This window comes from Blautia difficilis (assembly GCF_014297245.1).
Classification (GTDB): Bacteria; Bacillota; Clostridia; order Lachnospirales; family Lachnospiraceae; genus Blautia_A; species Blautia_A difficilis.
In genome coordinates, this window is the sequence record NZ_JACOQG010000002.1 from 230687 (window position 1) to 288357 (window position 57671).

The 57671-nt window shown below is 42.2% G+C and carries 44 protein-coding genes, 1 tRNA gene, 1 pseudogene and 1 riboswitch (1 of these 47 cut by a window edge); of the genes and pseudogenes, 39 read left to right on the top strand and 7 right to left on the bottom strand.

Going from position 1 to position 57671, the window contains the following annotated elements; translation table 11 throughout:
* Nucleotides 1-251 precede the first annotated feature (251 nt).
* The 11 genes and pseudogenes from H8Z82_RS02690 (at nucleotide 252) to H8Z82_RS02740 (ending at nucleotide 18293) form a co-directional block, all read left to right on the top strand.
* Nucleotides 252-1190, top strand: a complete 939-nt coding sequence (locus H8Z82_RS02690; RefSeq protein WP_186994143.1) for a glycosyltransferase family 2 protein — start codon at nucleotides 252-254, stop codon at nucleotides 1188-1190.
* Nucleotides 1187-2152, top strand: coding sequence for a hypothetical protein (locus H8Z82_RS02695; protein ID WP_186994144.1), 966 nt, complete (start codon nucleotides 1187-1189; stop codon nucleotides 2150-2152). The genes H8Z82_RS02690 and H8Z82_RS02695 overlap by 4 nt, the downstream gene beginning before the upstream one ends.
* Nucleotides 2149-3453: an ATP-grasp domain-containing protein gene (locus tag H8Z82_RS02700; protein WP_186994145.1), complete on the top strand. Its 1305-nt coding sequence runs from the start codon at nucleotides 2149-2151 to the stop codon at nucleotides 3451-3453. The genes H8Z82_RS02695 and H8Z82_RS02700 overlap by 4 nt, the downstream gene beginning before the upstream one ends.
* Nucleotides 3454-3518: 65 nt before the next feature.
* Nucleotides 3519-4649: a dTDP-4-amino-4,6-dideoxygalactose transaminase gene (gene rffA / locus H8Z82_RS02705; RefSeq protein WP_186994146.1), complete on the top strand. Its 1131-nt coding sequence runs from the start codon at nucleotides 3519-3521 to the stop codon at nucleotides 4647-4649.
* Nucleotides 4650-4714: 65 nt separating this feature from the next.
* A pseudogene (locus H8Z82_RS17870) lies at nucleotides 4715-5503 on the top strand (D-alanyl-D-alanine carboxypeptidase family protein); the annotation flags it as partial.
* A 513-nt stretch (nucleotides 5504-6016) separates the two neighbouring features.
* Nucleotides 6017-6574 (top strand): dTDP-4-dehydrorhamnose 3,5-epimerase, encoded by a 558-nt coding sequence (gene rfbC / locus H8Z82_RS17875; protein WP_019160740.1) that lies wholly within the window; start codon nucleotides 6017-6019, stop codon nucleotides 6572-6574.
* 11 nt (nucleotides 6575-6585) lie between these two features.
* Nucleotides 6586-7392, top strand: a complete 807-nt coding sequence (locus H8Z82_RS02720) for an ABC transporter permease (RefSeq protein WP_173742783.1) — start codon at nucleotides 6586-6588, stop codon at nucleotides 7390-7392.
* A gap of 55 nt (nucleotides 7393-7447) precedes the next feature.
* Nucleotides 7448-8761 (top strand): ABC transporter ATP-binding protein, encoded by a 1314-nt coding sequence (locus tag H8Z82_RS02725; protein WP_186994147.1) that lies wholly within the window; start codon nucleotides 7448-7450, stop codon nucleotides 8759-8761.
* Between the two features lie 13 nt (nucleotides 8762-8774).
* Nucleotides 8775-14393 carry a glycosyltransferase gene (locus tag H8Z82_RS02730; protein WP_186994148.1) on the top strand — a complete coding sequence of 1873 codons (5619 nt, stop codon included), beginning with the start codon at nucleotides 8775-8777 and terminating at the stop codon, nucleotides 14391-14393.
* Nucleotides 14369-16819 (top strand): glycosyltransferase family 2 protein, encoded by a 2451-nt coding sequence (locus H8Z82_RS02735; protein WP_186994149.1) that lies wholly within the window; start codon nucleotides 14369-14371, stop codon nucleotides 16817-16819. Before H8Z82_RS02730 ends, H8Z82_RS02735 begins: the two co-directional genes overlap by 25 nt.
* Nucleotides 16820-16835: 16 nt before the next feature.
* The gene (locus H8Z82_RS02740; protein ID WP_186994150.1) at nucleotides 16836-18293 is read left to right on the top strand and encodes an ArnT family glycosyltransferase; all 1458 of its coding nucleotides are present in this window, start codon (nucleotides 16836-16838) and stop codon (nucleotides 18291-18293) included.
* A gap of 150 nt (nucleotides 18294-18443) precedes the next feature.
* On the opposite strand, the gene H8Z82_RS02745 is transcribed toward H8Z82_RS02740, so the two are convergent.
* Nucleotides 18444-19721, bottom strand: a complete 1278-nt coding sequence (locus tag H8Z82_RS02745; RefSeq protein ID WP_019160746.1) for a D-alanyl-D-alanine carboxypeptidase family protein — start codon at nucleotides 19719-19721, stop codon at nucleotides 18444-18446.
* Between the two features lie 162 nt (nucleotides 19722-19883).
* Here H8Z82_RS02745 and H8Z82_RS02750 point away from each other — a divergent pair, with 162 nt between their 5' ends.
* The 10 genes from H8Z82_RS02750 (at nucleotide 19884) to H8Z82_RS02795 (ending at nucleotide 33596) form a co-directional block, all read left to right on the top strand.
* Nucleotides 19884-21806 (top strand): glycosyltransferase family 2 protein, encoded by a 1923-nt coding sequence (locus tag H8Z82_RS02750; RefSeq protein WP_186994151.1) that lies wholly within the window; start codon nucleotides 19884-19886, stop codon nucleotides 21804-21806.
* Entirely contained in the window at nucleotides 21772-22728 is a 957-nt protein-coding gene (locus H8Z82_RS02755) for a glycosyltransferase family 2 protein (RefSeq protein ID WP_019160748.1), read from the top strand. The genes H8Z82_RS02750 and H8Z82_RS02755 overlap by 35 nt, the downstream gene beginning before the upstream one ends.
* A 156-nt stretch (nucleotides 22729-22884) precedes the next feature.
* The gene (locus tag H8Z82_RS02760) at nucleotides 22885-24288 is read left to right on the top strand and encodes an undecaprenyl-phosphate glucose phosphotransferase (RefSeq protein ID WP_019160749.1); all 1404 of its coding nucleotides are present in this window, start codon (nucleotides 22885-22887) and stop codon (nucleotides 24286-24288) included.
* A 19-nt stretch (nucleotides 24289-24307) separates the two neighbouring features.
* The gene (locus H8Z82_RS02765) at nucleotides 24308-25717 is read left to right on the top strand and encodes an LCP family glycopolymer transferase (RefSeq protein WP_019160750.1); all 1410 of its coding nucleotides are present in this window, start codon (nucleotides 24308-24310) and stop codon (nucleotides 25715-25717) included.
* Between the two features lie 75 nt (nucleotides 25718-25792).
* Nucleotides 25793-26716, top strand: a complete 924-nt coding sequence (locus H8Z82_RS02770) for a glycosyltransferase family 2 protein (protein ID WP_186994152.1) — start codon at nucleotides 25793-25795, stop codon at nucleotides 26714-26716.
* A 146-nt stretch (nucleotides 26717-26862) separates the two neighbouring features.
* Nucleotides 26863-28281 (top strand): S1C family serine protease, encoded by a 1419-nt coding sequence (locus H8Z82_RS02775; RefSeq protein WP_019160752.1) that lies wholly within the window; start codon nucleotides 26863-26865, stop codon nucleotides 28279-28281.
* 411 nt (nucleotides 28282-28692) lie between these two features.
* Nucleotides 28693-30093, top strand: coding sequence for an ATP-dependent Clp protease ATP-binding subunit ClpX (gene clpX / locus H8Z82_RS02780; RefSeq protein WP_019160753.1), 1401 nt, complete (start codon nucleotides 28693-28695; stop codon nucleotides 30091-30093).
* A 63-nt stretch (nucleotides 30094-30156) separates the two neighbouring features.
* On the top strand, nucleotides 30157-30780 hold the full coding sequence (locus tag H8Z82_RS02785; protein ID WP_186994153.1) for a DUF7575 domain-containing protein: 624 nt from the start codon (nucleotides 30157-30159) through the stop codon (nucleotides 30778-30780).
* Between the two features lie 137 nt (nucleotides 30781-30917).
* Nucleotides 30918-32402, top strand: a complete 1485-nt coding sequence (locus H8Z82_RS02790) for a leucine-rich repeat domain-containing protein (RefSeq protein WP_186994154.1) — start codon at nucleotides 30918-30920, stop codon at nucleotides 32400-32402.
* Nucleotides 32403-32456: 54 nt separating this feature from the next.
* Complete coding sequence (locus tag H8Z82_RS02795) at nucleotides 32457-33596, top strand: hypothetical protein (RefSeq protein WP_186994155.1); 1140 nt, start codon at nucleotides 32457-32459, stop codon at nucleotides 33594-33596.
* Nucleotides 33597-33785: 189 nt separating this feature from the next.
* Here H8Z82_RS02795 and H8Z82_RS02800 read toward each other — a convergent pair.
* Nucleotides 33786-33869, bottom strand: a tRNA-Leu gene (locus H8Z82_RS02800).
* A gap of 402 nt (nucleotides 33870-34271) precedes the next feature.
* Between H8Z82_RS02800 and H8Z82_RS02805 the strand changes: the two genes are divergently transcribed.
* The 3 genes from H8Z82_RS02805 to H8Z82_RS02815 all read left to right on the top strand — a co-directional run bounded on the left by H8Z82_RS02805 (nucleotide 34272) and on the right by H8Z82_RS02815 (nucleotide 39543).
* On the top strand, nucleotides 34272-35348 hold the full coding sequence (locus H8Z82_RS02805) for a carbamoyl phosphate synthase small subunit (RefSeq protein ID WP_186994156.1): 1077 nt from the start codon (nucleotides 34272-34274) through the stop codon (nucleotides 35346-35348).
* On the top strand, nucleotides 35348-38563 hold the full coding sequence (carB, locus tag H8Z82_RS02810; RefSeq protein WP_186994157.1) for a carbamoyl-phosphate synthase large subunit: 3216 nt from the start codon (nucleotides 35348-35350) through the stop codon (nucleotides 38561-38563). The genes H8Z82_RS02805 and carB overlap by 1 nt, the downstream gene beginning before the upstream one ends.
* Before the next feature lie 83 nt (nucleotides 38564-38646).
* The gene (locus tag H8Z82_RS02815) at nucleotides 38647-39543 is read left to right on the top strand and encodes an undecaprenyl-diphosphate phosphatase (RefSeq protein WP_186994158.1); all 897 of its coding nucleotides are present in this window, start codon (nucleotides 38647-38649) and stop codon (nucleotides 39541-39543) included.
* 58 nt (nucleotides 39544-39601) lie between these two features.
* Here the strand turns inward: H8Z82_RS02815 and H8Z82_RS02820 are convergent, their stop codons facing one another.
* The 3 genes from H8Z82_RS02820 to H8Z82_RS02830 form a co-directional block, all read right to left on the bottom strand.
* Entirely contained in the window at nucleotides 39602-40690 is a 1089-nt protein-coding gene (locus H8Z82_RS02820; RefSeq protein ID WP_186994159.1) for a PucR family transcriptional regulator, read from the bottom strand.
* A gap of 87 nt (nucleotides 40691-40777) precedes the next feature.
* Nucleotides 40778-41890, bottom strand: coding sequence for an ABC transporter ATP-binding protein (locus tag H8Z82_RS02825; RefSeq protein ID WP_186994160.1), 1113 nt, complete (start codon nucleotides 41888-41890; stop codon nucleotides 40778-40780).
* A gap of 325 nt (nucleotides 41891-42215) precedes the next feature.
* Nucleotides 42216-43235 (bottom strand): ABC transporter substrate-binding protein, encoded by a 1020-nt coding sequence (locus H8Z82_RS02830; protein WP_186994161.1) that lies wholly within the window; start codon nucleotides 43233-43235, stop codon nucleotides 42216-42218.
* A gap of 470 nt (nucleotides 43236-43705) precedes the next feature.
* Between H8Z82_RS02830 and H8Z82_RS02835 the strand changes: the two genes are divergently transcribed.
* From H8Z82_RS02835 to H8Z82_RS02870, 8 genes are all read left to right on the top strand, one after another.
* Complete coding sequence (locus H8Z82_RS02835; RefSeq protein WP_186994162.1) at nucleotides 43706-44707, top strand: calcium/sodium antiporter; 1002 nt, start codon at nucleotides 43706-43708, stop codon at nucleotides 44705-44707.
* Nucleotides 44708-44722: 15 nt separating this feature from the next.
* A complete protein-coding gene (locus tag H8Z82_RS02840; protein WP_186994163.1) occupies nucleotides 44723-45409 on the top strand; it encodes a TMEM165/GDT1 family protein in 687 nt (228 codons plus the stop codon).
* A gap of 36 nt (nucleotides 45410-45445) precedes the next feature.
* A riboswitch (PreQ1 riboswitch) is annotated at nucleotides 45446-45490 on the top strand.
* A gap of 118 nt (nucleotides 45491-45608) precedes the next feature.
* On the top strand, nucleotides 45609-46598 hold the full coding sequence (locus H8Z82_RS02845; protein ID WP_186994164.1) for a nucleoside hydrolase: 990 nt from the start codon (nucleotides 45609-45611) through the stop codon (nucleotides 46596-46598).
* Nucleotides 46595-47152 (top strand): ECF transporter S component, encoded by a 558-nt coding sequence (locus H8Z82_RS02850; protein WP_008706068.1) that lies wholly within the window; start codon nucleotides 46595-46597, stop codon nucleotides 47150-47152. Before H8Z82_RS02845 ends, H8Z82_RS02850 begins: the two co-directional genes overlap by 4 nt.
* A complete protein-coding gene (locus tag H8Z82_RS02855) occupies nucleotides 47152-47802 on the top strand; it encodes an SDR family NAD(P)-dependent oxidoreductase (RefSeq protein ID WP_186994165.1) in 651 nt (216 codons plus the stop codon). The genes H8Z82_RS02850 and H8Z82_RS02855 overlap by 1 nt, the downstream gene beginning before the upstream one ends.
* 139 nt (nucleotides 47803-47941) lie before the next feature.
* Complete coding sequence (locus tag H8Z82_RS02860) at nucleotides 47942-49300, top strand: M20 family metallopeptidase (RefSeq protein WP_019160767.1); 1359 nt, start codon at nucleotides 47942-47944, stop codon at nucleotides 49298-49300.
* 156 nt (nucleotides 49301-49456) lie between these two features.
* A complete protein-coding gene (locus H8Z82_RS02865) occupies nucleotides 49457-50080 on the top strand; it encodes a helix-turn-helix domain-containing protein (protein ID WP_019160769.1) in 624 nt (207 codons plus the stop codon).
* 6 nt (nucleotides 50081-50086) lie between these two features.
* Entirely contained in the window at nucleotides 50087-50908 is an 822-nt protein-coding gene (locus tag H8Z82_RS02870; RefSeq protein ID WP_186994166.1) for a HipA domain-containing protein, read from the top strand.
* A gap of 106 nt (nucleotides 50909-51014) precedes the next feature.
* Here the strand turns inward: H8Z82_RS02870 and H8Z82_RS02875 are convergent, their stop codons facing one another.
* The gene (locus H8Z82_RS02875; protein WP_019160770.1) at nucleotides 51015-51188 is read right to left on the bottom strand and encodes a hypothetical protein; all 174 of its coding nucleotides are present in this window, start codon (nucleotides 51186-51188) and stop codon (nucleotides 51015-51017) included.
* Between the two features lie 180 nt (nucleotides 51189-51368).
* Between H8Z82_RS02875 and H8Z82_RS02880 the strand changes: the two genes are divergently transcribed.
* The 4 genes from H8Z82_RS02880 to H8Z82_RS02895 all read left to right on the top strand — a co-directional run bounded on the left by H8Z82_RS02880 (nucleotide 51369) and on the right by H8Z82_RS02895 (nucleotide 54549).
* A complete protein-coding gene (locus H8Z82_RS02880; protein WP_019160771.1) occupies nucleotides 51369-51584 on the top strand; it encodes a hypothetical protein in 216 nt (71 codons plus the stop codon).
* Nucleotides 51584-52483 (top strand): hypothetical protein, encoded by a 900-nt coding sequence (locus H8Z82_RS02885; RefSeq protein WP_019160772.1) that lies wholly within the window; start codon nucleotides 51584-51586, stop codon nucleotides 52481-52483. Before H8Z82_RS02880 ends, H8Z82_RS02885 begins: the two co-directional genes overlap by 1 nt.
* Before the next feature lie 200 nt (nucleotides 52484-52683).
* Nucleotides 52684-53013 (top strand): PadR family transcriptional regulator, encoded by a 330-nt coding sequence (locus tag H8Z82_RS02890; protein WP_186994167.1) that lies wholly within the window; start codon nucleotides 52684-52686, stop codon nucleotides 53011-53013.
* A gap of 3 nt (nucleotides 53014-53016) precedes the next feature.
* The gene (locus tag H8Z82_RS02895; protein ID WP_186994168.1) at nucleotides 53017-54549 is read left to right on the top strand and encodes an FtsW/RodA/SpoVE family cell cycle protein; all 1533 of its coding nucleotides are present in this window, start codon (nucleotides 53017-53019) and stop codon (nucleotides 54547-54549) included.
* 76 nt (nucleotides 54550-54625) lie between these two features.
* Here H8Z82_RS02895 and H8Z82_RS02900 read toward each other — a convergent pair whose 3' ends face one another.
* Entirely contained in the window at nucleotides 54626-54961 is a 336-nt protein-coding gene (locus tag H8Z82_RS02900) for a hypothetical protein (protein WP_019160775.1), read from the bottom strand.
* Between the two features lie 353 nt (nucleotides 54962-55314).
* On the opposite strand from H8Z82_RS02900, the gene H8Z82_RS02905 reads away from it, so the two are divergent.
* The 3 genes from H8Z82_RS02905 to H8Z82_RS02915 form a co-directional block, all read left to right on the top strand.
* The gene (locus H8Z82_RS02905; protein ID WP_330607813.1) at nucleotides 55315-55890 is read left to right on the top strand and encodes an RNA polymerase sigma factor; all 576 of its coding nucleotides are present in this window, start codon (nucleotides 55315-55317) and stop codon (nucleotides 55888-55890) included.
* Nucleotides 55874-57004, top strand: coding sequence for a DUF4179 domain-containing protein (locus tag H8Z82_RS02910; RefSeq protein WP_186994171.1), 1131 nt, complete (start codon nucleotides 55874-55876; stop codon nucleotides 57002-57004). The genes H8Z82_RS02905 and H8Z82_RS02910 overlap by 17 nt, the downstream gene beginning before the upstream one ends.
* Before the next feature lie 195 nt (nucleotides 57005-57199).
* Nucleotides 57200-57671, top strand: partial view of an ATP-binding protein gene (locus H8Z82_RS02915; RefSeq protein WP_186994172.1) — the 5' end (the start) only. It continues 863 nt past the right edge of the window; the window shows 472 of its 1335 coding nt (coding positions 1-472); it begins with the start codon at nucleotides 57200-57202; its stop codon lies off the right edge, out of view.

Sequence of the window (57671 nt, forward strand, 5' to 3'; positions counted from 1 at the left end):
GTTACTGTTCACTCCGTTCACAGTAACGTAGCCAAAATTCATTCCAGATTGCCTGCGGCAATGAAATTTTGGCTTGTATGTCTCGGGATTTTGGCATATTCATGCCAAAACACCTCGCGGGATAGTGGTGTGTGAACAGTAACACTTGAACGCAGATCGCGAAGCAGATTGTGAATGTCCGCTTTACAAGAAATGTCGAAAATGGTATGATAAAAAAGATTGTAATATTTTAAGAAAGAAAGGGAAGACATATGAGCTTATATTCAGTGGTTGTTCCTGTATATAATTCTGAACATACGCTGGAGGAACTTTATCATCGTCTGGAAAGGGTATTTCGGGAGACTTTGAAGGAGGATTTTGAGCTGATTCTGGTAGATGATGGATCAAAGGATCGCTCCTATGAGATAATGGAGAAACTGCGAAGCAGGGATCACAGAGTGAAAATCATACAGATGGCGAGAAATTTTGGTCAGCATCCGGCGCTTTTATGCGGTTTTGCCCATGTAAAGGGAGATTTTGTAGTGACTATGGATGATGATCTCCAGCATCAGCCGGAAGAGTTGCCGAAGATGGTGCGGGTTATGGAAGAACGCCCGGATGTGGATGTAATTATAGCCAGCTATGAGGGAAGAAAACACGGACCGATCCGAAAGCTAGGTACAAAGGTGTCTGTGTGGGCTACCTCCAAAATGCTGGGGAAGGATCCCAATCTGCAGATTACCAGCTATCGACTGATCCGTCGTTTCCTGGTGGATGCCATGCTTCGGACAAATACTTATCTGCCTCAGATTGGTAATCTTCTGGTACTCAGCTCTAACCGGATCATTAATGTTCCGGTGCAGCATGCAGACAGAGCTTATGGAAAGAGCGGATACTCCTTCAAACGGCTGGTAAAGGATCTGATCTATGATATTACAGCTCATTCAGCTTTTCCGCTTTTAATGGTAAGAAATATAGGAATTATCAGCTTTCTGGTGAGCATGGTCATGGCTGTGTATTATCTTGTGAGATATTTTACCATGGGTATTTCTGTAGAGGGCTGGACTTCTCAGATGCTTGTGATGCTGGCGTTTTTCGGACTGGTGCTTTTGTCCATCGGAATTATGGGGATTTATTTGATGAATATTTTAAATGAAGCAAAAAAAATGCCTCATTATGTGATACGCCGGGAGGATACAGAGGAAAAATGAAAAAGGAGATCGGTGGATATTTTCAGCTGGAAGAGCTGCAGGGGACAGAATATTATCCTGATCTGTACAGAGTAAATTTAGGCAGGACGGCTCTTTTGTGGCTTTTACAGACAAAGGGATACAAAAAGATTATTTTACCTGTTTTTCTGTGTGCATCTGTCACAGAAACCTGTGAGGAAAATCATATTCAGATAGAATTTTATCACCTGGATGAGAATCTGAATGTGAAATATCCCAGGAAAAAACTGGACGAAGATGAGGTTCTTTATCTGGTGAATTATTATGGACAGCTTACAGATGAGCAGATCCTGGAGTATAGCAGGATATACGGGAATATCATTGTAGACCATACCCATGCCTTTTTTCAGAAACCTCTTCCGGGAATTGATACTCTGTATTCCTGCAGAAAATTCTGGGGTGTCAGTGATGGTGCATATTTGTCTACAGATGCCGGATTCACAGGGGAAATCCCGCAGGATTATTCAGCGGACAGGATGAAACATATTTTGGGACGCTATGAGCGGGATGCAGGTACTTATTACAAGGACATGCTGAAAAATGCTGCAGGTTATGAGCATATGGAAATCCGCAGAATGTCGGCTCTTACCAGAAACCTGCTAAAAGGTATCGATTATGAGAAGGCTGCCAAAAAGCGGGAAGAGAATTATGAGATACTGGCGGGGCTTCTGGGATCAGACAGTGTGTTTAACCGGGTTATCCCAAAGGCTCCCTTTGTTTATCCGTATTTTCACGTGAATGGATCTGAACTCAGAAAACGTCTTGCAGAACATAAGATATTTGTGCCTGTTTATTGGAAAAATGTGATGGAGACCTGCGACAGGGACAGTCTGGAATATCACTGGGCAGCAGATATCCTGCCCTTACCCTGCGATCAGCGTTATGGGCCTGAAGAGATGGAATATATGGCAGCAGTTGTAAAGGAATGTGAGGAAATAAAATGAGACACAAAGTATTGATTCTGGGGTCTCTGGGAGAATTCACAGAGCTGGTACAGATGGCAGGAAAAAAGGGATATGAGACGGTGGTGTGTGATGGTTATCCGGATGGACCTGCAAGAAAATATGCGGACAGATCTTATGTGATCCCAGTGACGGAGATCGACAGGATTGCCGTTCTCTGCAGGGAAGAACAGGTAGATGGAATTATCACTTCTTTTTCAGATCTGCTTTTGGAGTGTATGGTGAAAATTGCGGACAAGGCAGGACTGCCCTGTTATCTGAAACCAGAGCAGCTGCCCTGGTACAGGGATAAATCTGCATGTCGGCTGCTCCTGGAAAAACTGGGACTTCCTTCTCCGGGATATAAAAAAATATCTGTAGATTTTTTAAGAGAGAAAACAGAGACAGAACTGGCTGCGACAGTGGGAGAACTTACTTATCCACTGATCTGTAAACCGCTGGATAAATACGGATCCAGAGGTATCTTTATTATCCATAATCCGAAAGAAATCCGCCAAAAAGCTTTGCAGACTGCAGAATACACCAGTTGCGAGGAAATTCTTATAGAAGAATATAATGATGGCTATGAATTTAATATGATGACCTGGGTGACTGGGCAGAAAGTACAGGTGATCAGCATTGCAGACAGAGAAAAAACAGAAATGGAAGAGGGGATGCTGCCTCTCAGCACCCGAAATGTATATCCCTCCTGCCTGCTGCCCCAGGTGGAAGAGGAGGCACTTGGCATTCTGCAGGAATATATCCGTCATACTGGTCAGAAGGATGGTGCATTATCCATGCAGTTTTTCTGGAAACCGGGAAAAGGTATCCAGGTATGCGAGATTGCCGGACGTTTCTTTGGATATGAGCATGAGCTGACAGAAATTGTCTATGGCTTTTCCATAGAAGAACTCCTTCTTAACTGGCTGTATGAAAAGGAAAAAATCTTGCAGATGTTTCAGACACATGATATCCACAAACCTCTGAGACAAGGTGCTGTCATTTATTTCCAGGGAAGGAATCTGGAGATTGCTGACCAGAGTGCTGCCAGAGAACTGGCAAAAAGGGAGGGAGTAATCAAGGACTGGATTTTTTATCAGGATGGTGAGCATGTAGTAGAATATGGCCCTAATCCTTATCTGGCTTTGTACTATACTGCCAGGAACAGCAGGAAGGAACTGGATGCTTTGACAGAAAGCTTTTACCGTGAAATGAGTATCCGGGATCCCCAGGGCAGAGAAATTGTGTATCAGAATAAAATTCCGGAATACAGGAGCGCACAGGAATCTGAAAGTAAAGATTGAATTTCTTATGTGAGTATGAGAAAATGTGTGAAGACTGAAAAACTGAAATAGAAAAAGGAATACAGATGATAGATTTTAACAGACCTGCTTTGACAGGAAAGGAATTTGATTACATACGGGACGCAGCGCAGCGTGGAAAGCTATGCGGTGATGGAGAATATACAAAGAGATGCAGCAGATGGATGGAAGAGAATTTTCATGTAAAACATGTGATGCTTACCACATCCTGTACACATGCCCTGGAAATGGCAGCATATCTTTCAGATATCCAGCCTGGAGATGAGGTGATCATGCCCTCTTATACCTTCGTTTCCACTGCAGATGCTTTTGTTTTACGGGGAGCCAGGATTGTATTTGTGGATATCCGTCCGGATACCATGAATATAGATGAAAATCTGATCGAAGCTGCGATTACGGAGAAAACCAGGGCAATCGTGCCGGTCCATTATGCAGGAGTTGCCTGTGAGATGGATAAAATTATGGAGATCGCAAAAAAATATAATCTGAAGGTGATTGAAGATGCTGCCCAGGGAGTAGATGCATGCTATAAAGGAAAGGCTCTGGGTACCATTGGAGATTTTGGATGTTACAGCTTTCATGAGACCAAGAATTATACTATGGGAGAGGGCGGTGCGCTCCTGTTTCAGGATGACAGATATCAGGAGCGGGCTGAAATTCTCAGAGAAAAGGGAACAGACAGAAGTAAGTTTTTCCGAGGACAGGTAGATAAATACAGATGGATGGATTTTGGATCCTCATATCTGCCCAGTGAATTGAATGCTGCATATCTTTACGCGCAGTTGGAGGCGAGAGACAGGATTTTTCATAAAAGAATGGAAATATATAATTATTATAATGAAAATCTGGCACCATTGGCTGCGGAAGGCAAGGTTGAACAGCCATATGTTCCGGCTGAGTGCAGCCACAATGCGCACATGTATTATCTTAAGGTGCGCAATATGGACGTAAGGACACAGCTGTTGGAGTATCTCAGGGAAAAGGGAATCTACAGTGTATTTCATTATATTCCCCTTCATTCTTCCCCGGCAGGCATGAAATTCGGCCGATTTTCAGGGGAAGATGTGTACACGACCAGAGAGAGCGAGAGACTTCTGAGACTTCCCATGTTTTATAATCTGGATATGGAGTCTGTGAAATATGTCACAGATACAGTTCTGGCTTTTAAAGGATTTTGAGAGGCTGTATGATGAAAAAATGGAAACATTTATTTAAGGCAGCAGTAATTTCTGCTGTTATTGCAATGACTGCCGTGCAGGTATGCTCTGCTGCAGAAGCTGGTGTGCAGAATGGGGCAGCTGCAGAAGTGTCGGTTCTGACAAATGAGATCCCGGGATGGCCCCCAGGACCTGGTATTACATCGGAAACAGGTGTGCTGATGGATGCAGACAGTGGAGTTCTTCTGTATAACAAGGGTGGGGATGAGATCAGATATCCTGCCAGTATTACAAAGATCATGACTTTGCTGCTTGCAGTGGAAAACTCTTCTCTGACAGAAGATGTAGTCTTTACAGAGACCGGAACAAGGGATATCAGCCAGGATTCCGGAAATATCGGAATGCAGGTTGGAGAAGTGCTTAGTATGGAATCCTGCCTTTATGCACTGGTGATCCGCTCCGCCAATGAGGTAGCAGCACAGATAGCAGAGCATGTAGGGGGCACAGAACAGAACTTCATAGACATGATGAACCAACGTGCTGCAGAAATCGGATGTACAAATACTCATTTTGTGAATGCCAGTGGCCTTCCGGATGAAAATCATTATTCTACTGCACATGATATGGCACTGATCATGAGGGAAGGACTTAAAAATAAGAAATTCCGTAAAATAATCGGTGCTACCGATTATGTGATCGAACCTACAAATAAAAACAGTGAATCAAGAGTACTGCATACTCATCATCCTATGCTTGCTCCTGAGAGTGGATATTATTATAAGGGATGTATTGGCGGAAAGACCGGATATACCAGTGCTGCCGGAAATACTCTTGTGACAGCAGCCCGGAGAAATGGAACAACTTATATTACAGTTACCATGAAAGCAGCAGATCTTGCCATTGCAAGCAGTGATTCTACTGCAATGTTCAACTACGGATATCAAAATTTTCAAAAGATGCAGGCAGATGGTGGAGAGATACTGATTCCCAACGGTGTGACTGTGGATAATCTGACAGTCAGGGAAGGAACATTGGACGGAAATCCAGTGAACCAGTATTTTTTCGGTGATTATATGGTTGGAAGTGTTCCGGTTCCGGAAACAACTCCTACACCGGAACCTTCGGTGGAGGAAGTAGCTGAGAAGGATCTGGAAAATAGGGAAGATGGGAAACAGACAGATATTTCAGAATCAGCAGATAAAGAAATACAGGAATCCGGAGAGAAGACAGAGACCTCTGGGGAAATTCTTCAATTGCGAAAAGTATTATTGATCACAGGGGCGGCAATGCTTCTGCTTTTGATCATTCTTTTGGCTGCCCTGATAAGAAAAAAGAAGAGCAGCACCGCAGAAACAAAAAGACAGATAAACAGAAAAGAGGAAAAGAAAATGGGAAAAATTAAAGTGACAGAATGTGGCGGAATTAAAGGCTTGAAGGTAGTAGAGCCTACAGTTTTCGGAGATGCCAGAGGCTATTTCATGGAAACCTACAATTACAATGATTTCAAGGAAGCCGGCATTGATGTTGAATTTGTACAGGATAATCAGTCCAGCTCACATAAAGGGGTACTTCGTGGACTGCATTTCCAGATTAATTATCCTCAGGATAAGCTTGTCCGTGTTGTGAGCGGAGAAGTTTTTGATGTGGCGGTAGACCTTCGTGAAGATTCTGAAACCTATGGAAAATGGTTTGGTGTTGTACTGTCTGCAGAAAACAAAAAACAGTTTTTTATTCCCAAGGGATTTGCACATGGATTCCTGGTGCTTTCCGAACATGCGGAGTTTGTTTATAAATGTTCTGATTTTTATCATCCAAATGATGAGGGCGGACTGATCTGGAATGACCCGGATATTGGAGTGCAGTGGCCGATCCCGGAAGGAATGGAGTTAAGCTTTTCTGATAAGGATACCAAATGGGGAAGTTTTCAGGAATACAATAATCGATAAGGAAAAATAGAATGAATAAAATTTTAGCTTTGCCGATGGAGCTGTATCACAATAGAAAACTGATCTTCAGTCTGGCAAAAAATGATTTTAAAACAAAATATGCAGGCTCTTATCTGGGTATTGTATGGGCATTTATCCAGCCCGTTGTTACGATCCTTGTGTACTGGTTTGTTTTTTCAGTAGGCTTAAAGGCCGGAACTGTGTCGAATTATCCCTTTGTACTTTATCTGGTTTCCGGTATTGTACCCTGGTTTTTCTTTCAGGATGCGCTGAATGGTGGAACCAATGCCTTGCTGGAATATAATTATCTGGTCAAGAAGGTTGTATTTAAGATCAGTATTCTTCCTATTGTGAAGATTATTTCTGCATTGTTTGTCCATGCATTTTTTGTGATCTTTGCATTGATTCTGTGCACCTGCTATGGTTACAGGCCAAGCTTATATACTTTGCAGATCATTTATTATTCCATCTGCACATTCCTTCTTGTACTGGGGATGGTGTATGCTACAAGTGCAATTGTGATTTTTTTCCGTGATCTGACTCAGATCATTAATATTTTTCTTCAGGTAGGAGTGTGGATGACCCCTATTATGTGGGATGTGAATATTCTGAACTCTCATCCCTGGGTGATCAGACTGTTTAAGCTGAATCCAATGTATTATGTTGTAACTGGTTATCGTGATTCTATGTTAGGTCATGTGGGGATCTGGAACCATCTTTCCTGGACTGTTTATTTCTGGGTGGTTACCATAATGCTTTTTGGACTGGGGTCTGTCATATTCAAACGCCTGAAGCCCCATTTTGCAGATGTTCTCTGATATACAGGGATACTGTGCAGGTACGAGTTTGGAGTGAAATAAAGAGAGGTTTAAAATGGCAGAGGATATTGCAATTTCAGTAAATGATGTGAGTAAGATGTATAAGCTTTATGATAATCCCATGGATCGGCTCAAGGAATCCCTGGGATTGTCAAAAAAGAAAAAATATAAAGAACATTTTGCCCTGGATCATGTTTCTTTTCAGGTAAATAAAGGGGAAACAGTTGGGATCATCGGAACCAATGGTTCCGGTAAGTCCACGATCCTTAAGATTATTACAGGGGTGCTTTCTCCTACTGGTGGAAATGTGACGGTAAATGGCAGGATATCGGCTCTTCTGGAGCTGGGAGCCGGCTTTAATATGGAGTATTCCGGGATTGAGAATGTGTATCTGAATGGAAGTATGATTGGCTTTTCCAGGGAGGAAATTGATGCCAAGCTGCAGTCTATTCTGGATTTTGCCGATATCGGTGATTTTGTATATCAGCCGGTGAAAACATATTCCAGCGGTATGTTTGTACGACTGGCTTTTGCTGTTGCCATTAATATTGATCCGGAGATTCTGATCGTGGATGAAGCTCTTTCTGTGGGTGATGTTTTCTTCCAGGCAAAATGTTACCGTAAATTTGAAGAGTTCAAGAAAATGGGAAAAACAATTCTTTTCGTTAGCCATGATCTGAGCAGTATTGGAAAATACTGTGACCGTGTTGTGCTTTTAAATAAAGGCAGAAAGCTGGCGGAGGGTGACGCCAAGGAGATGGTAAATCTGTATAGGCGGGTACTGGTGAATCAGTACGATGAGCTGGAAGATACCCGGGAAAATCAGAAGGCAGGGGAAAGGGCAGACGCTGCAGTGGAAGCGGAAAGTATTTCTGATTCCGGAAGTACGGCAGAAACTTGTATGAAGGACAGCCTGAACCTGAATCCTCAGCTTCTGGAATATGGAAGTAAGCTTGGTGAAATCCAGGATTTCGCAATCCGTGATGATTCCGGGATGATCACCAATGTGATTGAGAAGGGAAAGACTTTTTCTGTTGAAATGAAGGTGAGCTTCCAGGCAGATGTCAATGATCCGATTTTTGCTTTTACTCTAAAAGATCTGAAAGGTACGGAGATCACGGGAACAAATACCATGTATGAGCACACACCTGTGAAGCCACAAAAAGCAGGAGATGTGAGACACATTACATTTACCCAGGTAATGCCTCTGGAAGCAGGCGAATATATGCTGTGTCTGGGATGTACCGGTTATAAAGATGGTGATTTTACGGTATTTCACAGATTATATGATGTGTGTAACCTGACTGTGATCACAGATAAGAAAGCAGTGGGATATTTTGATATGTTTTCCAAGGTAAGTGTGGAATAAGTGGAGGATTACTATGGCAAAGCTGAATTTAGATTACTATACAGCGAAAGATCATTATTCAGATGGTGATATTGAGAATACGCTTCTGGAAATGGCCAGGGAAGGAAAATCTTTTCAGGATCTTCCGGAGGAGGAAGTAAGTTTTCCCATGGTCTATCATTTTTCAGACCTGAGAGAGAATATCCTGAACTGGTATCCGTTGAAAAAAACAGACTCGGTTTTGGAGATTGGTGCCGGTTGTGGGGCAATTACAGGAATGCTCTGTCAGAAGGCCGGAAAGGTAACCTCTGTGGAGCTGTCCAGACGAAGAGCAGAGATTAATTTTGCCAGAAACAGCGAAAAAGAGAATCTGACGATTATGGTGGGAAATCTCAATGATATGACTTTTCCTGAAAACTTTGATTATGTTGTGGTAAACGGAGTGCTGGAGTATGCCATGAGCTTTACGGAAGGGGAGACTCCTTACGAGACTTTTCTGAAGGAAATGGGCGGGTATCTGAAACCGGAAGGGAAGCTCCTGATTGCCATTGAGAACAGGCTGGGACTAAAATATTTTGCAGGCGCGCCGGAAGATCATACAGATATTCATTTTTTTGGAATTGATGGTTATCCGGAAAATCATTCTGTGCGTACTTTTTCTAAAGAAGAATTGGGAGAACTGCTGAAAAACAGTGGTTTTCCTTTTCTGCATTTTTATTATCCATATCCGGATTATAAATTTCCTACAGAAATTTTTACAGACGAGAGTCTTTATACCAATTCCTATGGAAGAAATTATCCGGTTTATACGGACAAAACAGCGGCTCTCTTTTCGGAAAGTGAGGGTGTAAAAGCCTTTGAAAAAGAAAAAATCCTGGATCGTTTTGTGAATTCTTTTCTGGTTGAGGCCGGAAAATCAGAAGTTAAGGAAGAGGAAGAGATTCTTTATGTGAAGCTGAACCAGGGACGGAAAAAGAGATTTCGTCTGCTGACAAGGATTATCCGCCGGAATGGTGAGACCTGGGCAGAAAAAGAGGCTATGGTCCCGGAGGCAGAAGGGTTTGTGGAAAAACTGGAGGAGCTTGGAACAAAAAGCATGGGCTCTGACAGATATCAGAATCTTCCCTGTAAAGCAGAACAGGGAAAAATTGTTTATCCACTTCTTAACGGGAAAACTCTTCATCAGGAGATCAGAGAGCTTGCGGATAAAGGGGATGTGGATGAGATCAAAGAGCTTCTGAAGGGGCTCTATCAGGAGCTTTTTGCAGCCCGGAAAGTTACGGATTACCGGACAGAGGAATTCCGTCAGGTGTTTGGAAGCTATGAAGGAAGAGAGGATTATGAGTGTATTTGCCCGGCAAATGTGGATCTGATCTGCAGCAATATTTTCATGGGGGAGAAGGAAAATCAGATCATTGATTATGAGTGGATGTTTTCTTTCCCGGTTCCTGTGAACTTTATTATGTGGCGTCTGATCCATGAGCTGTATACACATATTTCAAAGCTTCCGCAGCTGATCCATGAGGATGATATGATGACAGAGTTCGGGATTGGATATACAGATTATGAGATTTTCATGAACTGGACACTGCATTTTGTCTATGAATATGTGGGTTGTGATTCCCTGATGCCCTTTGAACAGAAGCGCATGCCGGTTTCCCTTACTGAGATCGTAAACAGTGAGAGGGAAAAGCATCAGATGCACAGTAAGGTCTACTATGACCTTGGGGGAGGCTTCTGCGAAGAGCATACACTTCATGTAGAGGGCAGACTTACAGGCAACCGTTTCCGTGTGGAATTTGATCTTTCTCAAATAAAAGGGATACAGAATATCCGGTGGAACCCGGCAAATGGCCATTTCCTGAAAGTAAAGGTGGAACGCTTGGACTGCGGCTGCAGTGCAAGGCTTGTGCCACAGGGCGTTCATATGGTTATGGACAACAATACCACCGCATTTTTTACAACAGATGGATTTTATCTGATACAGGTAATGCATCCGGAAAATGTGGATAAGATTGTGATCCAGGGAAAACTGGAATATCTGGAGCTTATGGATGTGGAAAATCTTCTGGCCAGACAGAAAGCAGAAGAGGAGCGCAAGGCTCTGGAGAAGGCCAAAAAGGAAGAACGGAAGGCGGCTGAAGAGGCAGAGAAGGAGGCCCTTCGTCATCCTGGAAAAAAAGCCCAGATAAAACGTCTGTTGAAGAAAGTTCTTCATTATAACAATGCACCGGCAGCTGCGCAGAATGTGGAAGCAACACCAACCTGCATGGGAAGTGTGGATTTCTTCCATTACGAAGACTGTGTACTGAACACAGTGGGCTGGGCTTTTGACCCTACATTTCAGGAGATGGGACAGCCAAGGATCGCATTTTATGCAGGGACAGAGAAACTGCAGGAGAGTCCGTTGACTACGATCTACCGGATGGATGTGGCACAGGCAATTGGCAATCCGGATGCGGAGAGTGCCGGTTTTTCCTTCCAGGCAACGGTTCTGGCTCCGGGAGAGGTTACGGTATTTCTGGAGTATGGAAATCCTGGAGACACCGGGAGATTTCTTCTTGGCAAAGTGCCGGCATCATCTGGACAGGAGGAGTTTCTGGTTTCAGCTATTGAGGATCCCAAGAGTATGGGGAATCTCAGACACTTCAAACAGCGTCATGTGCGCAGTGTGAGAAAGGATTATCCCCAGGCTGTGTATCAGCAGATGGTAGATGTGATCGTACCGGTATATAATGGGCTGGAATATTTTGATGCCCTTTTCTCCGGGATTGAGAAGACCAGGGTGCCATATAGGCTGATCATTGTAAATGACAAGAGCCCGGATCCGGAAACCGGAAAATATCTTGAAAAATATGCGGCTGAGCATGACAATGTAGTGCTCCTGAATAATGAAACCAATATGGGATTTTTACCATCTGTGAATCGTGCGCTTAAGATGGCAGAAAATCATATTGCGCTTGTAAATACAGATGTGGAGGTTCCGGAAGAATGGCTGGAACGTCTGATGCTTCCTATTTTTGCCAGAGACAATATTGCTACTACCACACCTTTTACTACCTGTGGAACGATCTGCAGCTTTCCGGATTTTTGCAGAGATAATAAGCTGTTCGAGAAAATGCCTTTGTGGGAGATCGATGATGAATTCCGTATGATCCGTCCACAGTATCCGGTTATGCCTACTGGTGTGGGCTTCTGCATGGGTATGAATATCAAAGCAGTCAGAGAGGTTGGACTTCTGGATGAAGAGAATTTCGGAAAAGGGTACGGAGAAGAGAATGACTGGTGTCAGCGGGCAATCGCAGCAGGCTATGAAAATGTACAGGTAGATAATCTCTTTGTGTATCATAAACATGGGGGAAGCTTCCCTTCAGAGGAAAAGCAGCGCCTTCTGAAGGATCACAGTGAGGCATTGCTTCGCAAGCATCCGGATTATAACAGGGATACTGCTGATTATTGCAGAAGAGATCCACTTCGTCCGGTAAGGCTGTATGTGGAGATGAAGCTTCTCAACAGGAAACTGGAGGTTCCGACAATCCTGGCATTTGACCATGATCTTGGTGGTGGTGCCACAGCATATCTTGTGGAAAAAAGAAGGCTGGCCCTGCAGCAGGGATACCGGTTTATTACGATTCGCTATAATATTGTGAGCAATCGTTTTTATTTCACATATCAGTATAAACAGTATGAGATGGAGTTTTTTGCCAATGATCTGGAGACAGTGCTTGATGAAGTGATGCGTGTGGATGAGATCTGGATCAATGAGCTTGTGACATACCAGAATCTTTATGGAACTTTGGAGAGAATCCTCCGTCTCAAGAAGGAGCAGGGGGCAAGAATTTTGATGCTTCTTCATGATTTCTTTGCACTTTGTCCTGCAGTGAATTTGATTGATGCACAGGGTAAATACTGTAGTGTTGGATCCTGTCAGGTATGTGATAAATGCATTCCGGACAATGGCAGCAATGCGTGTACGGAATATGGAAGTGGGACTCTCTGGCGCAGGAAATTCCGGGAATTTCTGCTGAATTGTGATGAAATCCGTGCCTTTTCCGATGATACGGCGAAGCTGTTCAAGAAAGTTTATCCGGATGTATATAATTTACATGTAATTCCTCATACCCCACATTATCTTCCGGCAGTGAAAAAAGTCAGAAAAACCACAGAAACTTTTAACATTGGCCTGATCGGTGTTCTCTGTTATAAAAAAGGTCTGGAGGTTGTGAAAGCACTTGCAGGATATATTGAGGAAAAAAATCTGAATGTCCGTCTGAGACTGATCGGTACATCGGATGAAGAAATTGACAGTCCGGTATTTTCACAGACAGGAAGATATACCAGAGAGGAGATCCCAAGGCTTTCTCTGGAACAGGATATTGATATGTTCCTGATTCCGTCAGTGTGGCCGGAGACCTTTTCCTATACAACTTCTGAGGTCATTTCCATGGGATATCCACTGGCAGTTCTTCCGGTGGGAGCACCGGTGGAACGTGTAAAACGGTATTCCAGAGGACTTGTGCTGAAAAATGAGCAGCCGGAGAATATTGTGGAAGAGATGCTTTCTCTGTGGAAAAAGCTGGATGGCCATAAGCTTCCTGTGGAAAAACGCAAAATCCTTTTTGTAGGTGAGGAAATTTCTTTTGCATCCAGATACCGGGTGGAACATTTCCGTGAGCAATTGATCCTCAGAGGATATGCTTCCCGATTTATACAGATGGATCAGGCAGAGAAGGAAAGCTTAGAAAAGTATGAGGCAATTGTCCTTTATCGATGCAGCAAACTGATAGAAGTAGAAATGCTGGCAGACCGGGCGAAAGCTGCGGGGATCCGTGTATATTATGACATTGATGACCTTGTTTTTGATTATGAAAAGATTGCAGGCCTTCATTTCCTGAAGGGAAAGGAATATAGCGATTTTCGTACAACTGCGGAGCGGATTCATGGATGTATGGAATTTTGTGATGGTTATATAACATCCACAGAAACACTGGCAGGGGTGCTCCGGGAGGAGTTTTCCGGAAAACCGGTAGTGATCAACCGGAACTGCATGAGTATGGAAATGGAAATCCTTTCCCACGAGGCATTTGAGCAGACAGATAAAAATGAGGAGAAAATTTATATCGGATATCTAAGCGGTTCCCGAACTCATGATCAGGATTTTGCCCAGGTAGAAGCTGCGCTTCTGGAGGTGATGGAACGTCATCCGGAGGTTTATCTGAAATTAGTCGGTATTCTGGATGAATCCGGAATGGAGAGAGTACAGAACCGTATCGAAAAACTTCCATTTATGGATTGGAGACAGCTTCCGGCAGTGATCGCTGGTCTGGATATTAATCTGATGCCTCTGGAAGATAGTCTGTTCCACTGTTGTAAATCAGAAAATAAGTGGACAGAGGCTGCACTTGTAAAAGTACCAAGTATTATGAGCCGTAACCGGGAAATGGAATATGTGATCGAGAATGGAAAAAACGGCTGGATGTGCAGAACGAAAGAAGAATGGGTCAGTGCCCTGGAGTCTCTGATCACAGATAAGAAAGCCAGAAAAGCTATGGGTGAGGCTGCGCATCAGAAGGTGATGGAGCAGTATCTGACCAGGAATACCGGAAAGGATGCAATGGAGGAATTGTTATGCAGCGAGAGCTATACGAAGTAGAGAAAGACAGGTTTGATCTGAAGGACAGCTCTGTTTACCATCTTCAGGGAACCTGGCCCAAAGACTATAAGGCGGAAGCCGTTCTCGATGGTGAGCCGCTTCCGGTAGTTATCAGTGCCCAGGAGCGTGTCAGTGCTCTGGAGCGCTTTAAGGATCTGGACCTGGTAAATGGTGAGCGGGTGCAGATGGAAGTTCGTCTGCCGGCAGAACTGGAAGGAAAAAAGAAACTTGGTATCTATGCAGTAAAGGGTGGAAAGCGCATTCAGTGGTTTTCTGCCTCTGCTGCACAGCTTCAGAAAAAACAGGGAAAACCCCAGTATTTTATTGAGAGCATCGAAGTAGAATCCGGAGAAAAGATTTGCCGTGTCCGCGGGTGGGCTGCTTTTGACAGGACGCTGACGATCCGGCTGGAGGACAGAAGCAGGAAGAAGATTCCCTGTGAGATCACCAGATTGAAGCGTGTGGATGTACAGAATCAGTACCAGGAAACAGAAATCGATGAAAAGAGTGGATTTTTCTTTGAGTTTCATTATGACAGTGTAAAGGAATTTTATATTGTATTTGAGGCCGGTAATGTGCGGACGCTTCGTCTGGTGCATTTGCAGCCACAGAAACGTCTTGCTGAAAAAGCAGCGGTGTATTTCCGAAAGGGAAGCCGTTATATGAAGCTTCACGGAGCTGCAGCCCTCACCGGAAAGGTCTTTGGAAAAGTAATGAACCGTAAGAACCGTCCGGTGGATTATTCCAAATGGATCGTGAAGCATTTACCGGATAAGGCTGAGCTTGCAGAACAACGGAAAACAAAATTTTCCTGGAATCCGAAGATCAGTCTGGTGATTCCACTTTACAAAACTCCGGAAAAATATCTTCAGCAGTTAATCGATTCTATTCAGGCACAGACCTATGAAAACTGGGAGCTTTGTCTTTCTGACGGAAGCGGGGCAGATTCTCCTCTTTCAGAGTTTCTGACTACTATGGAAAAAAGTGATGCCAGGATCCGTGTGATTCGTAATGCAAAGGCTCTTCAAATCGCAGAGAATACCAATGGGGCGATCAGGGCAGCAACAGGAGATTTTATTGCCTTTGCAGATCATGATGATGAGCTGACACCGGATGCTCTGTTTCAGTGTGTAAAGGCACTGAACCAGGAGAAAGAGATCAAAGTACTGTATTCCGATGAGGACAAGATGTCTATGGATGGCCATAAATTTTTCCAGCCTCATTTTAAGCCGGATTTCAATATTGATCTTCTGTGTACGGTAAACTATATCTGCCATCTTTTTGTGGTAAAAAAAGAGCTGATCGATCAGGTTGGTATGTTGAGAAAGGAATTTGATGGTGCACAGGACTATGATTTTGTGCTCCGTTGTGTGGAAGCAGCAGGAAGAGAGTATATCCGTCATATTCCAAGGATTCTTTATCACTGGAGATGTCATGAGGATTCTACAGCCGAAAATCCGGAAAGTAAGATGTATGCATTTGATGCAGGACAGCGTGCCATCCAGGCTCATTATGACAGAATGGGAATTCCGGTTGAGATCCAGAAGGGAGAATATCTGGGACTGTATCGTACGAAATTTCTCTGGGAAGAGAAACCGCTGATCTCCATTATCATTCCAAATAAAGATCATATCGATGATCTGAAGAGATGTATTAATTCTATAGAAACAAAAGCAACCTACCGGAATTTTGAGTATGTGATCGTGGAGAACAACAGTGAGGAAGAGACTACTTTTGACTATTACAGGGAACTGGAGGCTTCCAATCCGAAGGCACATGTAGTGTACTGGGATGGTATTTTTAATTATTCTGCTATCAATAATTTTGGGGCATCACATGCGAAAGGGGAATATCTGCTTCTCCTGAACAATGATACGGAGATCATTAGTCCGGACTGCCTAGAACAGCTTCTGGGATATTGTATGAGACCGGATGTAGGAGCAGTTGGAGCCCGTCTGTATTATGAAGATGATACGGTACAGCATGCAGGGGTTGTGATTGGATTTGGCGGGATTGCCGGACATTGCTTTGTACAGCAGAAGAGAGATGCTACCGGATACTGCCACAGAATTATCTGCGCACAGGATTACAGTGCAGTAACTGCAGCCTGTATGATGGTAAAGAGACAGGCATTTGAAAAGGTGGGAGGACTCAGTGAAGAGTTTCAGGTTGCCTTTAATGATATTGATTTCTGTCTGCGTTTAGGGGAAGCCGGATATCTGGTTGTTTATAACCCGTATGCAGAGCTTTATCATTATGAATCCAAATCCAGAGGTCTGGAGGATACACCGGAAAAGGTTGCCAGATTTAATCGTGAGATTGCCAGCTTTGAGAAGCACTGGGGAAAGGTTCTGGATAAGGGAGATCCTTATTATAATCCTAACCTTACACTGGACAGCCAGGATTTTTCACTGAAAAGAATCTGAGAATGAGAAAGAAGATATGTTAAAGAAAAAAGAATCAGAAATAAATGAAAAAAAGATAACTATGATCTGGGTTTTACTTGCCTTTATACTGCTCACGGTATGGGCAATGTCTCAGCCCTTTCACGCAGGACCGGATGAAGAGATGAGATACCTTGTGGCAGATTATATTTATTCCAATCATGGAGCACTTCCCAGAGGAGATGATCCGGCAATCCGAAATGCAACCTGGGGGATTTCTTATGCCTATTATCCTATCCTGTCCTATATGATTTCAGCTGCTTTCATGGGTGTTGCATCCATTTTTGGAGCTTCGGGAATTGCCTTGCTCCGTGCAGCGCGTATGGCAGATGTTCTGTTTGTGACTTGTGCTGTATATTTTCTGGTAAAAGCATCCGGAAAATTATTTCCCAGGGAAAAATTTTCCAGAGAAGTAAGAGGGATGTTTACGGCACTGGCAGGCTTTATGCCCCAGGCAATCTTTCTTGGGACCTATGTAAATACAGATTCACTGGCTTTAATGTCCGCTGCATTGATTTTGTATGCATGGGCTTCCTATCTGAGAGAGGACTGGACATGGAAAAACTGTATGATTCTTGCAGTTGGAATGGCATTATGTGCATTGTCTTATTACAATGCATACGGTTGGATATTATGCAGCTTTTTCCTTTTTTGCTTAACGGTTTTGCTGTGCAGGGAAGAACCACTTACGCAGAGAGTTCGCTTTCTCTTTGGCAGAGGTGCGGCAATTGCAGGTGTGACAGTTGCATTTTGCGGCTGGTGGTTTGTGCGAAATGCGATTTTATATGACGGGGATTTTCTGGGAAGAAAGGCCTGTGCGGCCTGTGCTGAGAAATATGCCCATAAGGATTACAGACCATCCTGTTACCCTACACCTGAGAAATTAAACTGGAACTGGCTGGACATTATTTTTTATCAGGATCCCGGCTGGTATCACAACTGGGCTCTCACCGTATGTGTAAGCTTTATTGGTACATTCGGACTTATGGGGATTTATATGCCTTATATGGTCAGCAAAATGTATATAGCACTGTTTGTGGTTGGTGTTGCAGGCATTTTTCTGGTGAGAGGCACATTCTGTCTGAAAGAGAGCAGATTTATTGTTCAGAAAAAAAATGTGGCAAACGATATCTGGAAGATTAAGACAAAAGTAATATCCAAAAAGTGGAGTGCAGAAGGCATATTCCATATTCTGATGGTACTTTTGATCATCATTCCTGTGATTTTGTTTATGGATTACGTTTATTATAATGATAATCAGGCGCAGGGAAGGTATCTTATGCCTGCATTATATCCGCTGATGTATTTTGTTACCCTGGGCTGGAATCGTATTCTGACAAAGGTTGTGAAAAATGAAAAAGTAAGAAGCTGGATATACAGAGTAGTTACAGTTTTACTTGTAATTTCTCCATATGCATGCTGGGCTTTTCTTATAGTACCATATTATGCCGGATAATGGACGGAACAGTTGATTTACAGATTCAGAAGAGAATATTTGTTTGTATGAAATGAAAAACGGAAATGACTGCCTGATGCAGTGATTTCCGTTTTTTAACCGAATTAAGTAAGTTCTTTGCCTTAAGTGTGAATGTACGTCTGATGGAAATCAGGATTTGATCACATGAATCATAAGGAAAAGGAAGAAGAGCAGGAATGCGGCTCCGATAGCTCCGATAATATAATAAGGAGCATAGGTTCTGGAAGAAGAAAATTCCTGGGCTGCTTTCATGTTTTTTGTGCCGGTTTCTGCGGCAGTATCCTTTTCCTGCTGGACATCCTCCAGAATGGCAGTTCCCACAGGGGTACCTCCGAAATAATACTGGCGCTGGATCTGTCCGTCTGAGGCAGTATCCTCTGTAGTGAGAGAATCTGCTGCTGCTCCGTTTGGAACGATTACAGTACCTCCGGAGAGACGGTTGAAATCATCATCCGGGAGAGTGAGGGGAGCAAAATTGTCGAAACCGTAATTTAAAAGTGCAATGGCCTCATCATCGGTAGCGCCGGAAGCTCCGTTTAATACCACACATACAAGTTTCATATTATTTTTGGCAGCTTCACATACGAGAGTACTTCCGGAAGCTTGAGTATATCCTTCTTTTCCTCCGATGCAGGCTTCATAATAGCCGTCACTGGTATTGTTGATCATTGTAAAATTGTTGGTCAGGACTCTGTCACCGCCGGAAACGTTTGTGGCCGGGATGGTGTAGGAGGTGGTGGCGGCAATAGTGCGGAAAGTATCATTAGCCATGGCAGCCTCCATGATCAATGCCATATCATGGGCGGTTATATGCTGATTCTCATCGGGAAGGCCGGTAGGATTGGTAAATACGGTATTGGTACAGCCAAGCTCCTGAGCCCGGGCATTCATTGCTGCTACAAAGGCATCTACAGATCCGCTTATATGTTCAGCCACCTGAAGGGCAATATCGTTGGCAGATGCTACCATAATGGCATAGAGACATTGCTCCATGGTAAAAACCTCATCCAACTGCGCAGAGATATTTGCACCGCCGTCTGTAACTCCGGATACACCGGTGGCTGTCATGGTAACCTGGTCATCCAGACTGCTGTTTTCCAGGACAAGCAGGCAGGTCATAATCTTGACTGCACTGGCCGGATAAAGTGCCTGGTCTGCATTTTTTGAATAAAGAACAGTATTAGTGGAGGTTTCCATTACAACAGCAGCTGTAGAAGAAATATCAGTGGCCTGAGGCCATCCTGCAATACCGTTGGTAGTGACAATGGAAGGATCAGCTGTCTGCACCTGGGCTGATGTATCTGCAGCGGTTTCCTCAGTGGCAGATACAGGAATCTGGGAGACTGCAGTGGAAACGCAAAGTCCCAGCGCCAGAAGTGCAGCAGTAAAGCGTATATGTTTTTTCATGATAAGAATACTCCTGTTTATATATTTGTTTTTATTACTGTTCATTCCGTTTTCAATAACTAATTGTGAATAATAGTATAGCATACTTTACAGGTTTCTTGCAAAAAATATCATACAATGTTAAAATAAAATATCTTATTGACAAAAAATCGAGGTTGAAACATGAATAAACAACAATCTACAGGGGGAAAAATCCAGTGGCTGAGGGTTTTGAAAAAACTTTCTCCCTACACAGTGCAAAAGGGTTTTCGGTATCTGAAGCATTATGGGCCAAAGGAGTTCTGGGTTCGTCTTCATGAAAGATTTGAACCGGAGGAAGTGCCATATGCCCCATGGTATCAGGCCTATGCTCCGGATGAGGCAACACTGGACAGACAGAGAACTCACAGATTTAAATATGAGCCGCTGATCAGTATTATAGTACCTGCCTATCAGACTCCCACAGAATTCCTGAAACAGATGATCGACTCTGTAACAGGACAGACCTATGGAGTATGGGAACTTTGCATTGCCAATGCAAGTCCTGATAATGAAGAGATGCAGAGAGTTCTGGCGGAGTATGCAGCCCGGGATGAGAGGGTGCGTTTTTGTAATCTGAAAGAAAATCTGGGTATTGCAGAGAATACAAACAAAGCATTTGCCATGGCAAAGGGAGAATTTCTAGGGCTTCTGGATCATGATGATCTGCTGGCACCCAATGCACTTTATGAAATCGTGCAGACGTTGCAGACACATCCGGAGGCAGATGCTGTTTATACAGATGAGGATAAGGTTACCACAGAGCTGGATGAGCATTTTCAGCCTCACCTGAAACCTGATTTTAACCTGGATCTTTTAAGGTCTAATAATTATATCTGCCATTTTTTTATGGTTCGCAGAAGTGTGGTAGAGCTGGCGGGAGGTTTTCGCAGGGAATTTGACGGAGCGCAGGATTATGATTTTATTTTCCGTTGCACAGAGGCTGCCAGGGAGGTAGTTCATGTACCGGAGATCCTGTATCACTGGAGGACCCATAAGGCATCTACTGCGGACAATCCGGCAAGTAAGATGTATGCCTTTGAAGCCGGAAAGCGTGCCATTGAAGAACACCTGAAAAGAACCGGTGTCAGGGGAGTGGTAAGCCATACCCCGGATCTGGGATTTTACCGTGTCCAATATCCGGTTCAGGGGCAGCCGTTGGTATCGGTGATCATCCCCAATAAAGATGAAAAAGAAACTTTGCAGACTTGTATAGAATCTCTGAAAAGTAATACAGATTATCAGAATTTTGAAATCATTATTGTGGAAAATAACAGCACTACAGAGGAGATTTTTCAATATTACAAAGAACTTTCCAGGGATCCCCGTATCCGGCTTCTGCGTTGGACAAAGGCGTTTAATTATTCTGCGATCAATAATTTCGGGGCATCTCATGCAAGGGGCGAGTATCTGCTGTTTTTGAATAATGATATAAAAACAATCCGGCCTTCATGGATGAAGGAGATGTTGGGAGTATGCCAGCGACCGGAAGTAGGAGCAGTGGGAGCAAAACTGATCTATCCGGATCATACCATTCAGCATGCAGGTTGTGTGGTAGGGATGGGAGGAATTGCCGGACATATGTTTGTGGATATGCCTGCAGACCGTACCGGTTATCTGCACAAGGCATCTCTTTTGCAGGATATGAGCGCAGTGACTGCCGCCTGCATGATGATGAAGAAGAAAGTATTTGAGAAGGCAGGCGGTTTTACAGAGGAGCTGGCTGTGGCATTTAATGATGTGGATCTGTGCCTGAAGGTGCGAAAGGAAGATTTTCTCATTGTATATGATCCCTATGCGGAGCTTTATCATATGGAATCAAAAACAAGGGGAGCAGAGGACAGTGAAGAAAAAGTGCGCCGTTTTCAGACTGAAATTGAATATATGCGCTGTCACTGGCTGGATATCCTGAAAAAGGGAGATCCTTATTATAATAAAAACCTTTCCCTTACAAAATGGAATTATTCTTTGAAACCACTTCCGGGAATGAGTTGGAAGGATGATGAGAAAAAGAAAGAAGCAGGAGGAAATCATGCAGGAAATATCAGTGATCATTCCCAATTATAACGGGATGGCTTATCTGGATGGAGTACTTTCCGGTCTGGAGTGTCAGACTGTAAAAAATTTTGAGGTGATCCTGGTAGACAATGGTTCCGGTGATGGAAGCTGTGCTTTTGTGGCGGCTTCGTATCCCTGGGTGCGTCTTATAGAGCTTCCTGAGAATTTTGGATTCTGCAAGGCTGTGAATGAGGGGATTAAAGCCTCCAGGGCACCCTATGTACTGCTTCTGAATAATGATATAGAGGTTACAAGGGATTTTATTGAGCAGATGCTTCAGGGGATCAGGAGGCATCCAAAAGCCTTCTCCGGGGCAGCCAGAATGATACAGTTTCATGACAGGGACAGACTGGATGACGCAGGCAATTATTATTGTGCACTGGGCTGGGCTTTTGCCAGAGGAAAGGGTAAAAATATCCATACCTATGAAAAAGAAGAGAAGATTTTTGCTTCCTGCGCGGGAGCGGCTATTTACCGAAAGGATATTTTTGAAAAAATAGGATACTTTGACGAGGAACATTTTGCCTATCTTGAGGATATGGATGTGGGATACAGGGCCAGGATCAATGGCTATGAGAACTGGTATTTTCCCTTGGCTAAGGTATATCATGTGGGCAGCGGTACCAGTGGATCCAGATACAACCAGTTTAAAATCCGCTATTCCTCCAGAAATAATGTGTATTTAATCTACAAAAATATGCCTTTGCTGCAGATCGTGTTAAATCTGCCGTTTCTGGTTATTGGCTTTGGAATCAAAATCCTGTTTTTTGGTCTGAAGGGATTTGGAAGGGAATACCTGGCAGGTATTAAGAATGGATTTCAGATCAGCAGGCGTGACAGAAAAGTAGCTTTTCGAGTGGAAAATTTGCCTCATTATCTGAAAATACAGATGGAATTGTGGATCAATATGTTCCGACGCCTGAGAGGATGATTTTAAAGTTCATAAAAATTTTATAAAATTGGGAAGAAGAATTTGTTGCTTTTACAAATCAACTATTATAATATAAATGCGACAGTAGCTGCCTGTCAGAGCGAATTCTGTGAGTGATGGGGCAGTTACAGGCAATAAAAATGAGGTGACAAAGAATTGTTAAAGGACAATGAAAAGAATTTTAGTCGTCTCCATATGCTTATAGATGCCGTTGTGCTTGCGCTTTCATATTTTCTGGCATGGCTGATACGTTTTGTGGGTCCTATGTCGGCAACTGCGGTAAGGACAAGGAGTTTTCAGCAGTATATGCTGATGCTTATCTTTATCATACCGGTTTATCTGCTTTTGTATCAGGCCTTTACCCTGTATACGCCTATGCGGATGCAGGGACGCAGGTTGGTTTTGGCAAATATTGTGAAGGCCAATTCCCTGGGACTTTTGATTCTTATGTTTACATTTTATATGATTGATGAGGGAGATTTTTCCCGATCCACATATATTATGTTTTATCTGATCAATATTGTCCTTCAGTGGGGAACCCGTATGCTAATCTTTGCTCTTCTCAGAGATATGCGTGAAAAGGGAATGAACCAGACACAGATGATCTGTGTAGGATACAGCAGGGCTGCCGAAGAATATATTGACCGTGTACTGGCCAATCCGCAGTGGGGTTATGTGATCCGGGGAATTCTGGATGATAATGTTCCGGCAGGGACTGCCTACCGGGGGATTAAGGTGCTGGGGAGAATCGCAAATCTGAATGTGATCCTGCCGGAGAACCGTCTGGATGAAATCGCCATTACATTGGGGCTGAGTGAATACTATCGACTTGAGGAAATTGTAGCATTGTGTGAAAAGTCAGGAGTACACACAAAATTTATCCCGGATTATAATAAGATTATTCCTACAAAGCCCTATACTGAGGACATACTGGGACTTCCGGTGATTAATATTCGTTATGTGCCGTTGAACAATACATTTAATGCGATGGTGAAACGTGCTATGGATATTGTGGGTTCTATTGCAGGGATTATTGTCACATCCCCGATCATGCTTCTGATGTGTCTGTTGATCAAGCTGACCTCTCCGGGTCCTCTGATCTACAAGCAGGAGAGGGTGGGACTTCACAATCAGAATTTCCGGATGTATAAATTCCGTTCTATGGAAGTACAGCCTGAGTCTGAGGAGAAAAAGGCGTGGACGGTAAAGAATGATCCGCGTGTGACTGGGATCGGTAAGTTTATGCGGCATACCAGTATTGATGAGCTTCCGCAGCTTTTCAATATTTTAAAGGGCGATATGAGTCTGGTAGGTCCCAGACCTGAGAGACCGTTTTTTGTAGAGAAATTCAGAGAAGAAATCCCTAGGTATATGGTAAAACATCAGGTTCGTCCGGGGCTTACCGGATGGGCACAGGTAAAGGGCTATCGTGGAGATACATCCATCAGAAAGAGGATAGAATGCGATCTTTATTATATTGAGAACTGGAGTATAGGCTTTGATATAAAGATTATTTTTCTTACCTTTTTTAAGGGATTTGTAAATAAGAATGCATATTAAGATAAGGGGAAAGAAGAGTATGGCTAAACCAGGAAAAAAGAAAAAGATACTGTTTGTGCTTGAAATTGTTGTGCTTCTGCTGTTTATTGGCGGACTGTATGTCTACGGACAGATTTCTTCCAGACTGGATAAGATCCAGCAGCCGGAGCTGAAGCGTGAGACGATTCCGGTGAATCCGGAAGCACCGAAGATGACCGGGTACAAAACCTATGTATTGTTTGGAATTGATACCCGTGGTGAGGGATCTAATCTGTCTGCACAGAATAGTGATACCATGATCATTGTAAGTGTAAACAATGATACCGGTGAGGTACGTATGGTCTCTGTTTACAGAGATACATTTCTGGATATCGGAAACGGAACCTATACAAAAGCAAATGCCGCCTATGCCTATGGAGGGCCGGAACAGGCGATTGCCATGCTGAATACTAATCTGGATCTGGATATTTCTGATTATGCCACAGCGGATTTTTCCGCACTGGCAGAGGTTGTGGATGATCTGGGAGGACTGGACATTCCTCTTTCCTATGCTGAAATCGTGCATATGAATAACTATTGTCAGGAGACATCCAAGCTGACAGGTAAGAGCTATACTCCGGTGGAAAAGCCAGAGACAGAGCCAGAGGATCTGGAAGCAATCGTAGACACCTATCACCTGAATGGTGTGCAGGTTACCTCTTACTGCCGTATCCGCTATACTGCAAGCATGGATATGGGACGAACAGAAAGGCAGCGAAAAGTTTTGGGAATGCTCTTTGATAAGGCGAAGATAGCAGGATTATCCTCTATTTTTAAGATTATGGATGATGTGTTCCCCATGGTACAGACCTCTCTTTCCAAGCAGGATATTCTTGGTCTGATCCCAACAGTAATTGGATATGATTTTTCTGACAGCACCGGATTTCCGGCGAAGTACAAATTCTCAAATATTAAGGGAAGCATCATTGTTCCTACTGATTTGGCAAGCAATGTAACAGAACTTCACAAATTCCTGTATAATGACCAGAATTATACACCGTCCTCGGAGGTTCTTGAAAAAAGCAATAAGATTCTGGAGATTGTAGGTGGAGAAGGAAAACTGGATGAAGCGGCAGCATCCACAACACAGGATGATGCAGCTAATACTGACGATAATACATTTGTATGGTCTGGAAATAGTTCTTCCACAGATAATGGTTATTATGATAGTAATAGCGGAAGCACAGATTATGACAATGGCGGTGGCACAGATTATGATAATGGTGGCGGCACAGACTATGACAATGGCGGCGGTTCGGATTACGATAATGGCGGCGGTTCGGATTACGATAACGGCGACGGTTCGGATTACGATAATGGCGGCGGCACAGATTATGATAATGGTGGCGGAGATGACGGTGGATTTTCTGACGGAGCTGCTGAATCCGGGAACTATGACAACGAAGAATAATGGAATTATGCTGAACACAAAGGACCATCCGAACGACAGGATGGTCCTTTGCAAATAAAAAAAGCGGAGATAAATATGAAAAACAGAAATGTGGATGTGATTATTCCCACATACCGTCCGGGAAAAGAATTTACGGAATTGCTGACAAGACTGGAGAGGCAGGAATGTCCTCCGGACAGAATTGTAGTCATGAATACAGGAGAGCAGTACTGGAACCGGGAATGGGAGAATTGTAAGCTGGTGGAAGTACACCACCTGGAGCAGAAGGATTTTGATCATGGCGGTACAAGAAGACGGGCAGCAGAGCTGTCAGATGCCCGGGTTATGGTGTTTATGACACAGGATGCTCTTCCGGCGGATCATAAGCTGATTGGGAATCTGCTGAAAGCTCTGGACCAGAATGAGAAAATAGGAGCGGCCTATGCCAGACAGCTTCCCAAATCGGACTGTGGTTTTCTGGAACGTTACACCCGCTCTTTTAATTATCCGGAACATTCATCGGTAAAAACCTTATCTGATGTGAAACAATATGGGATAAAGACGTATTTCTGCTCGAATGTATGCGCGGCATATAAAAGAGAGAGTTATCAGGATGTGGGAGGCTTTGTAAACAGAGCTATTTTTAATGAGGATATGATCTGTGCAGGGAATATGGTAAAGAAGGGGTACTCTATTGCTTATGCAGCAGATGCCCGGGTTTATCATTCCCACAATTATTCCTGTGTCCAGCAGTTTCACCGTAATTTTGACCTGGGTGTTTCACAGGCAGAACATTCGGAAATTTTTGCAGATGTGCCTTCTGAGGGAGAGGGATTACGCCTGGTAAAAAGAAGTATGGCATATCTGGTAAAAACCGGACATGTGTGGCTGATCCCTCAGCTGATCCTGCAGAGTGGGGCTAAATATGCAGGATATTTTCTTGGAAAAAGATACCATAAGCTTCCGGAAAAAATCGTGCTTGCATGTACAATGAACCCCTATTACTGGAAAAAAGGCTAAGGTTTTCCTTCACGTCATTTTACGATTATTGTCACATTTTGAACACAATTCATTGCTATACTGTTTCCAAGAGAACAGGATATCAGGACAGGAATTTCAATCTGCTGATATCAGAATAAACGGGTGCGAAGGGAGCAGGTGATAATATGTATAATGAAGAAGACCGGAGGGAAGATCAACAGACATCCGGGGAGCAGGCTCCAAGATATGAACATTATCAGTTTCATGAGGAGACAGGAATTGTGCCTGACAGGGTGCCGCCTGTCCGGAATAAAAAAGAAACAGATTCTTTTGGAAAAAAAGCAGGGACGACAGTGGCTCTGGCAGTGCTTTTCGGGCTGGTAGCTTCTGCCGTTTTTCTATCGGTAAGCTTTGTGGCAGGTAAATATCTGAAAACTGATGAAAAAAGTACACATCTTGAAACAACCCAGAGTGTGGCTGTAACTGCGACAGATGATGGATCTGACGGAGATATGGGGGCAGCTGCAGAGTCTGGGAATGGAACTGTGGCTTCAGTAGCCCAGGCATCTATGCCTTCGGTAGTGGCTATTACTACAGTAAGCGTACAGGAAATACCAAGTTTCTTTGGTTATGGTTCGCGTCAGTATAAAAGTGCAGCTACCGGTTCTGGGATTATCGTAGGAGATAATGATGAGGAACTTTTGATCGCTACCAATAATCACGTGGTAGACGGAGCATCTACTTTAAGTGTATGTTTTATGGGAAATGATGTTGTGAATGCGGAAACGGAGACTGAGAATGCCGATGATACCGGTGACCTGAATCTGGAGGATGCAGTCAGTGCCAGGATCAAGGGTACAGATTCCGACAATGATCTGGCTGTGATCGCTGTACAGAAGGCTGATATTCCTGAGGATACGTTGAGTGAGATCAAGATTGCGCAGATTGGAAGCTCAGAGGATCTGGTGGTAGGTCAGCAGGTAGTTGCAATTGGTAATGCGCTGGGATATGGACAGTCAGTGACCTCCGGATGGATCAGTGCGTTAAACAGAACGATTTCCACAGAGGACGGTACAAGCAGTTCCGGACTGATTCAGACAGATGCAGCCATTAATCCCGGCAACAGCGGTGGGGCACTTCTGAATATGAAGGGAGAGCTGATTGGTATTAATTCTGCTAAATATGCAGACAGTACAGTGGAAGGAATGGGATATGCAATTCCCATTTCCCGGGCAAAGCCTATTCTTGAGGAGTTGATGAACCGTCAGACCAGGGAGAAAGTTTCCAATGAAGAGAAAGGCTATCTGGGGGTGGTTCTTTCCAATCTTACTACAGAGGCTATACAGATGTATGATATGCCGGAGGGAGCTTTTGTCAGAGGCGTTGAGGAGAAATCCCCGGCCGAGAAAGGTGGTATCTGCAAGGGAGATATCATTGTGAAATTTGACGGACAGAGTGTGACTAGCGGGGATGATCTTTTGAAAAAACTCCAGTATTATAAATCTGGCGAGAAGATAGAAGCAGTGGTGGCCAGAGCTACTGACGGAGAATACCAGGAGAGTACAGTTGAGATTACTTTAGGATCCAGATCAGAAAACAGCTGATCTGCTTATAAGGAAGAAAGGGATACTGCAGAGAAATGTGGTATCTCTTTTGATTTTATAAAACTTTAATTTTGAGATATGCGGGGAATATGATATAATTCTATATAATGATGTTAGGGTCAAAAGGCATTTTGCCCCTAACTTGATATCTACGAATTGCTCCGCTGCAAAGCAGCTCCCGCAATTCTCAAACATTCGAAATCCGCTGATTTACTACGTAAATCGCTACTTTCTCATGTTTGGCGGGTCCCAAGTTCAAAAGTCTTATCGTGCAAGCACGAACGACTTTTTGACCTTTTGACCCTGATATCATATAATTGAGAGTAACTGTTAAGCAATCTGCTGTTTATGGGAGATATGGAACAGTTACGGAAGAAATTTTATAGAAATGTTGAGAGGAAGGGAGTCAGTATGGCTGATAACTATAATGATGACGAAGTGATAGATCAGGAAGAGAAAAAACAGGAGAAATTCTGTTTTCTCTGCCGCAGACCGGAGAGCAAAGCCGGACCTATGATCGAACTGCCGAATAATATACATATCTGTACAGATTGTATGCAGAAAAGTTTTAATTCCATGAACCAGCAGTTTAATGATGGAAAATTTAATTATGCGGATCTGATGAATATGCCGAATGTGAGTATGATCGATCTGAGCAGTTTTCAGAATCCCGGACAGCAGCCTAAAAAGATCCATAAAAAAAAGAAGGAAGAAAAGGCAGAAAAACCGGTTCTGGATCTGAAAAATATTCCTGCACCGCATAAGATCAAAGAAACACTGGATCAGTATGTGATAGGACAGGAGAAAGCCAAGAAAGTAATGTCTGTAGCTGTTTACAATCATTATAAAAGAGTAGCTACAGATACCATGGATGAGATTGAAATTGAGAAATCCAATATGCTTATGATCGGACCTACCGGATGCGGAAAGACTTATCTGGTAAAAACCCTTGCAAAGCTTCTGGACGTACCTCTTGCCATTGCTGATGCAACTTCTCTTACAGAGGCTGGCTATATCGGAGATGATATAGAGAGTGTAGTATCCAAGCTTCTGGCTGCTGCAGATAATGATGTGGAAAGGGCAGAGCATGGAATTATTTTTATTGATGAAATTGATAAGATTGCCAAGAAAAAAAATACCAATCAGCGTGATGTCAGTGGAGAAGCGGTACAGCAGGGAATGCTGAAGCTTCTGGAGGGCAGTGAAGTGGAGGTTCCGGTTGGTGCCAACAGCAAGAATGCCATGGTGCCTCTTGTGACGGTAAATACCAGAAATATTCTTTTTATCTGTGGGGGAGCTTTTCCGGATCTGGAGAATATTATTAAAGAGAGGCTGAACAAACAGGCATCTATTGGATTTTATGCAGATCTGAAGGATAAATATGATCATGATCCCCACCTTCTGCAGAAGGTTACAGTGGAGGATATCCGAAGCTTCGGAATGATTCCTGAGTTTATAGGACGTCTGCCGATCATCTTTACTTTGGACGGACTGTCTGAGGATATGCTGGTCAAGATATTGAAGGAGCCAAAGAACGCAATATTGAAACAGTATCAGAAGCTTCTGGCATTGGACGAGGTAAAACTGGAATTCGAGGAAGGAGCCCTTCATGCCATAGCTGCGAAGGCACTGGAAAAGGATACAGGAGCCAGAGCCCTGCGCGCGATCCTGGAGGAATATATGCTGGATATTATGTATGAGATTCCCAAAGACGACAATATCGGAGAGGTTGTGATCACAAGGGAATATATTGAAGGCAATGGAGGACCGAAGATTCAGCTCAGAGGGCAGGAGCGGATTGAAAAACGATAACTATAAAAATGCAGAACAGTTAGGAAAACCATACATTTTATAATTTAGAAAGGAGCCGGTATTATGGGAACAGATTTTTTTGACGGTATCGTAAAAACATTTTCAAAAACAACAAAGGAGCTTGGAAAAACAACAAAAGAGCTGGGAGCCCGCGCAGAGCAGACGATTGAGACTCAGAAAATCCGCGGGAAAATTTCCGGTGAAGAGCGGACAATCGAAAGATTGAAAGCAGATCTGGGAGACATCATCTACAAGAGACATGCGGAAGGAGAAGGCATTGACGGTGAACTCAGTGTAATCTGCCAGGAAATTGATCAGCATTTTCTGAAGATTAGAGAGTTTAAGGACAGTGCGGCTAATCTCAGAGGAAAGAAAATATGTCCTTCCTGTGAGAGGGAAGTAGACCTTTCTGTAAGCTTTTGTCCATATTGTGGAACACCCTGTCCAACACCGGAACCTACAGAATCTGTAGAGGATCCTGTGGAAGAGTTTGTGGAAGAGCCTGTGGAAGCATCCGAAGAGGAGACAGATGAGAAAGGTGAGCCTGCAGAGGCGGAAGCAGAAACAGAAGCTGCCCAGGGGAGTGCAAAAGCAGAGGAGCCGGAGGAACCGGAAAATGCAGAATTCCAGAAGGAACAGCCTGTGGAGGAAAAAACAGAGGAAGCTGTGGAGGAAACAGAAGTATAATAAAAAAATGTTGCAATAGGCAGAGAAAAGTGATAAGGTTATATCGTATCAGAGACGGATTGTAACTGCGATAAATGTAACGGTCCGGCACACAGCTGTGAAAAAACAATAATTCTGAAAAGACAGGAGAGAATAAGATGAAAAACAGAAAATTATACCAGTTATTAATGGCAAGCGTGATCAGTGCAACGGTACTGACATCAGGAATAGGGGTCAGTGCGGCTGACTTCAGTGATTCAGCTGTTGAGACATCTGTAAGCGAGGATGAGACTCCGGTAGCAGAGGAAAGTGAGGAGTTTAGTTCTGATGCTGCAGAGGCTGCTTCCGCAATTGCAGTGAATACTACCAATTTTCCGGATAAAAAGTTTTACAGCTATGTGCTGGAACATCTGGATACCAATAAGGATAAGAAGCTTTCAGATGCAGAGATCAAGGCAGTGCAGACATTGAATGTGTCCGGTCTTGGGATTTCCAATCTGAAGGGAATCGAGTATTTTACTTCCCTTACTACTCTGGATGCATCAAATAATAAGCTTACATCTGTGAATCTGACAAAGAATACGAAACTGACAAGCATTAATGTAAGCGATAATGCTTTAAAGGGAACATTGAATCTTAGCCGCTGTACAGGAATGGTAGCTGTTCTTTGCTCAAATAATAAGCTGACTAAAATCGCAATGCCGAACATTAAATATCTGAAAAAACTGGATTATATCAATGCCAGCCACAATAATTTTACATCTCAGGCAAATCTGGGGCTTTCTAACATTTCCAGTGATTATCTGAAGAGCCTTACAGAGATTGATGTAAGCTATAATGCTCTTACATCTTTTAACTGCTCCGGTTTTGCAGGACTGAGCCTGAATCTGGCAAATAACAAAATTACAAAGCTTTCCGGTGGTAATGACGGATATCAGGTAGCTGCTCTGTACATTGAAGGAAATTCTCTCAGCCAGACCTCATCTGTTGACTTTACACCTGAATGGGTTCGCGAGCCTCAAAGATTTAGTTGTGATTCAGCAGTGCGTGGTAAGGTAAAAATGGTAAAGGCAAAAGTTTCTGCTTCTGCTTCCTGGGATGAAATCAGCCTGAATATTGGTTCTACTTCTCAGGAAGCAAGCTATAAACTGGAGAGAAAGGCAGGAAACGGGGCTTATCAGACTATTAAAACCTGGGGAAAAGGAGATCTGGATGATCCGGAATTTGGAGACAGCTACACAGACAGCAATGTTACTCCGGGAACAACTTATACATACAGACTGACTGCTACTGTTATGGTGCAGGATAAGAATAAGGTAGAACAGCCATGGACAGGAACTGCAGAGGTTAAAGCCAGGGCAGCAGCCTCCAGACCGGCTATTTCAGTGAAATCATCCAAGGCAAAAACTGCAACTGTTAAATGGGCAGCGGTAAAGGGAGCTGACGGATATCAGGTATACTGCGGAGCTTCCAAAAATAAAATCAACTCTGCAGTTACAAAAGGTACAAAATCTTTGAGCGTAACAAAAACTGGTCTTGGAAGTAAGAAAACATATTATTTCAGAGCCAGAGCGTATAAAGTAGTAAATGGCAAGAAGGTATATACTTCCTGGAGCGGAGTGAAGGCTGTAAAAGTTAAATAATGAATGGCTGACAGGAACTCACTGTGAGGATGCTTCCGAAAGGAGGAAGGCTGCTTGAGGAAAATACTGAAAAAGGTAATATTTCTGACTGCAATACTTCTCATATTGCAGTCAGGAACTGTAGGTGTTATAGCTGCCCAGGCTCAACCGGCAGTTCCTGTATTGAAGGGAACGGTAAAGGGGGATACAGTAACTCTGCAGTGGAATAAGGCAAAGGGTTCCTCCGGATGTCAGATATTTTTATATTACAAATTATATAAAAAATATCGTAGTCTGGGAAATTATCCTGCAGGAAAGAATCAGCTGATCCTAAAAGGTTCGCAGAATAAGGTATATAAATATAAAATCCGTTCCTATACAAAGAAGAACGGAAAAGTGATATACAGTAAAATGTCAAAAGTATTGACAATCAAGACTGCTCCTTCCAGTCCTGCGGTCAGCCAGGTAAAAAGGAGCAGCGATACAGAGGCATTGATTACCTGGAATAGGATTTCGTCGGCAGACGGATATCAGATTTTTCGTGCTGATTCTGAGCAGGGGAAATATATAAGGGTAGGAGTTGCATCTGGAAATACGGTACTTTCTTTCAGGGATAATACTTTGAAGGAAGGACAGGATTATTATTATCGTGTCCGTGCATATTGCAGAAATCCTAATGCAGTGGTTTATTCAGGCTATAGTGAGCCTGTTAAGGCATGCAGGCCTGCACCGAAACCAGTGATCATTCTGGGAGATTCCCGGACTGAAGAGCTTCGGGAGTTCACAGGAGACGATAAAGTTGCATGGATTTGTAAAGGGAGTATGGGATATGTATGGCTTCGTGATACTGCTGTAAAAGCAGTGGATGAACAGATTCAGGGGAATGAGGATCTGTTTTTCTGGCTGGGAGTGAATGACCTGGATAATATTGATAATTATATCAGTCTGCTTAATGAGAAGATTCCCCAGTGGAAGCAAAAAGGAGTTCAGGTACATATCCTGGCAGTAGGACCTGTGGAAAAACCGGATGAATATGCGGACAATAAGACAATCAAAGCATTTAATAAAAAAATGAAAGCGCAGATTGCAGGAGCTGATTTTATAGATCTGTATTCCTGGCTGACACAGGAGGGGTATAAGACTGTTGATGGAACGCACTATGACAGAGAGACCTGCATAAAGATATATAACTATATTATGCGTCAGGTGCAGTAACGGATAAAACGTTACTGAGAACAGAGTGGACAGTAACGATAAAACAGTCAGAGGCAATACATACGGTTGATTGCTTTGGAAATAAAAAAGAAAATAAAAGGGAAGGCATGATTTATTTCGAATTCTGATAAATCGTGCCTTCCCTTTTGGTGGTTATGATAAGGTTGGTTAAAAAAGACAAAAAAATAATGCAGAAGATGGGACTTGAACCCACACGATATTGCTACCACAGGCACCTGAAGCCTGCGCGTCTGCCAATTCCGCCACTTCTGCATTTCTCTTATGAATCAATCGCTCACTTGCGACTGCTCATTTATAATAACCGATATATACATAAAAGTCAAGCATAAATTTTAAATTTTTTTAATTTTTTTTTGAATACGAAAAAAATCTACAATAAACAAAATAATTCACATAGAATAAATATATTTTGTTTATTGTAAATATCAGTATAGAAAAAATATGTCTGGCATGATAAGATGAAAATATAATGTCAGAGACAAGAGACATTTGACTGGTCTTCATTTTGTTCAGGGAAAGTTTTTGGCGAAAAAAGAAAATTTTATGTCATAGGAGGTTGAAAAAACCACTTTCTTGTGATACAATCTTGAAGATTTAGGGTTACATCAGTTTGTAACCATTCAGTAAAATAGATTGATAAGAAAGGGAGATTGTATGAAAGCATTTCTGATATTAGAAGATGGCCATGTTTTTACTGGTACAAGTATTGGTTCCACGAGAGACGTGATCAGCGAGATCGTTTTTAATACTTCCATGACCGGATATCTGGAAGTAATGACAGACCCTTCCTATGCAGGACAGGCAGTATGTATGACATATCCATTAATTGGAAATTACGGTATCTGCTATGATGACCAGGAATCCAGAAAACCATGGGTTGATGGTTTTATTGTCCGTGAATTATCCCGTATCCCCAGCAACTTCCGTAGTGTGGATACCATTCAGCATTTCTTAAGTAAACATGATATTCCAGGTATTGCCGGAATTGATACCAGAGCATTGACAAAGATCCTCAGAGAAAAAGGTACCATGAATGGCATGATCACTGTCAATGAGAATTACGACTTAAATACAATTATTCCCCAGTTAAAAGCATATACAACAGGTAAGGTAGTTGAAAAGGTAACCTGCCGTGAAAAGGAAGTATTAAAAGGTAATGGTCCAAAAGTAGCGCTGCTGGATCTGGGCGCAAAGAGAAACATTGCACGTTCCTTAAATGAGAGAGGATGCCAGGTAACCATTTATCCGGCTCTTACACCGGCTGAGGAAATCTTAAAGGATTCACCGGACGGAATCATGTTAAGTAACGGCCCTGGAGATCCTAAGGAATGTACTTCCATTATTGGGGAAATTAAGAAACTTTATGATTCTGAGGTTCCGATTTTTGCAATCTGCCTTGGACATCAGCTGATGGCACTGGCAACAGGCGGAGATACACATAAGATGAAATATGGCCATCGTGGTGGAAATCATCCGGTAAAGGATCTGACAACAGGAAGAGTTTATATTTCCTCTCAGAACCACGGATATGTAGTAGACGCTGAGGACCTGGAGGCAAAAAATATTGCGAAGCCTGCATTTATCAATGTTAATGATGGCACCAATGAAGGAATGGCATATGAAGGAAAGAACATTTTCACAGTGCAGTTCCATCCGGAAGCCTGCCCGGGTCCGCAGGATTCCAGCTACCTGTTTGACAGATTTATGGATATGATGGGAGGAAATAAATAATGCCAAGAAATAAAGACATTAAAAAAGTACTTGTAATTGGTTCCGGCCCGATTATCATCGGCCAGGCTGCAGAGTTTGACTATGCAGGAACACAGGCCTGCCGTTCTCTGAAGGAAGAAGGTCTGGAGGTAGTTCTTCTTAACTCTAACCCTGCCACCATCATGACAGACAAGGATATTGCTGACAGAGTATATATTGAGCCTCTGACAGTAGAAGTAGTAGAGCAGCTGATCCTGAAGGAAAAGCCTGACAGTGTACTTCCTACACTGGGCGGACAGGCAGGACTGAATCTTGCCATGGAGCTGGATGAGAAAGGCTTCTTAAAAGAACATAATGTAAGACTGATCGGTACCACTGCTGAGACTATTAAGAAGGCCGAGGACCGTCAGGAATTTAAGGACACTATGGAAAAGATCGGAGAACCGGTTGCTGCTTCCAAGGTTGTTACCACAGTAGAAGATGGACTGGCTTTCACTAATTCCATCGGCTATCCTGTAGTTCTCCGCCCTGCCTACACACTTGGCGGAAGCGGTGGCGGTATTGCCTACAATGAAGCAGAGCTTCGTGAAATCCTGGAAAACGGACTTCGTCTTTCCCGTGTAGGTGAGGTTCTGGTAGAGCGTTGTATTTCCGGATGGAAAGAAATTGAATATGAGGTAATGCGTGACAGTGCAGGTAACTGCATCACAGTCTGCAATATGGAAAATATTGACCCTGTAGGTGTGCATACCGGTGACTCCATCGTAGTAGCACCTTCTCAGACTCTGGGAGATAAAGAGTATCAGATGCTTCGTACATCTGCATTAAATATTATCACAGAACTGGGAATCACAGGTGGATGTAATGTACAGTATGCCCTTCATCCGGAAAGCTTTGAATATTGTGTAATTGAGGTTAATCCCCGAGTAAGCCGTTCCTCTGCACTGGCTAGTAAAGCTACCGGTTATCCTATTGCCAAGGTTGCTGCCAAGATTGCGTTGGGATATACTCTGGATGAGATTCCAAATGCCATTACCGGCAAAACCTACGCAAGCTTTGAGCCGATGCTGGACTACTGTGTAGTTAAGATTCCACGTCTTCCTTTTGATAAATTTATTACAGCAAAGAGAACTCTTACCACTCAGATGAAGGCTACCGGTGAGGTTATGAGTATCTGCCATAACTTTGAAGGTGCCTTGATGAAGGCAATCCGTTCTCTGGAACAGCATGTGGACAGCCTGATGTCCTATGATTTCTCTGAGCTGACAGATGATGAACTGCTGTCAGAGTTGAAGGTTGTAGATGACCGCAGAATCTGGAAGATTGCAGAGGCTATCCGCAGAAATATGCCTCAGGAAGAGCTGCATAATATTACCAAGATTGACCTGTGGTTTATTGATAAGATTGCGATCCTGGTAGAGATGGAGCAGGCACTGAAGAGCCAGGAGCTTACAAAAGAGCTTCTTCTGGAAGCGAAACGTATGGAATTCCCTGATTATATCATTGCAGACCTTGCCGGAAAGACCGAGGCAGAGGTAAAAGCACTCCGTCAGGAATGGGGAATTAAAGCAGCTTATAAGATGGTTGATACCTGTGCAGCAGAGTTTGCAGCAGAGACACCATATTATTATTCTGTATACGGTGATGAGCAGACAGAGAACGAAGCTGCAGCAACACCGGATAAGAAAAAAATCCTGGTACTTGGTTCCGGTCCGATCCGTATTGGTCAGGGTATTGAGTTTGACTTCTGCTCTGTACATTGTACATGGGCATTTGCCAAGGAAGGATATGAGACAATTATCATCAACAATAACCCTGAGACAGTAAGTACTGACTTTGATATTGCAGATAAGCTGTATTTCGAGCCTCTGACTCCGGAAGATGTTGAGAATGTAGTAAATGTTGAGAAGCCTGATGGAGCAGTGGTTCAGTTTGGTGGACAGACTGCCATTAAACTGACGGAAGCTCTGATTAAGATGGGTGTGAAGATTCTGGGAACATCTGCAGAAAATGTAGATGCTGCGGAAGACCGCGAGCTCTTTGATGCGATCCTGGAAAAATGCCAGATCCCAAGACCAAAGGGACACACTGTATTTACTGCTGAGGAAGCTAAGAAAGCTGCCAGTGAGCTGGGATATCCGGTACTGGTTCGTCCTTCTTATGTACTTGGTGGTCAGGGAATGAGAATTGCAGTCAGTGATGAGGATGTAGAAGAATATATCGGAATTATCAATCAGATTGCGCAGGAGCATCCGATTCTGGTGGATAAATACCTGATGGGTAAGGAAATTGAGGTTGATGCTGTATGCGATGGTGAGCAGATCCTGATTCCTGGTATCATGGAACATATTGAACGTGCAGGTATCCACTCAGGAGACAGTATTTCCGTATATCCGGCTCAGACGATCAGTGAAAAGGCAAAAGAAACCATTGCAGACTATACCAATCGTCTGGCACAGGCTCTTCACGTAATCGGTATGATCAATATCCAGTTTATTGTATGTGGTGACGAAGTGTATGTAATCGAGGTTAACCCTCGTTCCAGCCGTACAGTGCCATACATCAGCAAGGTAACTGGTATTCCGATCGTTCCTCTTGCTACCAGAGTTATTTTGGGATATAAGCTGAAGGATATGGGATATGAGCCTGGTCTTCAGCCGGAGGCAAAATATTTTGCAATTAAGATGCCGGTATTCTCCTTTGAGAAGATTCGTGGCGCTGATATCAGCCTTGGACCGGAGATGAAATCCACAGGTGAATGTCTTGGTATTGCAGAAAGCTTTAATGAAGCACTGTACAAAGCATTCCTGGGAGCAGGAATCCGCCTTCCGAAGCACAAAAATATGATCATCACTGTAAAGGATGAGGATAAAGAAGATATTATTCCGATTGCAAGAAGATTTGAAGCCCTTGGTTACAGAATCTATGCAACTCTGGGAACTGCAAAAGTTCTGAAAGAGAATGGAATTAAAGTGATCCGTACCAATAAACTGGAGCAGCCGTCACCAAACCTTATGGATCTTATTCTTGGACATAAGATTGATGTTGTTATTGATACTCCGCCTCAGGGAGTTGAGCATCAGAAAGACGGATTTGTGATCAGACGTAATGCGATCGAAACAGGTGTGAATGTCCTGACTTCTCTGGATACAGCAGAGGCACTGGCAACCAGCCTTGAGAATACAGATCTGAACAAATTATCTCTGATCGATATTGCTACGATTGCAAGAAGATAATATGAAAAAACAATGACCGCTTTTCACATAGGGGAGAGGCGGTCATTTCTTTGAATAAGAGAATAAGAAAGGAAGTCAAATATATGCTTGAAATGTTGAAGGTTATTTTCCTTGGTATTGTGGAGGGAATCACAGAGTGGCTTCCCATCAGCAGTACAGGACATATGATCCTTGTGGATGAGTTTCTGAAGCTGAATGTAACAGAGGAATTTAAGAATCTGTTTTTTGTAGTGATCCAGCTGGGAGCAATTTTGGCAGTAGTAGTTCTTTACTGGAATAAACTGTGGCCGTTTTATATAAGGCCTGTCTCCGCAAAAAAACAGGCAATTCTGGATCGCCAGCCGACAGTATCCAGAGGAATTCTTACCTTTGTGGAGAAATTTTGTGACAAGGATAAATGGGTACTGTGGTTTAAGATTATAGTGGCCTGTATTCCTACAATTCTCATAGGACTGCCATTTAATGATGTGATTGAAGAAAAATTCAACAATTATGTGGTAGTTGCAATTGCTTTGATCTTCTATGGAATACTTTTTATTGTTATTGAGAACTATAATAAAAGAAGAAAGCCAACCTGTACCAGCTTGGATAAATTATCCTTTAAGACGGCATTTATTATTGGACTGTTTCAGGTATTATCTGTTATTCCGGGAACCTCCCGTTCTGGTTCTACCATTATTGGAGGTATTCTTGCAGGTACTTCCCGTACAGTAGCTGCAGAATTTACTTTTTTCCTGGGAATTCCTGTAATGTTTGGTGCCAGTCTCCTGAAACTTCTTAAATTTGGATTTTTTTTCACAGGAAAAGAATTGATGATCCTGATTGTGGGAATGGTTGTGGCATTTGTTGTTTCTATTATCGCAATCAAATTCCTGATGGGATACATCAAGAAACATGATTTCAAAGTATTTGGATGGTACAGAATTGTACTGGGTATCCTGGTACTGGGATATTTTATCGGTAAAAATTTAATCGCGTAACTCTAATAAAAAAGCTCTGTCCAGTGACAGGGCTTTTTTCAAATCTGATAAATATAATTCAGGCAGGGTGATTTTCGGAATATTTAATATAATCTACTACCATCATCGCCAGCTTAAATGTCAGTGCATCTTCAAATGCGCGGATATCCAGTCCAAATTTCTTCTGAAGCTTCTCGAAGCGGTATACCAGAGTATTTCTATGTACATAAAGCTGTCTGGAGGTTTCTGAGAGATTCAGGTTATTTTCAAAGAAGGTACGGATGGTGATGAGTGTTTCTTCGTCAATAGAATCCAGTGTTTCCTCATGAAAGATCTCATCAATAAACATTTCACAGATGGAAACAGGAAGCTGGTAGATCAGCCGGCCGATTCCCAGCTGATTATAGCCGAAGACATTTTTTTCTGCATAGAAGATCTTACCTACTTCCAGGGCGGTATGAGCCTCCTTGTAGGTATCAGGCAGTCTGGAAATATCCTCTGCAATATTGCTGTAAGCAACCCAGGCAGAGGTCATAGCTTCTGTATTCAGCATATCCACAAGCATACAGGCAACAGAGTCCAGATCGTCATAGTTTTCTGTAGATTGGAGTTCACGAACAATGATAATTCCGGAATCATCAATGGCTGTAATAAAATCCCTAGTTCTGGCAGAAAAAATATTCCGAATGGTTGCCAGTGCATTTTCGTCTTTACTTTGCTTGGTTTCCACAAGAAAAACTGCACGACGGACAGATGTGGCAATATGAAGTTTTTTAGCACGATTAAAAGCATCCACCTCGGAATAGGTACCTAAAAGGAGGTTCTGCATAAAGGTGTTCTTGTCATTTTTTTCAGCGTAGGCAGTAAAGAGACTGTGAATCTGGCATACAGCAAGTTCTCCGATGGTAGAAGCAGCTTCTCCCTTGCCCCAGACAATCAGCAGATAGGAGTCGGTCTGGATTTCTGTGAGTTTATAGAGGCAGCAGTTGGTATTAGAAACGCAGAGGGCGTTGCTCTGGCGAAATTCATCCAGTTTCTTTTGGGCAGGCAGTTTTCTGTCGCAGGTGGAGACAAAGACATTATTTTCTGAATCTATCAGGCAGAAATCCAGCTGGCTGATATTTTTCCAGTCAGTGAGACATTTCTGTAAAATCTGTTGTATTTTCATTGAGCTGGTCCTTTCTCATATTATGAGATACATTATAACACAAAAACCCGAGGAGTTTTCCCCGGGTTTTTTAAAAGATTCCTAAAATTAGTTGCAGATTGTAAGTTCTGTTTCTTTGTCGAAGAAATGAGATTTCTCCATATCAAATGCGAATTTGATCGGGTCACCGGTTTTTGCTGTTGTACGAGGATCAACTCGTGCTGTAACCTGAGTTCCGTCAACATCAAAGTATAAGAATACTTCAGCACCCAGAAGCTCATAAACCTTAACTACAGAGCTCATTGGAGCACTTGGAGAAGCTTCGATAAACATCTGAGAATCATGAATATCTTCTGGACGGATACCAAGAACAACTGTCTTGCCTACATAACCGTTATCTTTAAGAACTTTAGCTTTTCCAGTAGGAACAAGCAGCTCATGCTCGCCAACTTTAGCAATGATATTTCCACCTTTTTCAGAGATTGCTGCGTCAAGGAAGTTCATCTGCGGTGATCCCATGAATCCTGCAACGAATAAGTTGCCTGGTTTCTGATACAGGTTCTGAGGTGTATCTACCTGCTGAACAACACCGTCTTTCATAACAACGATTCTGGTACCAAGAGTCATAGCCTCTGTCTGGTCATGTGTTACATAGATGATTGTAGCACCCAGTCTCTGGTGGATCTTGGAAATTTCGATACGCATCTGTACACGAAGTTTAGCATCCAGGTTGGAAAGAGGCTCATCCATAAGGAATACCTTAGGATTACGTACGATAGCACGTCCCATAGCAACACGCTGTCTCTGACCACCGGAAAGAGCCTTCGGTTTACGATCAAGAAGTTTTTCAAGGTCAAGGATTCTTGCAGCTTCACGAACTGCTTTGTCGATCTGGTCTTTCGGAACTTTACGAAGTTTAAGTCCGAATGCCATGTTATCATATACTGTCATATGAGGATACAGAGCGTAGTTCTGGAATACCATTGCGATATCACGGTCTTTAGGCTCTACATCGTTCATAACTTTGTCACCGATCTTTAATGTACCGCCGGAAATTTCTTCCAGACCAGCAATCATACGAAGTGTAGTAGATTTACCACATCCTGAAGGTCCTACGAAAATGATGAATTCTTTATCTTCGATCTCCAGATTGAAATCTTTAACTGCCTGGAAACCATTTGGGTAAGTTTTGTTAATGTGCTGTAATGATAAGCTTGCCATAATTATTCTTCCTCCAAAATTATCTTATATTATTTTTGCTGATTGATTACTCGCTTTTTTCATCTGTAGACAGTATAACGAAAAGGAGGGGGGATGGCTAGGGAAGAATCGTACAAAGATTTGTTGGGTTTCTTGTCAATCTGACGAAAAGCTGGAATGGACATCCGGGGATTCCGTCAAACTGTCAAAAGACATGAGAAAAACGCAGGACAAAATGACGAAATTCTGTCTGCGTTTCTCAAAATTGGAGTTAAAATATGAAGGATCTGGTGAGAGAACACGAATATTGTGCTAAAGTTACAGGGTACCCAGAGAAAGCAAATCCTCAGGAAGCATTTTTTGCAAATTCTGTGTTGACCAGTTCTGCATACGATGTACGTTCTTTCAGTTCACCTGCGTCTTCCAGGATATCCTGCAGAAGCTCAAATCCTTCCTGTCCAAATACCAGATTTTCTTTCCAGGTGTCCTGATCGTAATAGCGTTTTACAATGGCTGTGATGGTATCCAGATCTGTTTCCGGGAACTGAGGCTCGATGATTTCTGCGATTTCCTCAGGAGTGTGGTTCTGGACAAAATCCATACCTTTTTGCAGAGCATTGGTAAATTTCTGCATGATATCAGGATTCTTTTTCATATAGCTGGTTTTGGCGCTATAGGAGGTGTATGGCACATAGCCAGAGTCAACACCCAGGGATGCCACAACATACCCGGCACCCTGCTTTTCAAGAGCAGTAGCAGACGGTTCAAACTCCACAGTAAAGTCTGCTGAATTATTTCCTGTAAAAGCAGCCGCAGTGGAGCCAAAGTCAATACTCTGGTCAATAGACAGATCTTTCTGAGGGTCAAGTCCATTCTGTTTCAGAATATACTCAAATACCATTTCCGGCATGCCACCCTTGCGGCCTCCAAGAACTTTTTTGTTTTTCAGATCTTCCCATTTAAAATCCGGCATTTCTTCTCTTGCCACAAGGAAATTTCCGGCCCGCTGGGTAAGCTGTGCAAAGTTTACAACAGGATCGGTAGCTCCTTCCTGATAGGCATAAATAGATGCTTCTGCGCCCATAAATCCGATATCTGCCTCACCGGATATGACTGCGGTCATAGTTTTATCGGCTCCAAAGCCAGTTACAAGGGTCAGATCAAGCCCCTCATCTTTAAAATACCCTTTTTCAATTGCTACATACTGCGGAGCATAGAAAATAGAATGTGCCACTTCATTTAAGGTAACCTTTGTAAGCGTCTTATCATCCGAACTGTCCTTTTTCTTTGCAAATACTGTTACCGGCAGAGCAGTCACAGCAAGTATAACCGCAGTTGTCAGTGCAATCCATTTTTTATTTTTCATACAGATACTCCTTTACAAACTTCTGCTGTTAAGATATGCAGGAGGCAGAGGAAGCGTTCATATATATCAGTCAAATAGATGGGTTGCATTTTTATATAAAAAACATCAAACTTTGTTGACAATCCCCAAGACATTTGATAAACTTTGTCAAGTAACTTAATATTCCATGAGGGAGTAGTTAGCGCGAAAGTGTGGTTTGTCAACATTCTGATTATATTAGAGAGTATAATCTGGCAAATCTTAAATAATGAGACTCATGTATATCGATTAGCAGCTTATGTATGATGCATTGGTTGGTAATTGATATACATGAGTCTTTTTTATACCACAGAAAATTACTCTGTAATGTTTCTATAGTATAAAGGCTTTCCGGGCAGAATAGCAGGATTCTTTTACGGTTGTTGGGTATACTTGTAATGGCGGATATTTCGGCTGACAATACTGTTATGGAGAATAAAAGGAGAAAACATATGGAAAAATTCATTAACAACGCCCCATTTGCCCTTGTGCTTGTATTTCTTGTAATAGGTTTTGTGCTGCTTATTAAAGGTGCAGACTTTTTCGTAGAGGGAAGTTCAAGTGTAGCAAAGAGACTGCATGTTCCGTCTATCATTATCGGACTTACCATTGTTGCAATGGGAACATCACTTCCGGAGACTGCAGTCAGTGTATCAGCTTCACTTACTGGCAATAATGAGCTTGCAGTAAGTAATGTAGTCGGCTCCAATATATTCAACCTGATGGTTGTTATTGGTGTGTGTGCAATGATCGCCACAGTAAATGTTGCAAAAGAAACAATAAAGAGAGATATTCCATTTTCTCTTATCTGTGCAGGACTTTTATTGTTTTTGGGAATTGCAGGATTTGGCGATAAAGCAGGCATGATACTTGGACATCTTGACGGTGTAATATTCCTTGGCGCCTTTGCAGGCTATATTTCTTACATGATCAAGGTTGCATTAGAGGCAAGTAAGGAAGGCAGGAAGGTTGAGATTGAAGGCGCTTCAGAGGAAGAGATCAGGCTGATTTCCGTGCCGCTCAGTATTCTGTTTATTATTGGCGGCGCGGCTGCGATCGCAGTTGGCGGAGATATTACTGTAGATGCGGCATCAAGGATAGCAAGTGACCTTGGAATGAGCCAGACACTTATCGGGCTTACGATTGTTTCAATAGGAACATCACTTCCGGAGCTTGTAACTTCAATAGTTGCAGCCAGAAAGAACGAAGTTGATATGGCGCTTGGCAATGCAATTGGTTCCAATGTATTTAATATACTTATGGTACTTGGTATTGCATCAGCAATTAGTCCGATCAGCCTGATCACGGAGAATATTATTGATCTGTGTGTACTTATTGTATTTACAGTCTGTGTATGGATATTTGCAGGAACCAAAAAGAAAATCGGAAAAATCGAAGGATTTGCTATGGTTGCACTTTATGCGATATATGCGGTTTACATTGTAATAAGATAAAGGAGATATCAGGAAATGATATTGTTTTTTAAGATATTTTTTACTGAATTTATAGCAGAGATGGGAGATAAAACCCAGCTTATGCTTATTGCTCTTACCTCTAAACACAAGTTAAAAGATATTATACTGGGAACTGCAGCAGCAATCCTTGTACTTAATGGACTGGCTGTTCTTGCAGGTGGGCTGGTCAGTGAATTTATTCCTGACTGGCTTATTAAAACAGCAGCAGCACTTGCATTTCTTTATTTTGCTGCATCAACAATTGCCGGAGATGAGGATGATAAAGAGGAAGAGGGTGGCAAATCAAAGATTAAGTTTGCCCCTCTTGCAGTTTTCTGTACATTTTTCCTGGCAGAACTTGGAGACAAGACACAGCTGACTGCCATTACATTTGGTGCAAATGAAGGTATGGGGGCAGCTTTTGTTGTATGGATCGCATGTTCGCTGGGACTTTTTGCAGCGGACATTCTTGGAATGTTAGTCGGTTATCTTTTAAAGAGCAAAACTCCGGATGGACTGCTTAATACAATTGCATTTATCATATTCTTTGTTTTCGGTGTATATACACTTTACCAGGCACTTAAGCTTATCAGTGCAGGTGTCTGTCCAATCCCGGTATGGCCGGTGCTTATGGTTGTGACTATTGTTTTTGTTGCTTTATGTGGCTACTTTTTTGTGAAAAAAAAGAAAAAAATCAAATAAATTTGTCATGCATAGAAATATGTGTTAAAATAACCATCGAAACTGGTTCGAAACCCTCCCAGTATAAAAAACTAGGCAAAGTAAAAAATACTGCGGTCGCTTATGAGTTATCATAAGCGGTCTGTTTGCTGATGCTTTTGTTTATTGGAGGGATAAACAAAGGCATTTTTTACTTTGGCAAAAGTTAGAAAGGAATTAAATGAAAAAAAGAAAAGTAATTATTGATTGTGATCCGGGGATTGATGACAGTCTTGCGATTATGCTTGCACTGAAATCACCGGAAATCGAAGTGATCGGAATCACCATTGTGTGTGGAAATTCACCGGTGGAGATGGGATTTGGAAATGCAAAGAAAATCCTGAAGCAGATGAACCGTCTGGATGTTCCTGTATACATTGGGGAAAGCACTCCCTTAAGGCGGGATTACGTGAATGCTCTGGACACTCATGGAGAAGACGGGCTTGGCGAAAGCTTTCTGCCTGAAGTAACCGGTTATCAGCAGCAGATCAGTGCTGTGGATTTTCTTGCTGATGTGCTGAAAAAAGAGAAAGTATCCATAATCGAACTGGCACCTATGACCAATCTTGCCAAACTGATCCAGAAGGATAAAGAAGCATTTTCCTGTATTGAGGAAATTGTTTCCATGGGCGGCAGCTTTAAAAGTCATGGAAACTGTTCACCTGTTGCAGAATACAATTACTGGTGTGACCCGGACGGTGCTTCCCTGGTGTATGAGACACTCCATCAGAATGGTCAGAAAATCCATATGGTCGGGCTGGATGTGACGAGAAAGATTGTACTCACGCCTGATCTGCTGGAGTATATGTGCCGTCTGAACAAGGAAACAGGGGAATTTGTAAAGAAGATTACGAAATTCTATTTTGATTTCCACTGGGAATGGGAGCATATCATTGGCTGTGTGATCAATGATCCCCTGGCAGTGGCATATTTTATCAATCCGGAACTCTGCAAAGGCTTTGATTCCTATGTACAGATTGAAACAGAGGGAATTTCTCTTGGACAGTCTGTTGTGGATTCTATGAATTTCTACCGAAAAACTCCAAATGCAAGGGTGCTGACTGAGGTAGATGTGTATGGATTCTTTCAGATGTTTCTTTCAAGAATCCTTGATCAGAAACCGGAAGAACTGGATATTTTACAAGATTTAATACGAGGAGATTTAAAATGAAAACTGAAAAAATAAGTGTACAGAAAATCTGTATGATCGCTTTTGCTATCTGCATTAATTTTGTGGGAGGACAGATTGCTTTATTTCTGAAGCTTCCTATTTATCTGGACAGTATTGGAACAGTATTTGTGGCTGCTGTCCTGGGACCCTTTTATGGAATGCTGCCCAATTTGCTCAGCGGCCTGCTGATGGGAATGACTGTAGATATTTATTCCCTGTATTACGCTCCGGTAGGAATTCTTCTTGGTTTTGTGACAGGTCTTGTGTACAGAAAATTCCAGCCGAAAAAGTGGCAGATATTTCCGGCTGCTCTTGTGATCACACTCCCATCTACCATAATCAGTTCCTGTATTACGGCGTTTTTATTTGGAGGAATCACTTCCTCCGGATCCACTGTTCTTGTGCAGCTTCTGGCAAAAACACCTCTTGGAATGGTAGGAAGCTGCTTTGTGGTTCAGTTTATCACAGACTACATTGACAGGGTTCTGTGTATTGCAGTAGCAGCAGTTCTTATTACAGCGCTGCGTAAAAGTATGAAGGAGAATTTTGCCTGATGAAAGTTCTGATTACAGGCACAGCATCCGGGATTGGGAAAGGCTGTGCAGAATTTTTTCTGAAAGAAAATCATGAAGTCTATGGATTTGATAAAAATCTATCCACGATTCAACATCCGAAATATACTCATTTCTGTCTGGATATCAGAGACAAAAGCGCTTATCCGGAAATCGGACCGGTAGATATTCTGATCAATAATGCAGGGGTTCAGAATGGTGATGATATTGATGTAAATCTGAAGGGAACGATTTCTGTTACAGAACATTACGGCATTCATCCCAATATTTATTCTGTTATTATGATCGGATCAGCAAGCGGACATACAGGGTCTGAATTTCCGGAATATGCGGCAAGCAAAGGAGGAGTCCTTGCCTATGCGAAAAACGTGGCCATGAGGATAGCTCCTTATCAGGCCACATGCAACAGTCTGGATTTCGGCGGGGTTATGACTGAGCTGAACCGGCCGGTGATGGAGGATGAAAAGCTCTGGGATCAGATTATGGAGCTTACACCTCTGAAACGGTGGATGTCTGTGGAAGAGGCAGCAGAGTGGATTTACTTTATGGCGGTAAAAAACCGCTTCTGTACAGGCCAGAACATTCTCATTGACGGTCTGGAGGCCGGAAACTGTAATTTTATCTGGCCATAGAGTGAAGGTTAAAAATCGTGTTTTGAGAAATCATTTCTGGAATCTGCTGTTATTTTGTGCCTGAATATGATAAAATGGGAAAATAGTGATAAAGATATTTCAAAGATAAAGAAAGTATTTAACTGGAGGCGCAAAAATTATGGATATTAAAGAACAGATTCATGGATTAACAGAGGAGATGCTTACCAATCTGGGAAGGCTGGTTGCCATTGATTCTCAGCTTGGCACTCCCACAGAGGGAAAACCCTTTGGAGAAGGTCCTGCCAAAGCACTGGAAGAAGGTCTTAAGATTGCACAGGAGCTTGGATTTAAAACAGTCAATCTGGACAATTACTGTGGTTACGCAGAGATGGGCGAGGGTGATGAGATTGTTGGTATTGCCGGACATCTGGATATCGTACCTGTAGGTGGGGACTGGAGCTATGATCCGTTTAAACTGACACGTGAGGGTGATTATGTTTACGGTCGTGGAACAACAGATGATAAGGGACCTGTTCTGGAAGCTCTTTATGCAATGAAGCTTCTCCGCGATTCAGGTGTGAAGCTGAACAAGAGAGTACGTCTCATTATGGGATGTAATGAGGAAACAGGTTCCAAATGTATGGAACATTATAATGAAGTGGCAGAAGAATTATCCTGTGGCTTTACTCCGGATGCCAGCTTCCCGTGTATTCATGGCGAGAAAGGTCATATGGGAATGATGGCATATTCAAAGAATACAAAGATCATTTCCGCAGATGGCGGTTTCGTTTCCAATGCAGTATGTGATTCCTGCACCATCGTTGTTCCGGCAGAGGCTGGTTTGAAAGAAAAACTGGAAGCAGCACTTTCTGAAACAAAACTTCAGGAATACAAACTGACAGAAGAAAATGGACAGATCAGTATCTATGCAAAAGGAGTTCCGGCACATGCCAGCACACCAACTCTCGGAGTGAACGCAGCAGGAGTTACTTTTGAGTGTCTGGAAAAAGCAGGATTCGAAGATGATTTTGTAAAATTCTACAATACACATATCGGTACATCCTGTGACGGTGCAGGGATTGGACTTAAATTTGCAGATGAGTACGGAGATCTCACCTTATGTAACGGAATCATTAAGACAGAAAATGGTGTCGTTTCCTGTACTATCGATATCCGTGTACCTGTCACATTAAAAGCAGACGAAGTCCGCAAAATGTGTGCAGACAGACTGGAAGATGAAAATGGCCGCATGGAAATCCTGGAGATTGGTGATCCATTATTCTTCCCAAGAGAATCCCCACTGGTAAATGCTTTATACAAAGCTTACACAGATGTAACAGGCGATACAGAGAACAAGCCGATGGTGATCGGTGGTGGAACTTATGCAAAGTCTCTTAAGAATATCATTGCATTTGGACCTGAGAAACCTGGAATTGATTATCGTATCCACAGTGCAGATGAATTTATCCTCGTATCCGGAATGGAAGAGGCAGTTCTGGTTTATATGGAAGCAATCAAGAACCTTCTGGCAATCTGATGAAAAATATATAATCATATTGAGTAGATATGGGCAGAGAAGTGTCAAGAAACTATTTCTTGACACTTCTTTTTGCTTCATGCTATACTCAATTACACAAACTGTTCTGTGTGAAAGTGTTTTCCATAATGTCTTTTTGAAGGTGGTGATATGAATATGAACTTTCAAGATCAAATACAGCAGATTTTTGGAACAACAGATATTCATGAACTGAAGCAGATATCCAGAGATGCTGACAATTACAGATGTTTGAAGGCAGATATGAATAATAGCAGTATTTCTGAAAAGAAGAAAAATACCGGAAGGAAAAATTCGTTTACAGAAGAGCAGCTGGCACATATTTTGGCACTGCAGGACCGGGGAGAAAAAATTACAGATATTGCCAGACAGTATCACGTTTCCCGTCAGACGATTTACAGTCAGATAAAGCGAGCCTATAATTTTTCTAATGATCCGGATGTGAAAATGCGTATGAATTTCATGAATCATGATGATCTGTGTACAACGATAGATATTGATTTCAGGCATGAAAAAATCAAGATTAAAAACTACACAGATCAGATTATTTTCCGGGCATTTGGAGTTGTAACTGATCCGGATTGGGCTGATTTTGAATATTTTCTGGAAGAACGCTGTTTTCCCAGAACACGCGATCACAGGAAAGATATTTTGAGAGAGATGGGACTTCCATTTTATGATCCATTGTTAATTGTTGAAAAAACACAGGGGCGTATGTCAGATGATCATCAATGGATTATGATTCTGAAAAAGGAGGGCTGATCAAAAATGGAAATTCGCAATTTTGATGCATATTCTCCCTTGCATAAGAGCGGTCATACTTCCAAGGGAGATCAGCTCAAATGGAAAATTGATGACAGGTGGTATAAGGCTGACTATATGGGATATGAAGGTTTATCGGAAGTTCTTGTATCTGACCTTTTGCAGAAAAGTACCTGTCCTTTTCCTTTTGTTGAGTATGAAGCAGCTGTAATTGAGTATAATGGGAAAATATTTCAGGGCTGTTCCAGTTTGGATTTTCTGAAAGCAAATCAGGTTCTGATTCCGCTGGAAAAATTGTATCGTCGATATACAGGTGAAAGTCTGGCAGTAAAGCTCTCAGATTTTGAAGATGTTTCAAAACGCATTCAGTACCTGGTAACTCAGGTGGAAGAAATTACTAAAATAGATAATTTTGGAGCGTATCTGACTGCAATGCTGGAAATAGATGCATTTTTCATGAACGAGGACAGACATACCAATAATATTGCGGTCATTTATAATGAAAAGACACAGAAATATGAACTGAGTCCTTTCTTTGATCAAGGACTTTGTATGTTTGCCGACATAAATCAGGATTATCCTATTGATCAGTCATTGGAATATTGTCTGGAAAAAATTGAGGCGAAGCCATTTAGCGCTGATTTCGATATACAGTTGGATGCAGCAGAAGAACTGTATGGCATTCAGATTGGTTTCCAATTTACTTCTAAAGATATTCAGATATACCTACAGAAGAATTCGGAAAATTATCCCAGGGAAGTAATAAGACGCGTGGAGCAGCTGTTAAGAAGGCAGATGCGTAAATATGGGTATCTGATGAAAAAATGATATTACAGAGAGTGTGTGAAGTTACAGGCAGGTAAAGGATAAAAAAGTCACTTACCTGCCTTTTCTGATAAATTTTTGTAACAGCTGTGAGTCGGAGACTGTCAAATCAGTCAATGATACTATACTGCATCATTTCATAATGTAATCTGCATCCTTCCGTAATCTCAAAGGGCAGAAGTGCCCGTGCTACGAGCTTCAGTTCTTCTTCAGGCAGATCTGTTCTGCGAAGATGTGCATAGTCACCGTCAATAGATTCTACAATATAATCACAAACTAACATAAAAATCCTCCATTCACATTTTGCGTAATACAATAATCATAGATATAGAATACCACAGAGAAAACAAGTATCACAAGTCTCTTAGAGCATTTTTCAAACACGCTCCAGGATCATATAGACATAAAAAGAGGGCAGTGTTATAATTTTTCCTAAAGAAAATGCGATATGGGAGGTACCAAAATGTCTAAAGTTGTAAAGCTTTCATCCGTAATGGAACGGGAAGAAAAATTAAAGGAAATCTATGAAGGTCTGGAAGAAATAAAAGATCAGCTGACAGCACTGATCGATGAGTATGAAGAAGAGGAGACACACACAGGAAAAGCAGATAAACTGATCGAAGCCCTGGACGCTCTTGAGGATGCTTCGGAAACCATAGAGGATGTACTGGAAGATTAATGAAGGAGAAAGCATATTTTCACCTGCCCGGGCTGTTTGAATTTTATGAGCTGTACCGGATGTTCCTGCCTTTATTCCGGGAACACAGGGAATATTTTTACGACTGGTGTGAAATTGGCTCCATATATGGTGCTCCGGCAGATTGTATCTGGGGTGGAGGCAGGGCTGGCTTCGGAGAGAATGATCCGGAGGAGGTTCTTGAACTAATGCAGGAATATGGGATTTCTGCCCGGCTGACTTTCAGCAATTCCCTGCTTCGCCAGGAGCACCTTTCAGACAGAAAATGCAATGCACTGTGCCGGTTGTTTGAGAGAAACAGAGAACCGCAAAACGGCGTGATCATTTATTCAGAACTGCTTTTGGAATATCTTAAGGAGCAGTATCCGGGACTCTATTTTGTTTCCTCCACTACCAAGGTTCTGACAGATTTTACACAGTTTGAAGAAGAAATCCGGAGAAAAGATTTCCGTTATGTTGTGCCGGATTTCCGGCTAAACAAGGCTTTTGATAAGTTAAATACATTGTCTCAGGCTGAGAAGGACAAAGTAGAATTTCTCTGCAATGAATGCTGTTGGTTCGGCTGCAGGGACAGAAAAGCCTGCTATGAAACGGTCAGCCGTAAAAATCTGGGCGAAAACTGTCCGGAGCATCACTGCAAGGCACCAGACGGGGCGAGGGGCTATCTTTTTTCAAAAGCTATGGAGAATCCGGGGTTTATTGGAATCAATGATATCCGGGATATCTATCTGCCAATGGGATTTTCAAATTTAAAAATAGAAGGCAGAGGACTCGGAAGTGCCCTGATACTGGAATTTCTGCTCTATTACATGACCAGACCGGAATACCAGATACATGTCAGAGAAAAAATCTATCTGGACAGTATGCTGGATCTGTTTTGAGAGAATTATACCACCGCATTGTGTTAATATATGACAATGCGGTGGTTTTCTGTCCGAAAAAGTATGTGGATACCTGAACTCGGTTGCCGTAGCAGTGAAGTTTTTAAAAATATCCCGGAAACAGTTGACATAGTATACAGGTTCTTATATTATATAGATAACCGATATATAGGCAACCTATACAATAGGAGGGGAATACTATGGCTATTGAAAAATCACTGGTTTCCGGGAGTATGACAATGCTTATACTGAAATTGCTGTCAGAAAAGGATATGTATGGATATGAGATGATCGATACCCTGCGGCAGAAATCTCAGAACGTGTTTGAACTGAAAGCAGGAACTCTGTATCCGTTACTGCACAGTCTGGAGGATAAAGGATTTCTGACAGTATACGAACAGGAGGCAGCCGGAAAGACCAGAAAGTATTACAGCCTGACCAGACGGGGAAGGGGATTTCTGGAAAAGAAAGTAGAAGAATGGAAAGAGTATTCTGCAGCAGTAACCAATGTGCTTGTAATGGAGGTGTGATCTATGGACGAATATCTGAAAACATTACTGGAACAGATTCGCTGTAAGAAAGCGCGGCCTTATGTAAAAAAGGAATTTCAGGATCATATAGAAGATCAGATGGAAGCAAATATGCATGCAGGCATGGATCGTGAACAGGCAGAGAGGGAAGCTGTCCGGGATATGGGAGATCCTGTGGAAACAGGAATCACGCTTGACAGTGTCCACAGGCCTCAGGTTGCATGGAAACTACTGGGAATAATCATTCTTATCAGCATTGCAGGCGTTTTGATACATGCAGGGATTTCCGGAAAAATCAGTGAAAACGCTACAGCCGGTTCGGACAGATATGTGTTCCATGTTGTGATCGGACTTGTAGTTATGATGATTTTATATCTTCTGGATTACACTTTACTGGCAAGATTTTCGAAAATAATTGCTGTCATTTTACTGTTTGCCTGTCTGGTTACCTTATTGGGTGGCTATCAGTTAAATGGGGCAAGATATTTCATTGTGCTGCCAGGAGGAAGAGGAATATCCATGCCGATTCTGATGCTGTTTTATGTTCCCATATATGGAGCAATTTTGTATAAATATCATGGATGGGGATATAAGGGCTTGATGAGAGCAATCATATGGATGCTTGCACCGCTTATATTGGTCTATACCATGCCTGCGCTTATGACAGCTTGTGTGATGCTGGTATCTATGCTGGTTATGCTGACAATCGCAATTCAAAAGAACTGGTTTACTGTGAGAAAAAAGAAAGCCATCTGCGGAATCTGGGCTGGTTTTCTGGCTATGCCTGTGGCAGCTTTTCTGATCAGGTATCTGAGCAGCAGCCTGACAGAATATCAGATTGCACGTTTACAGGCTATTTTTTCAGGTGGTGGAGAAGAGGATTATTTCACCGGAATGCTGCACTCATTCTGGCAGCAGAATAAATGGATAGGGAAAAGTGGATCAGATGTAATGGGAAATCTGCCGGCCTTTAATGCGGATTATATTTTGACCTATCTGTCATCCGTATATGGAACAATTGCAGTCATACTTTTATGCTGTGTTCTGGCAGTTTTGATTTTCGCAGTTTTTAACACTGCCATGAGGCAGAAGAATCAGCTTGGAATGATGATGGGATGTGGATGCGGAATTGTATTCCTTATAAACTTTTCCATAAATATCCTGGAAAATCTGGGTGTATTTCCACAATCAGTAACATTTCTTCCCTTTTTATCAGCAGGAGGAAGCTGCATTATAGTTTCGTATGGACTGATGGGGATTGTACTGAGTACATACAGATATAAAAATATCTATCCACGGCATCTGAAAATAGGTTTCAAATTCGATAAAACTAAAACAAGAAAAGCTCTGTATGCCTCAAAAATGTCCATGTGCATATTGACAGGAGGCACTGTTGCTGTTATGTGCATTGCCATATATTGGGATTTGTGCAAGGGTTATATGAATATTCCGTTGAAAATCATAATTATTGTATTGACATTGTTTCTGTGTGAAAACATGAGAAGGATTGTGCAGCACAATGAAATGAACAGATAGAAAATGCAAAAAACTGTATTAAGGAAAAATACCGCCATATTGATTGGATAAGTCAATATGGCGGTACTTTTATCCATTAATTGTTTGGAGTAATTGACTGACGGTACTTTTCACGTTTATCTTCGGAAATTTCCAAAGCGTTCATTGCCTGGTCAATGGTCCAGTTCATATTTTTCATAAGATTTTTGATGGATTCTGTTTGAGTAGATTCTATAGCTTCATCCTGCAACATCTGTCCAAGTCTGGTCATGCGCATTACCTCCTTAATTTCGTCTAACTCAGCTCTATCTAAGAATTTGTCAGCCAGTGTATACAACATTGCGGTTGCCTTTTCAGCACTCAGCTCAATATTGGGCTTTGCCAGACGAATAGCTTCTTTAAACATATCCTTGCGGCTCATTTTTCCGGACATCAATGGTGTCAGGGAAAGAGCTGCGTAATCATCTTCAGTAAAAGCTTCACCGTTATCCTGCTTCTGCTTTAATTATTAAGTATAGTCCTCATTCGTGCCTTGAAAATGTCTTCGGCTGTTCTTTTGGCTTTTATCATTTGTAAGGATTTCCGTTTGTCCTCCTTTATATGCCTATTTTATCAGAATACATTCCATTTCTCCAGTCAGAAATTGTGAAAAGACGGCGAAAAGACAGGTTGACTTTTCGACAGTGTATTGTGTACTCTGAAAAAAGAAAATTATTTTTATTAAAACTGCAACTTTACTGTTCAAAATCCGTCTTATCTTATGAAGGCAAAAAAAAGAAACGTGAGGTGAAAAAAGTGGAAGATACAGTAATTATCAATATGTATTTTGACAGATCAGAAAAAGCCATACAGGCGACCGAAGAAAAGTATAGCAAGTACTGTTTCAGTATTGCCTGGAATGTTCTGTATGATAAGGAAGACTCCGATGAATGCGTTAATGATACATGGTTGGCTGCATGGAATTCAATACCACCCAGAAAACCGGCAATTCTGTCTGCTTTTCTTGGAAAAATAACCCGAAATCTGGCGATAGACTGTTTTCGCAGGAAAAAAGCTGCAAAACGGTCAACAGGGCACATATTAGAATTATGCAAAGAACTGGAAGAAATAGAGGATTTAACAGCATATTCTTTGAATGATGAAATACAGAGAAAAGAGATTCTGGAAATCCTTGAAAAATTCCTGGATTCCCTGAAAAAAGGTGACCGTGACATTTTCATACGACGCTATTGGTATATGGACAGCATCAGTGAAATTTCAGCCCGGCATGGAATTTCGGAAAGCAGAATCAAGTCCAGTCTCTATCGAAGCAGAAAGAAACTATGGGAAAGGGTGAAACATTTATATGGAAAAAGGATTTAAGGCATTGGAACTGATTGGTGATCTGGATGATAAATATATTTACGAAGCTTCCAGACCATGGAAAAAACAGCATCGTTTTTTCCATATACAAAGGAGTTGGAAAACAGCAGCAGCCGGGATCATATTGCTTATTATGGTTGGATGCACATTAAGATATCAGGAAGATGTAAAAGCAGCATTACAGAGAGTAACTTCATGGATCGGACAGGCATTGGGAATTGAGAACGGTGATACCGATTCTTATACAAATGTTGTAGGAAAAAGCATTTCAAGAGATGGAATCACCATAACATTAAATGAGATTGTGATGGACAGCAAAAATTTATGGATTGCGTATTCCGACAGCGAAGATTCAGACGCAGATATGAAGGATGCGATGGAAGACAGGCTTTTATATACGGAAGTACGTATTAACGGTCAGGAAATTCAGCAGGGCTTAGGCCAAAGAACAGTTAATGCTTTCTCAGAAAATCCAATAACAGTGGAAGATTTTACAATCGGAGAAGAAGTCAACACTGAGGGAACTGTAAACATAGAGTTCAAAGTCTGGCCGATTGCAATGGACGATGCTGATACATGGGAAAATGTTCAGAAAATACAGGCTGATACAGAACCTTATACATTTAAATTTGCGACATCAAAAGAAGAACTGGAGAAAAACACTGTGGATTTAAATTTGAATCAGAATGTTAAAATGGATTCCAATGTCCTGAACCTCACAGAATTCAGATGGAATCCATTTGAAAGTACAATTTACGGAATGTATCATGGAACAGTATATATTGACAGCGATTATTATCTGATTGGAACGGACGATCAGGGAAACAAAATCTGCTATCAGGAAACAGGAAGAAATGGTAAGGAAACTATGTTCCGGCAAACGATAGGTCTATATCCCGGATACGAAGAAATCTCCCCGGAAGCAAGCACAATCACATTACAATTATATGAAGTAAAAAACGACACAGCGCATCAGGTGTCTGAAGAAAAAATGGATAAGGATTCCTCTGATGATATCTACGAAGAATCCACAGCCTATGTATATGATGGAAACGAAAGCCCTATAGACTCAGCAATACCAATAGGAGACAATTTTACAATACAGATAAGATAAAAAATACCGCCAATTGTCGGGAGTGATTGTCTTTATTACAGAATAGATTTCACGCTATCTTATATAAAAGCGTGATTAATATACATTAAAAATAAATAATTTTGTGATTTTGGCTGTAATTTTCATAAATTTCACATATAATAAAAGCGTGATTATTAAGCATAAAACTCCAATAAAAATGTGAGGAGTGATTCTATGGAACGATTTATTTTTAAAAAGTTGTTGGCTTGGAAGAATTCTCCCTACCGCAAGCCTTTAATCTTGAAGGGAGTACGTCAGGTAGGTAAGACTTGGATTCTGAAAGAGTTCGGCAGACGCTGTTATGAAAATACAGCCTACTTTAACTTCGACGAAAATGAAGAGTATAAGCAATTTTTTGAAACAACAAAGGATGTGGATCGGATTCTACAAAACCTTATGCTGGCAAGTGGTCAAAAGATATTGCCAGAAAAGACCCTCATCATCTTTGACGAGGTACAGGATTGCCCGAAAGTTATTAACTCCATGAAATATTTCTGCGAGAACGCACCGCAGTACCATGTTGCCTGCGCCGGTTCTCTGTTGGGTATTGCTCTGGCGAAACCTTCCTCTTTTCCGGTGGGTAAGGTCAACTTTATGCAGATTGACCCAATGACCTTTGATGAATTCCTGCTTGCCAACGGTGATG

Bases quoted from the DNA above. Each gene is read 5' to 3' on its own strand.
- H8Z82_RS02690 (WP_186994143.1), top strand. From the start codon at position 252: ATGAGCTTATATTCAGTGGTTGTTCCTGTATATAATTCTGAACATACG.
- H8Z82_RS02695 (WP_186994144.1), top strand. From the start codon at position 1,187: ATGAAAAAGGAGATCGGTGGATATTTTCAGCTGGAAGAGCTGCAGGGG.
- H8Z82_RS02700 (WP_186994145.1), top strand. From the start codon at position 2,149: ATGAGACACAAAGTATTGATTCTGGGGTCTCTGGGAGAATTCACAGAG.
- rffA (WP_186994146.1), top strand. From the start codon at position 3,519: ATGATAGATTTTAACAGACCTGCTTTGACAGGAAAGGAATTTGATTAC.
- rfbC (WP_019160740.1), top strand. From the start codon at position 6,017: ATGGGAAAAATTAAAGTGACAGAATGTGGCGGAATTAAAGGCTTGAAG.
- H8Z82_RS02720 (WP_173742783.1), top strand. From the start codon at position 6,586: ATGAATAAAATTTTAGCTTTGCCGATGGAGCTGTATCACAATAGAAAA.
- H8Z82_RS02725 (WP_186994147.1), top strand. From the start codon at position 7,448: ATGGCAGAGGATATTGCAATTTCAGTAAATGATGTGAGTAAGATGTAT.
- H8Z82_RS02730 (WP_186994148.1), top strand. From the start codon at position 8,775: ATGGCAAAGCTGAATTTAGATTACTATACAGCGAAAGATCATTATTCA.
- H8Z82_RS02735 (WP_186994149.1), top strand. From the start codon at position 14,369: ATGCAGCGAGAGCTATACGAAGTAGAGAAAGACAGGTTTGATCTGAAG.
- H8Z82_RS02740 (WP_186994150.1), top strand. From the start codon at position 16,836: ATGTTAAAGAAAAAAGAATCAGAAATAAATGAAAAAAAGATAACTATG.
- H8Z82_RS02745 (WP_019160746.1), bottom strand. From the start codon at position 19,721: ATGAAAAAACATATACGCTTTACTGCTGCACTTCTGGCGCTGGGACTT.
- H8Z82_RS02750 (WP_186994151.1), top strand. From the start codon at position 19,884: ATGAATAAACAACAATCTACAGGGGGAAAAATCCAGTGGCTGAGGGTT.
- H8Z82_RS02755 (WP_019160748.1), top strand. From the start codon at position 21,772: ATGCAGGAAATATCAGTGATCATTCCCAATTATAACGGGATGGCTTAT.
- H8Z82_RS02765 (WP_019160750.1), top strand. From the start codon at position 24,308: ATGGCTAAACCAGGAAAAAAGAAAAAGATACTGTTTGTGCTTGAAATT.
- H8Z82_RS02770 (WP_186994152.1), top strand. From the start codon at position 25,793: ATGAAAAACAGAAATGTGGATGTGATTATTCCCACATACCGTCCGGGA.
- H8Z82_RS02775 (WP_019160752.1), top strand. From the start codon at position 26,863: ATGTATAATGAAGAAGACCGGAGGGAAGATCAACAGACATCCGGGGAG.
- clpX (WP_019160753.1), top strand. From the start codon at position 28,693: ATGGCTGATAACTATAATGATGACGAAGTGATAGATCAGGAAGAGAAA.
- H8Z82_RS02785 (WP_186994153.1), top strand. From the start codon at position 30,157: ATGGGAACAGATTTTTTTGACGGTATCGTAAAAACATTTTCAAAAACA.
- H8Z82_RS02790 (WP_186994154.1), top strand. From the start codon at position 30,918: ATGAAAAACAGAAAATTATACCAGTTATTAATGGCAAGCGTGATCAGT.
- H8Z82_RS02805 (WP_186994156.1), top strand. From the start codon at position 34,272: ATGAAAGCATTTCTGATATTAGAAGATGGCCATGTTTTTACTGGTACA.
- carB (WP_186994157.1), top strand. From the start codon at position 35,348: ATGCCAAGAAATAAAGACATTAAAAAAGTACTTGTAATTGGTTCCGGC.
- H8Z82_RS02815 (WP_186994158.1), top strand. From the start codon at position 38,647: ATGCTTGAAATGTTGAAGGTTATTTTCCTTGGTATTGTGGAGGGAATC.
- H8Z82_RS02820 (WP_186994159.1), bottom strand. From the start codon at position 40,690: ATGAAAATACAACAGATTTTACAGAAATGTCTCACTGACTGGAAAAAT.
- H8Z82_RS02825 (WP_186994160.1), bottom strand. From the start codon at position 41,890: ATGGCAAGCTTATCATTACAGCACATTAACAAAACTTACCCAAATGGT.
- H8Z82_RS02830 (WP_186994161.1), bottom strand. From the start codon at position 43,235: ATGAAAAATAAAAAATGGATTGCACTGACAACTGCGGTTATACTTGCT.
- H8Z82_RS02835 (WP_186994162.1), top strand. From the start codon at position 43,706: ATGGAAAAATTCATTAACAACGCCCCATTTGCCCTTGTGCTTGTATTT.
- H8Z82_RS02840 (WP_186994163.1), top strand. From the start codon at position 44,723: ATGATATTGTTTTTTAAGATATTTTTTACTGAATTTATAGCAGAGATG.
- H8Z82_RS02845 (WP_186994164.1), top strand. From the start codon at position 45,609: ATGAAAAAAAGAAAAGTAATTATTGATTGTGATCCGGGGATTGATGAC.
- H8Z82_RS02850 (WP_008706068.1), top strand. From the start codon at position 46,595: ATGAAAACTGAAAAAATAAGTGTACAGAAAATCTGTATGATCGCTTTT.
- H8Z82_RS02855 (WP_186994165.1), top strand. From the start codon at position 47,152: ATGAAAGTTCTGATTACAGGCACAGCATCCGGGATTGGGAAAGGCTGT.
- H8Z82_RS02860 (WP_019160767.1), top strand. From the start codon at position 47,942: ATGGATATTAAAGAACAGATTCATGGATTAACAGAGGAGATGCTTACC.
- H8Z82_RS02865 (WP_019160769.1), top strand. From the start codon at position 49,457: ATGAACTTTCAAGATCAAATACAGCAGATTTTTGGAACAACAGATATT.
- H8Z82_RS02870 (WP_186994166.1), top strand. From the start codon at position 50,087: ATGGAAATTCGCAATTTTGATGCATATTCTCCCTTGCATAAGAGCGGT.
- H8Z82_RS02875 (WP_019160770.1), bottom strand. From the start codon at position 51,188: ATGTTAGTTTGTGATTATATTGTAGAATCTATTGACGGTGACTATGCA.
- H8Z82_RS02880 (WP_019160771.1), top strand. From the start codon at position 51,369: ATGTCTAAAGTTGTAAAGCTTTCATCCGTAATGGAACGGGAAGAAAAA.
- H8Z82_RS02885 (WP_019160772.1), top strand. From the start codon at position 51,584: ATGAAGGAGAAAGCATATTTTCACCTGCCCGGGCTGTTTGAATTTTAT.
- H8Z82_RS02890 (WP_186994167.1), top strand. From the start codon at position 52,684: ATGGCTATTGAAAAATCACTGGTTTCCGGGAGTATGACAATGCTTATA.
- H8Z82_RS02895 (WP_186994168.1), top strand. From the start codon at position 53,017: ATGGACGAATATCTGAAAACATTACTGGAACAGATTCGCTGTAAGAAA.
- H8Z82_RS02900 (WP_019160775.1), bottom strand. From the start codon at position 54,961: ATGTCCGGAAAAATGAGCCGCAAGGATATGTTTAAAGAAGCTATTCGT.
- H8Z82_RS02910 (WP_186994171.1), top strand. From the start codon at position 55,874: ATGGAAAAAGGATTTAAGGCATTGGAACTGATTGGTGATCTGGATGAT.